Origin of the sequence: Melghirimyces thermohalophilus (genome assembly GCF_900102685.1) — a bacterium.
Lineage (GTDB): Bacteria > Bacillota > Bacilli > Thermoactinomycetales > DSM-45169 > Melghirimyces > Melghirimyces thermohalophilus.
In genome coordinates this window covers 115,344-164,745 of sequence record NZ_FMZA01000008.1, presented here as the reverse complement: position 1 = coordinate 164,745, position 49,402 = coordinate 115,344, and the positions used below count along the sequence as shown (strand labels likewise).

The 49,402-nt window shown below is 48.8% G+C and carries 48 protein-coding genes and 3 pseudogenes (1 of these 51 running past the window's edge); 27 read left to right on the top strand and 24 right to left on the bottom strand.

Annotated features, from left to right (window positions below; all coding sequences use genetic code 11):
• Positions 1-137 precede the first annotated feature (137 nt).
• The 4 genes from BLP91_RS08045 to BLP91_RS08035 all read right to left on the bottom strand — a co-directional run bounded on the left by BLP91_RS08045 (position 138) and on the right by BLP91_RS08035 (position 6,377).
• The gene (locus BLP91_RS08045) at positions 138-1,007 is read right to left on the bottom strand and encodes an aKG-HExxH-type peptide beta-hydroxylase (RefSeq protein WP_091569348.1); all 870 of its coding nucleotides are present in this window, start codon (positions 1,005-1,007) and stop codon (positions 138-140) included.
• An 86-nt stretch (positions 1,008-1,093) separates the two neighbouring features.
• A complete protein-coding gene (locus BLP91_RS16745) occupies positions 1,094-1,252 on the bottom strand; it encodes a hypothetical protein (RefSeq protein ID WP_176757898.1) in 159 nt (52 codons plus the stop codon).
• Positions 1,253-1,574: 322 nt separating this feature from the next.
• Entirely contained in the window at positions 1,575-2,801 is a 1,227-nt protein-coding gene (locus BLP91_RS08040) for an MFS transporter (RefSeq protein WP_176757897.1), read from the bottom strand.
• A 609-nt stretch (positions 2,802-3,410) separates the two neighbouring features.
• Positions 3,411-6,377 carry a Tn3 family transposase gene (locus BLP91_RS08035; protein WP_091569343.1) on the bottom strand — a complete coding sequence of 989 codons (2,967 nt, stop codon included), beginning with the start codon at positions 6,375-6,377 and terminating at the stop codon, positions 3,411-3,413.
• A gap of 141 nt (positions 6,378-6,518) precedes the next feature.
• Between BLP91_RS08035 and BLP91_RS08030 the strand changes: the two are divergent.
• From BLP91_RS08030 to BLP91_RS08025, 3 genes and pseudogenes are all read left to right on the top strand, one after another.
• Positions 6,519-6,839 (top strand): annotated as a pseudogene (locus BLP91_RS08030) (ArsB/NhaD family transporter); the annotation flags it as partial.
• Positions 6,812-6,949, top strand: a pseudogene (locus BLP91_RS17605) (arsenate reductase/protein-tyrosine-phosphatase family protein); the annotation flags it as partial. The pseudogenes BLP91_RS08030 and BLP91_RS17605, both read left to right, overlap by 28 nt.
• A 323-nt stretch (positions 6,950-7,272) precedes the next feature.
• The gene (locus BLP91_RS08025) at positions 7,273-7,974 is read left to right on the top strand and encodes a DUF2306 domain-containing protein (RefSeq protein WP_091569340.1); all 702 of its coding nucleotides are present in this window, start codon (positions 7,273-7,275) and stop codon (positions 7,972-7,974) included.
• A gap of 337 nt (positions 7,975-8,311) precedes the next feature.
• Here BLP91_RS08025 and gnd read toward each other — a convergent pair whose 3' ends face one another.
• From gnd to BLP91_RS08005, 4 genes are read right to left on the bottom strand one after another with little or no spacing between them, the layout of a single operon-like run.
• A complete protein-coding gene (gnd, locus tag BLP91_RS08020) occupies positions 8,312-9,751 on the bottom strand; it encodes a decarboxylating NADP(+)-dependent phosphogluconate dehydrogenase (protein WP_091569338.1) in 1,440 nt (479 codons plus the stop codon).
• 13 nt (positions 9,752-9,764) lie between these two features.
• Positions 9,765-11,117, bottom strand: a complete 1,353-nt coding sequence (locus tag BLP91_RS08015) for a GntP family permease (RefSeq protein WP_091569388.1) — start codon at positions 11,115-11,117, stop codon at positions 9,765-9,767.
• A gap of 59 nt (positions 11,118-11,176) precedes the next feature.
• Positions 11,177-12,724, bottom strand: a complete 1,548-nt coding sequence (gene gntK, locus BLP91_RS08010; RefSeq protein ID WP_091569335.1) for a gluconokinase — start codon at positions 12,722-12,724, stop codon at positions 11,177-11,179.
• Positions 12,717-13,439, bottom strand: coding sequence for a GntR family transcriptional regulator (locus BLP91_RS08005; protein WP_245662197.1), 723 nt, complete (start codon positions 13,437-13,439; stop codon positions 12,717-12,719). Before BLP91_RS08005 ends, gntK begins: the two co-directional genes overlap by 8 nt.
• A gap of 325 nt (positions 13,440-13,764) precedes the next feature.
• On the opposite strand from BLP91_RS08005, the gene BLP91_RS08000 reads away from it, so the two are divergent.
• A complete protein-coding gene (locus BLP91_RS08000; RefSeq protein ID WP_281220494.1) occupies positions 13,765-13,965 on the top strand; it encodes a helix-turn-helix transcriptional regulator in 201 nt (66 codons plus the stop codon).
• A gap of 226 nt (positions 13,966-14,191) precedes the next feature.
• On the opposite strand, the gene BLP91_RS07995 is transcribed toward BLP91_RS08000, so the two are convergent.
• Positions 14,192-14,623, bottom strand: coding sequence for a DMT family transporter (locus BLP91_RS07995; RefSeq protein ID WP_091569327.1), 432 nt, complete (start codon positions 14,621-14,623; stop codon positions 14,192-14,194).
• Between the two features lie 263 nt (positions 14,624-14,886).
• Here BLP91_RS07995 and BLP91_RS07990 point away from each other — a divergent pair, with 263 nt between their 5' ends.
• Positions 14,887-15,441 (top strand): hypothetical protein, encoded by a 555-nt coding sequence (locus BLP91_RS07990; protein WP_091569325.1) that lies wholly within the window; start codon positions 14,887-14,889, stop codon positions 15,439-15,441.
• A 40-nt stretch (positions 15,442-15,481) separates the two neighbouring features.
• Here BLP91_RS07990 and BLP91_RS07985 read toward each other — a convergent pair whose 3' ends face one another.
• Positions 15,482-15,808 (bottom strand): hypothetical protein, encoded by a 327-nt coding sequence (locus BLP91_RS07985; RefSeq protein ID WP_091569322.1) that lies wholly within the window; start codon positions 15,806-15,808, stop codon positions 15,482-15,484.
• A gap of 128 nt (positions 15,809-15,936) precedes the next feature.
• On the opposite strand from BLP91_RS07985, the gene BLP91_RS07980 reads away from it, so the two are divergent.
• The 4 genes from BLP91_RS07980 to BLP91_RS07970 all read left to right on the top strand — a co-directional run bounded on the left by BLP91_RS07980 (position 15,937) and on the right by BLP91_RS07970 (position 19,735).
• Positions 15,937-16,824, top strand: a complete 888-nt coding sequence (locus tag BLP91_RS07980; protein WP_143003500.1) for a LysR family transcriptional regulator — start codon at positions 15,937-15,939, stop codon at positions 16,822-16,824.
• Between the two features lie 235 nt (positions 16,825-17,059).
• Complete coding sequence (locus tag BLP91_RS17135) at positions 17,060-17,812, top strand: tyrosine-type recombinase/integrase (RefSeq protein ID WP_281220491.1); 753 nt, start codon at positions 17,060-17,062, stop codon at positions 17,810-17,812.
• Between the two features lie 11 nt (positions 17,813-17,823).
• Positions 17,824-17,967 (top strand): hypothetical protein, encoded by a 144-nt coding sequence (locus BLP91_RS17520; RefSeq protein WP_425412197.1) that lies wholly within the window; start codon positions 17,824-17,826, stop codon positions 17,965-17,967.
• Between the two features lie 22 nt (positions 17,968-17,989).
• On the top strand, positions 17,990-19,735 hold the full coding sequence (locus BLP91_RS07970) for a Tn3 family transposase (RefSeq protein WP_425412196.1): 1,746 nt from the start codon (positions 17,990-17,992) through the stop codon (positions 19,733-19,735).
• A gap of 310 nt (positions 19,736-20,045) precedes the next feature.
• Here the strand turns inward: BLP91_RS07970 and BLP91_RS07965 are convergent, their stop codons facing one another.
• Positions 20,046-20,918, bottom strand: coding sequence for a YitT family protein (locus BLP91_RS07965; RefSeq protein WP_091569316.1), 873 nt, complete (start codon positions 20,916-20,918; stop codon positions 20,046-20,048).
• Positions 20,919-21,101: 183 nt separating this feature from the next.
• Here BLP91_RS07965 and BLP91_RS07960 point away from each other — a divergent pair, with 183 nt between their 5' ends.
• Positions 21,102-21,602, top strand: a complete 501-nt coding sequence (locus BLP91_RS07960) for a spore coat protein (RefSeq protein WP_091569314.1) — start codon at positions 21,102-21,104, stop codon at positions 21,600-21,602.
• A 121-nt stretch (positions 21,603-21,723) separates the two neighbouring features.
• Here BLP91_RS07960 and BLP91_RS07955 read toward each other — a convergent pair whose 3' ends face one another.
• A complete protein-coding gene (locus BLP91_RS07955; protein ID WP_091569311.1) occupies positions 21,724-22,695 on the bottom strand; it encodes a stage II sporulation protein M in 972 nt (323 codons plus the stop codon).
• Between the two features lie 60 nt (positions 22,696-22,755).
• Between BLP91_RS07955 and BLP91_RS07950 the strand changes: the two genes are divergently transcribed.
• The 4 genes from BLP91_RS07950 to BLP91_RS07935 all read left to right on the top strand — a co-directional run bounded on the left by BLP91_RS07950 (position 22,756) and on the right by BLP91_RS07935 (position 26,439).
• Complete coding sequence (locus tag BLP91_RS07950; RefSeq protein WP_091569308.1) at positions 22,756-23,550, top strand: RDD family protein; 795 nt, start codon at positions 22,756-22,758, stop codon at positions 23,548-23,550.
• Positions 23,551-23,959: 409 nt separating this feature from the next.
• A complete protein-coding gene (locus BLP91_RS07945) occupies positions 23,960-24,958 on the top strand; it encodes a zinc-binding dehydrogenase (RefSeq protein WP_425412195.1) in 999 nt (332 codons plus the stop codon).
• 120 nt (positions 24,959-25,078) lie between these two features.
• Positions 25,079-25,690, top strand: coding sequence for a sporulation-specific diadenylate cyclase CdaS (gene cdaS / locus BLP91_RS07940; RefSeq protein ID WP_091569303.1), 612 nt, complete (start codon positions 25,079-25,081; stop codon positions 25,688-25,690).
• Positions 25,691-26,097: 407 nt separating this feature from the next.
• Positions 26,098-26,439 (top strand): DUF1360 domain-containing protein, encoded by a 342-nt coding sequence (locus tag BLP91_RS07935; protein WP_091569300.1) that lies wholly within the window; start codon positions 26,098-26,100, stop codon positions 26,437-26,439.
• Positions 26,440-26,834: 395 nt separating this feature from the next.
• Here BLP91_RS07935 and BLP91_RS07930 read toward each other — a convergent pair whose 3' ends face one another.
• The 3 genes from BLP91_RS07930 to BLP91_RS07920 form a co-directional block, all read right to left on the bottom strand.
• Positions 26,835-28,547: a sulfate adenylyltransferase gene (locus BLP91_RS07930; RefSeq protein ID WP_091569297.1), complete on the bottom strand. Its 1,713-nt coding sequence runs from the start codon at positions 28,545-28,547 to the stop codon at positions 26,835-26,837.
• A 259-nt stretch (positions 28,548-28,806) separates the two neighbouring features.
• Positions 28,807-29,610 (bottom strand): SDR family NAD(P)-dependent oxidoreductase, encoded by an 804-nt coding sequence (locus tag BLP91_RS07925; protein ID WP_091569295.1) that lies wholly within the window; start codon positions 29,608-29,610, stop codon positions 28,807-28,809.
• 25 nt (positions 29,611-29,635) lie between these two features.
• A complete protein-coding gene (locus BLP91_RS07920; protein ID WP_143003499.1) occupies positions 29,636-29,905 on the bottom strand; it encodes a uracil-DNA glycosylase family protein in 270 nt (89 codons plus the stop codon).
• Positions 29,906-30,026: 121 nt separating this feature from the next.
• Here BLP91_RS07920 and BLP91_RS07915 point away from each other — a divergent pair.
• Positions 30,027-31,213 (top strand): annotated as a pseudogene (locus BLP91_RS07915) (MFS transporter).
• Between the two features lie 42 nt (positions 31,214-31,255).
• Here BLP91_RS07915 and BLP91_RS07910 read toward each other — a convergent pair.
• Together BLP91_RS07910 and BLP91_RS07905 are read right to left on the bottom strand one after the other, a co-directional pair.
• Positions 31,256-32,884 carry an alkaline phosphatase D family protein gene (locus BLP91_RS07910; RefSeq protein ID WP_176757896.1) on the bottom strand — a complete coding sequence of 543 codons (1,629 nt, stop codon included), beginning with the start codon at positions 32,882-32,884 and terminating at the stop codon, positions 31,256-31,258.
• A gap of 104 nt (positions 32,885-32,988) precedes the next feature.
• A complete protein-coding gene (locus BLP91_RS07905; RefSeq protein WP_091569285.1) occupies positions 32,989-33,951 on the bottom strand; it encodes a site-specific integrase in 963 nt (320 codons plus the stop codon).
• Between the two features lie 171 nt (positions 33,952-34,122).
• On the opposite strand from BLP91_RS07905, the gene BLP91_RS07900 reads away from it, so the two are divergent.
• From BLP91_RS07900 to lexA, 8 genes are all read left to right on the top strand, one after another.
• On the top strand, positions 34,123-34,344 hold the full coding sequence (locus BLP91_RS07900) for a hypothetical protein (protein WP_091569283.1): 222 nt from the start codon (positions 34,123-34,125) through the stop codon (positions 34,342-34,344).
• 200 nt (positions 34,345-34,544) lie between these two features.
• Positions 34,545-35,630, top strand: coding sequence for a tyrosine-type recombinase/integrase (locus tag BLP91_RS07895; RefSeq protein WP_176757895.1), 1,086 nt, complete (start codon positions 34,545-34,547; stop codon positions 35,628-35,630).
• A 16-nt stretch (positions 35,631-35,646) separates the two neighbouring features.
• The gene (locus BLP91_RS07890) at positions 35,647-35,919 is read left to right on the top strand and encodes an acylphosphatase (protein ID WP_245662196.1); all 273 of its coding nucleotides are present in this window, start codon (positions 35,647-35,649) and stop codon (positions 35,917-35,919) included.
• Positions 35,920-36,123: 204 nt separating this feature from the next.
• Positions 36,124-37,164, top strand: coding sequence for a uroporphyrinogen decarboxylase (gene hemE, locus BLP91_RS07885; protein WP_091569273.1), 1,041 nt, complete (start codon positions 36,124-36,126; stop codon positions 37,162-37,164).
• Positions 37,165-37,174: 10 nt separating this feature from the next.
• Positions 37,175-38,125 (top strand): ferrochelatase, encoded by a 951-nt coding sequence (hemH, locus tag BLP91_RS07880; RefSeq protein WP_091569386.1) that lies wholly within the window; start codon positions 37,175-37,177, stop codon positions 38,123-38,125.
• Positions 38,122-39,531 (top strand): protoporphyrinogen oxidase, encoded by a 1,410-nt coding sequence (gene hemY / locus BLP91_RS07875; RefSeq protein WP_091569271.1) that lies wholly within the window; start codon positions 38,122-38,124, stop codon positions 39,529-39,531. Before hemH ends, hemY begins: the two co-directional genes overlap by 4 nt.
• Before the next feature lie 116 nt (positions 39,532-39,647).
• Complete coding sequence (locus BLP91_RS07870) at positions 39,648-40,769, top strand: KamA family radical SAM protein (protein ID WP_091569268.1); 1,122 nt, start codon at positions 39,648-39,650, stop codon at positions 40,767-40,769.
• Between the two features lie 185 nt (positions 40,770-40,954).
• Positions 40,955-41,587: a transcriptional repressor LexA gene (lexA, locus tag BLP91_RS07865; protein WP_091569266.1), complete on the top strand. Its 633-nt coding sequence runs from the start codon at positions 40,955-40,957 to the stop codon at positions 41,585-41,587.
• A gap of 38 nt (positions 41,588-41,625) precedes the next feature.
• Here the strand turns inward: lexA and BLP91_RS07860 are convergent, their stop codons facing one another.
• Complete coding sequence (locus BLP91_RS07860; protein ID WP_091569263.1) at positions 41,626-42,807, bottom strand: pyridoxal phosphate-dependent aminotransferase; 1,182 nt, start codon at positions 42,805-42,807, stop codon at positions 41,626-41,628.
• A 128-nt stretch (positions 42,808-42,935) separates the two neighbouring features.
• Positions 42,936-43,586 carry a hypothetical protein gene (locus tag BLP91_RS07855; protein ID WP_091569260.1) on the bottom strand — a complete coding sequence of 217 codons (651 nt, stop codon included), beginning with the start codon at positions 43,584-43,586 and terminating at the stop codon, positions 42,936-42,938.
• A gap of 173 nt (positions 43,587-43,759) precedes the next feature.
• Here BLP91_RS07855 and BLP91_RS07850 point away from each other — a divergent pair, with 173 nt between their 5' ends.
• Positions 43,760-43,954 carry a hypothetical protein gene (locus BLP91_RS07850; RefSeq protein WP_091569258.1) on the top strand — a complete coding sequence of 65 codons (195 nt, stop codon included), beginning with the start codon at positions 43,760-43,762 and terminating at the stop codon, positions 43,952-43,954.
• A gap of 79 nt (positions 43,955-44,033) precedes the next feature.
• Here the strand turns inward: BLP91_RS07850 and BLP91_RS07845 are convergent, their stop codons facing one another.
• Both BLP91_RS07845 and ligD (BLP91_RS07840) read right to left on the bottom strand, forming a co-directional pair.
• The gene (locus tag BLP91_RS07845; protein WP_425412194.1) at positions 44,034-45,329 is read right to left on the bottom strand and encodes an amidohydrolase family protein; all 1,296 of its coding nucleotides are present in this window, start codon (positions 45,327-45,329) and stop codon (positions 44,034-44,036) included.
• Between the two features lie 67 nt (positions 45,330-45,396).
• Positions 45,397-46,290, bottom strand: a complete 894-nt coding sequence (ligD, locus tag BLP91_RS07840) for a non-homologous end-joining DNA ligase (RefSeq protein ID WP_091569252.1) — start codon at positions 46,288-46,290, stop codon at positions 45,397-45,399.
• A 115-nt stretch (positions 46,291-46,405) separates the two neighbouring features.
• Here ligD (BLP91_RS07840) and BLP91_RS07835 point away from each other — a divergent pair, with 115 nt between their 5' ends.
• Entirely contained in the window at positions 46,406-46,708 is a 303-nt protein-coding gene (locus BLP91_RS07835) for a hypothetical protein (RefSeq protein WP_091569249.1), read from the top strand.
• A gap of 41 nt (positions 46,709-46,749) precedes the next feature.
• On the opposite strand, the gene ligD (BLP91_RS07830) is transcribed toward BLP91_RS07835, so the two are convergent.
• Positions 46,750-47,670: a non-homologous end-joining DNA ligase gene (ligD, locus tag BLP91_RS07830; protein WP_091569246.1), complete on the bottom strand. Its 921-nt coding sequence runs from the start codon at positions 47,668-47,670 to the stop codon at positions 46,750-46,752.
• A gap of 126 nt (positions 47,671-47,796) precedes the next feature.
• On the opposite strand from ligD (BLP91_RS07830), the gene BLP91_RS16740 reads away from it, so the two are divergent.
• Together BLP91_RS16740 and BLP91_RS07825 are read left to right on the top strand one after the other, a co-directional pair.
• Positions 47,797-47,958, top strand: a complete 162-nt coding sequence (locus BLP91_RS16740; RefSeq protein WP_176757894.1) for a hypothetical protein — start codon at positions 47,797-47,799, stop codon at positions 47,956-47,958.
• A gap of 77 nt (positions 47,959-48,035) precedes the next feature.
• Positions 48,036-48,341 (top strand): hypothetical protein, encoded by a 306-nt coding sequence (locus tag BLP91_RS07825; protein WP_091569243.1) that lies wholly within the window; start codon positions 48,036-48,038, stop codon positions 48,339-48,341.
• A gap of 9 nt (positions 48,342-48,350) precedes the next feature.
• Here BLP91_RS07825 and ku read toward each other — a convergent pair whose 3' ends face one another.
• Together ku and BLP91_RS07815 are read right to left on the bottom strand one after the other, a co-directional pair.
• A complete protein-coding gene (ku, locus tag BLP91_RS07820; RefSeq protein ID WP_091569241.1) occupies positions 48,351-49,157 on the bottom strand; it encodes a non-homologous end joining protein Ku in 807 nt (268 codons plus the stop codon).
• A 12-nt stretch (positions 49,158-49,169) separates the two neighbouring features.
• Positions 49,170-49,402, bottom strand: the end of a protein-coding gene (locus BLP91_RS07815) for a tetratricopeptide repeat protein (RefSeq protein WP_091569238.1). Its footprint extends 1,162 nt past the window's final position; the window shows 233 of its 1,395 coding nt (coding positions 1,163-1,395); its start codon lies beyond the right edge, outside the window; the stop codon is at positions 49,170-49,172.

The window sequence follows — 49,402 nt, the reverse complement described above, 5'->3', positions numbered from 1 at the left end:
AAAAAATAGGCTGTCGAGACTTTCTCGACAGCCTGGATGCTCTTTCAGAGCATTTTTAAGTTTTTGATAGGGCGGACTGGAAGATTGGATAAAAGGGTACGAAAGTGTGTATATCGTTTTGAGCACCTCCGTAAAGCCTACCAGTGTAAGCATATCTTTTCCTCCTTGCCAACTTTCTTTAATTTATCTTCACATTGATCAAGTATCCCTAAAGCATAATCAGTTAAAATACCTTGCCTCATATTAACTTCTCTAATGGATTTGATTGATTGACCCACCATAGATACTAAAGTAGAAGTATCCGGGTGAAGTATTCGTTTTCCTTTATGTCCTATGATTAGTTCTCTAAGAAGGAGAACGTCTGTTGCTACTACTGCACTATGGAAAGCTTTATCCATTGGTCGCATTTGAGAACGAATGGCAGACTTAGCGAATGTATCTGTATCAGGCAAACGCTCATAACTAGTAAATAGACCATATCTCCACTCATGTAAAAATAACAGAGTATGGCCAAGCTCGTGAACTAAAAATTCATACATATCGATATCTGACCAGTTCTCTCTTGGATTAATCCAGAGTACACCTACAAGATGACTAGAAGTTCCCCCAACCGCATTATTGGATGTAGTGTGGACTATTGAATCCATTATTAGATTAAAAATCCAATGAAACGTTGGACATTGTTTTCCCAGTTTATCCACTGCAGTTTGCGTCCATTCAAGTACCTTTTTACTCTGAATTAAGGAGCCCTCAAAATCCATATCATAGTATGTATCATCAATATTTGACTCTTCACGAAAAGTTTTTATAAATGTTTGGACTTTATTAAGTTTGGTAACATATTCAGGATTATATCCACCAGAATGTGGTACTTTCGGTTGCATAGAACTAAGGAGCTTTATGTAGGCACATCTAAGAGATTCGAAACTATTTAGTTCACTATCTGCAAACGGCGCGGACAATACTTGTATAGTTTGGACATTCGCACGATCTCCCATCACGAACATATTCTCACCTTCTCTTATAGATAATAAAAATATAGCTTCGTAATGTTTAAAGATTTTTGGGAACATTACGAAGCTGGTGACAAAAATTAAGATTTATTAGCCGTATCAGTAGCAAACATACGAAGTGGTCCATACATTTTCATATCACTCGTATCTCTCATCTTAGAAGCTGAGCTTTGTGCATTTTTGACATCTTCATCTTTGATTTCAGCTGCCAACTGTTCTAACAACTCATCCATGCTCATGTTAGTCACCTCCTTTATTGGAATCAATTGTATAGTATCAAGGAATATATTGTTTATCAAGTGCCACTATTACGAAAATTACCCCTTTCGTTGATAGAGTAATTTGATTCTCCAAGTAAAGTCTAAGGGGCTTTTGTCATCCTACCCGCGGGAAGGTATTTGGGGCAACAAACTCCTCTGTGAAGCTTTTCCCCGCCGAACACAATTCAGGGCGGAAGAGACACCCCATCCAAATAAAATGCAAGAGGATCTTGGAATCCTCCATTGAAAATATTGGATGATACATTCCATTTCCAGATCAGTCGTTTCACCCTATTACTAATCAATGTTTTGTGTGCTCTACTGGTTTTAGATACTCTTTTCTGGTATATGCCCAAATTCCTGAGATAGTAAGCAAAGTAGCAGCAACTACAAATACTGCTTGAACCCCAAAAGTCTCGGCTAGATAACCAAAGATTAAAGATGATAAACCGAAAGCTCCAGTTAAAATAGCATCCCTTGAGGAAAATACCTTCGGGAGAAGGTTATCTGAAGTATTTAATTGTATTACAGTTTGTTGGCTAATCATTTTAATTTGGGTAGCCACACCAACCATGACAGATATAATAAGAGATACCAAGGGAATTGTTGAGAGTCCAAACAGCAAGGTGAAAACACCGACCAATAAAGTTCCACCAAACACCCCTATGTGAAGTCTTTGCATCATTATAGACTCACCTTTAAGACTTACAAGCCCTCCCAAAATAAGCCCACCAAAAAAAGAAGAATTTATGTACCCCCACCATGCTTCACTTTTATGTAGCACATCCTCGACATAAATGTAAAGGATGGCTGCAATCCAAACTACATCCGTAATTGCATCAATAAGGTCCATAAGAGCAACAGTTTTAAGGGATGGTGTTCTCCAAATAGTAACCCACCCCCCTTTGACGGAGTCCCATTTATTAGTTGATGACACCGACCTCTCCTTTTGGTTTCCGTTTCTATCTTGAATTAGAGCCATCATGACAGTGGAAATTATAAAAAGAATTAAGGTTAACATTATTAAAAAGGTACCATTAAAAGTAGCTATAAGAATACCACCGATAGGCCACCCCCCCAGTTGTACACTTTGATCAACAACTGAGACGAAACCGTTGGCTTTCACAAGTTCCTCTTTTTTTACCAATCGAGGTAACATAGAGTTTCTGGCAGGTGTTGCCCACCCGTCTAGAAAGGCGATTAAACCGATAAGGGAATAAATAAAATATAGACTATCGGGTTCTGACAAAGTCATAAGATAAGCCGTTAGAGCAAAGAAAAGAGCTGTTTTACCCAGTTGAGAGAATACAAGGACTGTTTTTAGGTAGAATCGGTCCATTATTCCAGGTGCAATAATACCACCTAAGAAACGAGAAAAAGTTATAATAAACGGGACTAACGCCATTAAAGTTGCTGAACCAGTAATTTTATAAAGAAAACTGATAATCCCGACAATATAAAAAAGGTCTCCGCTGTTAGCTAAAGTTTGGCCTATCCACAAAAAATGGAAGGATCGTTGTTTATACATGTAATCCATCCTTTTGGTTCATTTATAAAGCAATATATAAACCTCTCGTTATTTAACGGCCTGAGAACTCACTTCACCGAAATGACCGTCCTTATACTGGCGAATCCAACGGTGACATGCTTTCTAGCCGACTTCATACCGACGAGCAACTAGCGATTATTTCCGACTCCCAAGGCTTCCTTTACCACTTGAACTTTGGAACTGTTTATGTTGTTCGCATTTCATCCTAAAACTCCTTTCATCACTTACCCACGTATTTTTTCTACACAAACGCTTTATTTGCCTCCCCTTTAAAATTAAGTTAGAGGCCAATGGGTTAATCCCTAGGCCTCTTTTCATTCCTTAAAGTGACTCCTTGTCGATCAATTCGTGGCAATAGTGTGTACGATTACCACATCGAGTATTTTCCCTCGCGACAACACCTCATCGTCGAGTCCAAACATCATCTGGTACTCGTCGAAGGAACGGCAGTCGTGGCTACGCCTATTTGCTCGTAGACTTCTGTACTCATTCCTCTAAGCTTCTCTCTCCTCAACTAATCTTCAATCCACTTACAGTTGAATTTTAACATGTCGAAACAGTCAGTGAAGAAGTAAACCTTAAGGCCCCTTAAGACACATTTCTTTTCCCCAAAGACAATCTTTCCCGCATGTTTAACCGGAAAGTACCGTATGGATTCACATGGGAATAAATCAACGGCGTTAAAGCACGGAAGTCCTCCGGATATAGCCGGCTCAACAGCTTATGATTATCCTCCATCAAGACTTCCTGGATCATAAGTGTGTTGATAAAGACTAGGCAGTTTTGCAACAGATGCAAGGATAACACGGCCACTTCCTGATCCTCCAATTGATTGGTTTGGATTTCGCCTCCCTTCCCATAAAAAATAAAGCTGTTGGCGGAATTCCAATTCTCGACAACATTCAATCCCTCTTGGATTTCCCGGCGGACTTCCTCCGAATGAAGGTACTCACATAGGAAGATGGTTTTTACCGCCTTCCCTAATTCACTCAACGCCCGATATGTTGGATGTCCGCTGTTTCGGATAAATCGTTTTAAGATGGCTTCCGTTTCCGCCGTCCCCAGGCGGAGGGCGGTGGCATATTTCATCATTTGATCGTACTGTTGTCGTATTAATTCCCAATTGATAGGTCGTGTTAATACCGGCTGAAGGTGGGGGTAAGCATCCGACATCCCGGCTTCCGGCCGGTATAATTTTTGACTGTGAATCGCTTTAAACCGGGGCATTAAATGATAGCCCAGCAGGTGGCAAAAAGCGAAGGCCACTTCACTTTGTCCGTGAGTATCTACGTAATTCTTCTCAATATTCATATCGGTACTGTGACGCAACAATCCCTCAATCATCGCAGCGACTTCTGACGAGGAACACGATTTCAGTTGGGAGTAGACACAGGTGGAGTTTTTCTCGACATGCCAATAGATCATCACTCCCCGACCCCGGTAACGAATGTGCCACTCGGTCATCAGGTTTTGGTCCCACGCTCCAAACTTCTTGGAATCCGAAGCACAAGAGGTTGTCCCATCCCCCCAGATCTCCTGTATCCGATGGTTCAGAATAGCATTGACAACGCCTGCTATGGCTTGACGGAGATTTTCCTTATGAATAAACTTCCTCCGAATATAAAGAAGGTCTTTATAACTTTCTCCGTGATCTCCGGCGGATACCCGTTTCAGCCCCGTGTTGGTGCCCAATCCATATAAACAAAGGATCAGTCGCTTTTGAATTGTCTCTCGATCCAACACCTCACGAACTGCTACGGTTTTAAATCGTTCGGTAAAACCGATTCGTAAATCCGCTTCCTTCAAGATGTCCAATAAGCTCGTCATGGGCCAACGCTTCATAATGTGAGCTTTAATGAGGGTAAGATTTCGGGGTTCCGGTTGGGGCTCCAAGGGAGAGACTGAAATCCACCCATTTCCCTTGGTAGAGATCCGTACCTTCGGATTCGATGGAATTCCAACATTCAATCGTTCCAATACCTCATGCATGTTCTGCTGAAGCTTCGTGATAAAAGCATCCGCTTCCAAAGGTTGCTTTAATGCCTGATAATGCTCTTCCCGGTACTGATCAAAGTCTTTCGGAAGATCTTCCTCTGGATTGCGATAACGATCCGCTCCCACCACCCAGATTTCTTTACATCGCAATTTATCCCGTAAAGCGTGGAGCACACTAATTTCGTAATTGATTCGGTTGATTCGTTGTGTTTCCTGATCGATAACGGTTTCCACCCAAGCAGGCCGGACCACACCTTCAATAGGAACATCATCGGTTTCGGCGTAGTGGTGATGACTGGTGCGGGCATATTGTTTTAACAACTGCAAAGCCTCAATGACCGGTTGGTGTACGTCATTGTTGGATCGAAAATGAAGGACATCCAAGATTTCTGGTACCATGCGCCTGTAATGCGTTCCGTAGGAGGACCTCATCACGGTATAGACTTTCTGGCGATAAGCAGGACCGGTGTTCTTCATTTCTTTAACAATAGATCGAAGCGTTTCTTCTTGGACGACTGGAAACAGAACTTCCCTTACAATTCCGTCGGGATGTTCCAAAGCTGTCTCCGCCAAACGATACAGAAGCCCCGTCTTTCCATGAACACGTTTAAGGTCGTGGAGGATCTCCTTTTCCACTTTGCGTTCCGCACGGGCACCGATTCGATGAACGATCTGGATTAGAAGCTCCACCAAATTATCTGTAATTTCCCGCCCCCGACTCCAGAAAAATGCGGACAGAAGCGTATACCGTACCGGTGCCGGATGTCGCCGTAATTCCCGAATATCCTCGGTAACAGCACGTTGCCGATACCGCTTGATCATTTTGGGAGGGACCTTCAGAAAAAGATCTTCTGGAAGTTGAAGATGGCGAATTGTCCGGAGCTTGGATATCTCCCGGAACAAGCTATCCAACCCCACCCGTCCAGGATCTGCAACCAATTCACGAAAGGTAAGGGGTCGTTCTTGATCCTTGGGATTAATATTTTCCTCAGAGGATTCAGATGTCCATAAATGAATCAGGGAATCGATCTGGGCGATAGAAGTGTTGGACAAGCGATGATAAATCTGATCGAAAAAGGAGGATTCGTATGTACGGATGACAGAACGTACAACGCGGTCAAATCGCTCCGGTGTAGGTGGTTCCAACTGTCGCCGGTGAAACTCGGCATAGATTTTTTCCTTAACCCATTCGAGTTCGATATTTCGAGGCAGTACATGATCATGGACCCAATCCATCACTTCTTGAATATCTTTGGTGGATGATGCTCGAAACCCACAAAATTCTCGGATCTGAGACCGATGGTATTTGATTGCTCTGCCGTTCCAGTCGTATTGTGAAAACAGTTGAGGATCGGTATTGACTTGTTTAGCAATGTAACTCACCACTGCTTTGGGAATCTCTTTTTTAGAGGCAGGAAAACGGGCTTGATACTGAAAAACCTTCAACAATACCGCGAACCCGATCCGCGTTTCCCCTGTTTTGTTGCCCACCAACTGCATTTCCTTCGGAAGGAAAGTAAAATGTTCGATGAGTTCCTCTACGTCCCAATTTCGCTTCACGACAATTGAGCCTCCCTCTGTAAGATTGAAATAGTAGTTTAGCCACATCTTAATGTGAGGCGAAATATAAAAAAAGCCCTCAGTTGAGGGTTTTACTTTTTATGGAATCTACTTTGCCCCTGGTGACAGCTTCGCTGGTATTACCCCTTGAAGAACGCGGGGCTCACTGACGCTCTTGCGGGAGCGATCCAATGGACAGCGGATCAAGGGGTGTTGACGGGTACCGTGGGCATGGGCTTCATCGCCGCCATTCTGTCTTCGATCATGAACAACATGCCGACTGTGATGATCGATGCCCTGGCCATCAATGCCATCGCAACCGACGGACTGATGCGTGAGGCGCTGATTTACGCCAATATGATCGGTTCCGATCTGGGGCCCAAGATCACCCCGATCGGCTCGCTGGCGACCCTGCTAATTACGCTTTTCGTCTTATATATCTCGCTGTTGCTGATCCGCTAAGATTTTGGAGGGATGACCATGACAACAAACAAGAAAAAACGATCTACTTCCTCTGCACCAGCAACTCCTGTCGCAGTCAGATGGCAGAAGGGCTCGGTAAAAAAATCCTCATCTTAGCGGATTCCTTTCCACCGATATGTGTTCCCCTCGAATCAACTTTTGTTGATGTAACTTGGAAGCACACGATGGGAATCGAGGATCGATGACTACAAAAAATCCTGCATGAAGCGGTGGTTTGGAGGACACTGCCATCCGACTTCTACTGCAAAACAAAGTTTTTTGTCGAACGACAGAGGGAGAAGGGTACGAAAAAATTAATAAAGATCATACACCCCCATCAGTATACTTCCAGGAATACGATGAATGGTGCTAAAAGTATGATTGAAATCAAGAGAGCAGAAGGGGAGAGAAGCACAAAAGGAGGCATTTTACCATGGAAGTTTCGTTTAACATGGCCCTCGGGTTGCATGTGATTAGTGGGTTTGCAGCTTTGCTCGTATTTGTGATCCCGATGGTGACCCGAAAAGGTGGGACCTTCCATCGGCGAACCGGGTGGCTTTATGTAGTCTCGATGGCAAGTGTTTCGATCACAGCACTATACATGGGGATTTACCGCTTAACCTGGGATGCAGGGTCCAATCCCGATGCGATCCCCTTTTCGTGGTTCCTGATTTTTATCGCGATTCTCAGCGGGGCGACAGCCTGGTATGGGATTCGAGTCCTGCGATTTAAAAAGCGAAAGATCTCCCATCGCCAGCCGATCGATTTCTTGTTTCCCTCGTTAATGCTGATTTCAGCGATCGGTGTCAGCGCCTACGGATGGATCATCAGCTTTCCGCTGCTCCAGTACTTTCCGATCATCGGTATGTTCTTAGGATTGTCGCAACTGCAATACTGGCTATCCGTGCCTAAACGCAAATCCCATTGGGTCGTAGAGCATATCGTCGGCATGTTGTCCTGCTGTATCGCAACGGTTACAGCCTTCACGGTCTTTGGCGCTCCACGGCTTCTTCAGATAGAATCCGTCAGCCTTATGTTGTGGTTTATGCCGACAATGGCCCTTGTGCCGCTCATTATCGGTTATTCGACTTATTACACCAGGAAGTTGGACGGAAAACGGAACGTACCTGACTAACGATTGAAATGCCGATGTCCAGATAAATTCAAACCAGTCTAATATACAAACCTTAGTAAATATAAATACCTGCTGCATTAATGAATACTTTGCTTTTTAAACCCTCTGCCTTCAACGTCGTGAATATCGCCGATAGAGAAATAACGTCGGTATATGCTCCAGATAGGTCACACTCCGTCCGAACCGATGAAGAAGGACATCCCCTTACATAACACAAGACAGTATTGGAACGGCAAAAAAGACAGGGGATTTTCATGTTGGGAAGGCCCGGGGAAAAGAGTAAAACAAAAACCCGAACCGTCTTGTTGCATCGTTCGGGTTTTTGTTTATGAGATATTCAGCTGTCCGCTTTTACAGACTGCTTTATTGCTCCAGGCTCCAGCCAATTCGTATGAAATATGCCTTCCTGGTCAACGCGTTCATAACGGTGTGCTCCAAAATAATCCCGTTGTGCCTGGATCAGGTTGGCTCCATTTCTGGAGGAGCGGTAGCCGTCGTAGAACGACAGTGCAGAGCTGAAACATGGCAACGACAAGCCGCTTTCAAACCCTTTCATCACAACTTTTCGCAAAGAAGATTGATAGCGGTTTGTTTTCTCCAGGAAATAGGGTGCAAGCAGCAGGTTGGTCAGATCCTTGTTCTCTTTGAATGCACGGTGGATTTTATTTAAGAAATCTGCCCGAATAATGCACCCGCCACGGAAAATCAAGGCGATCTCTCCCAGGTCCAGCGACCAGCCATATTGCCTGGAAGCCATTTGGTATTGATAAAATCCTTGGGCGTATGCACATATTTTGCCCATAAACAGAGCTTCTTTTACGAGATTCACCCAGTATTCCGTGTCCATTTTCTCGTGGGTAAGGGAAGGGCCGGCCAAATGTTTCTCTGCATACACTCTTTCTTCTTTCATGGCAGACAGATATCTGGCGTACACGGCTTCTGTCATAATGGTGGAAGGCACCCCGAGGTCCAAGGCTTCCTGGCTGGACCATTTTCCCGTTCCTTTTTGCCCGGCTTTATCCAGAATCACTTCCACCATCGGCTTTCCGGTTTCCTGATCCGTTTTGGACAGGATGTCTGCTGTAATCTCAACCAGATAGCTCTCTAATTCTGTCTCATTCCAGGAACTAAACACTTCGGAGAGATCCTGCATGGATAATCCAACTTTTTCATGAAGAAATTGATATGCTTCTGTAATCATTTGCATATCCGCATATTCAATCCCGTTATGAACCATCTTCACATAATGTCCCGAGCCCTCAGGACCGATATAGGTACAGCACGGTTTTCCATCTACATGGGCAGCGATTTTTTCTAGAATAGGAGCAACTTGCCGGTATGATTCCAAATCCCCGCCTGGCATTAACGCCGGGCCGTTTAAGGCACCTTTTTCCCCTCCGGATACGCCGACACCCAGAAACTGGATTCCATGCTTCTGCAATTCCCGGTATCTTCTATTGGAGTCATGAAAGTCGGAGTTGCCGCCATCCATGATGATATCTCCCTGCTCCAGCAAAGGGAGCAACGATTGGATCACGGAGTCTACAGCTCCCGCTGCTACCATTAAAAATATTTTGCGCGGGCTCTCCAGCGAGTAAATAAAACTTTCCAGATCATAATGGGAATCGATATGCAAGCTGGAATGTTGGCTGGTAAATTTTTTTGTCAGGTCAGGTGTATAGTTATAGACGGCAACTTTTTCACCTTTACTCGCCATATTCCTTGCCAGATTGGATCCCATGACACCTAAACCATAAACACCGATTGTATTTTTCAATGCATGTCACCCTTTAAACAAACAAATTGAGAATCAGGACGCCTGCCAGGCCAACGACGGAAATAATCGTTTCCAATAAGGTCCACGTTAAAAACGTTTCTTTCAGGCTGAGACCAAAGAATTCCTTAAACATCCAGAATCCTGCATCGTTGACATGGGAAGCGATCAAGCTGCCGGCACCGGTTGCCAGAACCATCAAAGCTGGGTCTACACTGGTTCCCTGCATCATCGGGATCACCAGACCGGCGGTTGTCAAGGCGGCAACGGTTGCTGAACCAAGCGCAATTCTCAAGATGGCTGCAATCAGCCATGCCAATAACAGCGGCGATATTTGGCTGCCTGTAAACAGGGCGGATACGGAATCGCCTACACCGCCATCAATCAGAACCTGTTTCAAGACCCCGCCGCCGCCGATGATGAGCAGCATCATTCCAATGGCGCGGATCGATTCTTCTGCGGATTGCATGACTTGTTTCATAGGGATATTCCGCTTCACCCCCATCGTATATACCGCAAGCAATACAGAAATGAGCAGGGCTGTCGTTGGTTCCCCGATTAGATGGATAATGTTAAAAAGGAGGTTATCCGGCACATTGCCCAGATCCTGGATCAAGTCGACAATGGTTGTGACAGCCATCAGGATGACTGGCAACAGGGAGGTGAAAACACTGATCCCAAACCCTGGAGTATCCTCCAGTTTAAAAGTTTTGGTCGTGTGAATCGAATCGAAATCCCCGGCACGGGTTTTATGAAATGATGCGGGATTTATTCTCCTGATCATTTTTGTGAATAATGGACCGGCGATAATGACTGCCGGAATAGCAAGAATGGTTCCATATATTAATACCATCCCTATATTTGCGTCGTACTGTTGGGCAATGACCGTCGGACCGGGATGGGGAGGCAGGAATCCATGGGTTACCGATAACGCAGTAGCCATTGGAATTCCGAGATATAAAATGGATACCTTCGATTGTTTGGCGATTTGGTAAACAATCGGAACCAATAATACCAGACCGACTTCAAAGAACAGGGCGATGCCGATGATAAAGGAGGAAATCACAACCGCCCATTGAATGTTTTTTTGTCCAAATTGATCAATTAACGTAACAGCAATTCGCTGCGCGCCGCCAGCATCAGCTACCAGCCTGCCAAGAATGGCGCCAAACCCAAAGATTAACGCGATACTGCCTAATGTATCGCCCATTCCACCTTCAATCGACTCGACAATCTTATCCAGCGGCATGCCTAATGCCAAAGCAATCAGAAAGGCTGTGATAATAAGTGAAATAAACGTGTTCAATTCCATTTTCGTAATCAGAAATAACAAAACACCGATTCCCGCAGCAACGATCAGCAATGGCAGTATATGTTCCATTGTTTTTCACTCCAATCATGGTTTGATGGCACAAACCGCCCAAAGCTTTACTTTGTCAACTCTGATTGGTATTCAGCAATCGAGCCATATTCTTTTTCCAAAGTCCGCGAAAGGCGGATAAATATCGGAACAAGTTTGCGATATTCCTGGACATGGGAGAAATCCGGCTTGTGTTTATACGTTTCTCCAATCATGTCTTCCACAACGTCAAAGGAATCGATTTGTCCAAAGGCATACAGCCCCAACAAGCAGGCTCCCAAACAAGAAGACTCATAACTTTCCGGAACAATCACTTCCTGGTCAAAAATGTCCGCCAGCATCTGCCGCCATAGCTCTGATCTGGCAAAGCCGCCGGTTGCCTTTATGGATGTTACGGGATGGTCCATCACTTCAGCCAATGCCAGGAATACAGAGTACAGATTGTAAATCACTCCTTCCAGAGCAGCGCGAACAAGATGTTCCCGTTTGTGGCTCAAAGTCAATCCAATAAAGGAACCGCGGACATCCGCATTCCAAAAGGGAGCTCTTTCTCCGGACAGATAGGGGAGAAACAGCAATCCTTCAGCGCCTGGTTTGACCATGCTTGCAATCTTGGTTAATACGTCATATGGATCCATTCCCAACCGTTTGGCTGTTTCCGTTTCACTTGCCGCCAATTCATCCCGAATCCAGCGAAATATAATGCCGCCGTTATTGATCGGTCCGCCAATAACCCAGTAGTCTTTAGTCAATGCGTAACAAAAGATACGGCCTTTCGGATCGGTTTGCGGTTTGGGGATCACGGTCCGGATCGCTCCGCTGGTACCGATCGTAACAGCCACTTCACCTTTTTTTATCGCACCGACACCGATATTCGACAGAACTCCATCACTAGCCCCAATGACAAAAGGCGTCTCCGGCAAGATTTCCATCTGCTCGGCCCAGGTTCGGTTGCAGCCGGTAAATACCTCTGTGGTGGATACAATCGGAGACAATTTATCTTTCGTGATCCCGGCAACTTGCAATGCTCCTTGATCCCAACTCAGGGATTCCAGGTTCATGAATCCGGTGCACGATGCGATCGAATAATCTACCGCGTATTGATTGAAAAGTTTGTGGAACACATATTCTTTGATCCCGATATATTTTTTTGTTTTGTTTGCAACCTCTGGAACATCATGCTCCAGCCAGGCAATTTTGCATAAAGGAGACATGGGATGAATGGGTGTCCCCGTTCTGATGTAGATGTCATGTCCATGAAGCTCTTCCTTGATCTTGTCAGCCCATTGGGAACTGCGGTTATCCGCCCAAGTGATGCAGCGGGTTAGCGCCTGATGATTCTCATCGATGGCAATCACGCTATGCATGGCGCTGCTGAATGAAATAAATAACAGATCTTCGGGATCGATACCAGATTTTTTCATCACATTGCCGATGGACAGAAGAACTGCTTGAAAGATGTCTTCCGGATCTTGCTCGGCGGTATATATGTCCGGGGTGTACAATTCATATCCGTTATTTTCAGATGCAACAATTTCTCCATTCTCGCGGAACAATACGGCTTTGGTACTGGTTGTCCCTATATCGACACCAAGCATATACCTGTTTTTATCCATGATGATAGTCATTCGCTTTCTTTAGAGATTCAGGGTTTGTCCATAAACCGTCTGAGTTTTTCTTTACATCATTGAAGTTTTTACAAAAGGCTATTTCGACTAAATCCCTGTCCTTTTCCTGAATGGATTGAATCAGCAATTTGTGATTTTCGATCACCCGCGTGAAATCATCATAGTTTTCTTCCATTCGGTGCCTCATGTCCAATAAAATCAGGCATTCCATAACCGGTTTTATATTGGACCAAAGGATCTCAAGGTAACGATGATTGATCGACTTAATGATGGTTTCATGGAATTCAACGTCTCTGAATGAGAATTCATCAGCGTCTTTGTATTTAATGGCTATTTTCATCATTTCCAGCAATTTGTTTAAATCTGTGACCAGTTCATCGTTATTTTCTTCTTCTAATAAATGTTTAAACACAAAGGACTCCATCATCAGTCTTACATCATAAATTTCATCAATATCCCTTTCGGTAATCCCGACTACCTTGGCGCCCATCCGATTTAACTGAACCAGATCTTCCCGTTCTAACACGCGCAGAGCCTCTCGAATAGGGGACCGGCTTACATTGTATTCTTCGGAAAGTTTATTTTCCGATAAAACGGTTCCATTTACTAAATCCTTTGAAATAATTCTCATCCTTAAGTCTGCAGCTACCCGTTGCCCAATAGAGGATTTCGATAACCTTTTTTCAGGATAAAACCCTTTCAAATGATCACCCGTTCCTTCTTGAATACTTGTATACAAGAATACTAACAAAGAAAAAATAAACTTGTAAACGGTTTCCGAAAGCGAAAACATAAAAACAAGTTAACTTGTTATGTTTCTGTCATATTTTTTGCGTATGATTTATTGTTGCGAGAAAAAGGGAGCTTATACAGCCCTCGATTTTACACGGTTTTATCTGCTTCACTGCATACTAAACAGATGGTTTCGCGATGCGGGTATACTTCTATTAGGGGTACCGCCAGCATTTTAAAAAAATCCTACGCTAAGCATTCCTGTAACAAAAAAACTGGCACTTTGAAAAGCGAGGATTGAAAAAGGGGATTTAACTCAGATGGAACTGGCAAGACGAATCGGCGTCACCAGACAAACCATTTCTCTTATTGAAGCCGGTAAGTACAATCCAACCATAAAACTTTGTCTTCAACTTAGCAAAGTTCTGGGTCAACCCCTCGACAGGTTGTTTTGGCTAGAAGATACATCGGAACGTGAATGGGGGGTAACTCGGTAAATTACATATGATCACACAGAAAAAAGCCACCTCCCACAAAAGAAAAGTGGCTTTTTGTTGTTTATGTGCCGAGATCGACGGAGCCCGAACCGTTCGATGAATTATCGACGAACACGTACTCGGGCACAGAGTCCGAGATAGTCAGTTATCGTGTAGACAGTGGATGTGTTGTTAAGTCTTGTCTAAAGAGAACATGTTGAAGTCCAAACCCAGAGCGTGCTTGTTCCTAGTGTTTATAAAAGAGTATTAACGCAAAAAACATAAGGATCACACCCATGATACGAAACCAATTGATTGGAATGGTTTGCCCACCAAGTCCAAAGTGATCCATGATCATACTAATAATCACTTGCCCTACAATGGCAGCTATGATGGCAGAAGCTGTCCCAATTCTGGGAACGGATAACACCATGACAAAGATGTACATGGCACCAAATATACCGATAAACCACTTCCATTTCGAAACGGATAAAACGGCTGATAAATTCCCCTTGCCAAAAAAAATGGTAAAGCACAATAAAGCTAAGGTACCGACGGCATAAGCCAAAAACGAAACTTCCAGGGTTCCAATTTTTTTCCCCAACGGTCCGTTAATTGCTGCTTGAAAAGCCAACCCTGCGCCACCTAAAACGCTTAATAATAAAAAGAACCAATTCATTGTTTCCTCCAATCAAGAAAAATATTTTTGATGGTTTATATATCATTGTTAGGAATACCTATCTATCTCCTTTTCTTATTAGAATATTTACGCTAGACATGTTAATTTTTTATATGGAAACAAATTATCCCCAAAAGGAGTGGGATTCGATGACACTGACCAAAGAAAGCGTCACAAAATCCTTACAATCTTATTCACGGGAGTGTTTATCAAAAAGCCCATTCTTTAACGATCTCCAGAAAGGACAGATTGATTAGGAACAGTTGAAAGCGATTTTTGGCCAGTATTACTTTTGGCGAAACACTCTGCATCGTTGGTTTGGCTTATGCATTGCGAAGAGTCCAGATTACGGTAAGGAAACGGATGACGCGACTACAGCGGCCTTAAAATCGTTAACGGACCATATCTTGGTCGATGTGGTAAGTCACTTTGACATGTACAAAGAATTTCTGGACGATATCCAAGTGGATACCAAATCACTAGTTCCCAACCCAATCACAACCGAATATAACGATTCATTTTTCATTCGATTTAGGGACCGATCTTTCGAGGAAGCAACTTCGGCTTTAGCAGGACGGGAATTACTCTCTTCGATCCGTAGCAACATCATTTCCGAATCCCTTATCAACCAGTACAATTTCAATAAGGTGAAGTTTTGGAGAGCTCACGAAGAGCCGGAGGAAGAGCACTTCCGCTCAATGTGGAATGCTTTGACTCAATCATATACAAACTTTGAGGATCTGGAGAAAGCAGCTCGAGAGGAAATCTCCGAACATGTTCGTTATTGGGTAGCCTTTACCGTTTTAAAAACTGATTAACAAAAAAGTGGTTTATGCTCTAAGAGTGTAAACCACTTTTTTATGCTCTTTTTGAATTGTTTTGGTAAATAAAATAACCAGATACTAAGAACAGAACTCCGGGTAGTGTCCATAGGACCTGAGCATAAATGAATCCAATAAAACCCGTTGCCAGAGCAATGTCTCTAGCTAATTTGTTGTTACTTTTCGCAGTAATTAAGGCTGCAGAAGACATGAACAAAAGGATCCATTGGCCTCCCGCTTCTGTCATTAGCCAATAGTACGAGTTTGGGTCCATCCCAATTAAATGAACAAACGGATTCCAATACATTGTTATGACAATGCCAGATACACCAGCAATCAAGTTGAGCGCTACAAAGCCATTCATCCTTCCACCATCTTTACAATTTGTTTACTCAGATTATATAGTGGTGTAAATATTACTTAAAATGATTAAAACAGATAAAATCCATTATCAAAAGTGATATATACCCTTACTAACTGGGGGTGAGAGCTGTGAACATTAACGATTTGCGCGTTTTTCGGGTAGTAGCTAAAAAGAGAAGTATCAGTTATGCGGCCGAGGAGCTAAATTATGTACAATCCAATGTGACTTCCAGAATCAAACGATTGGAGTCAGAGTTTAACGTAACCCTGTTTTACCGTCATGCCAGGGGAGTTTCGTTAACACCCGCGGGAAAAGAGCTTTTAACCTATACCGATCAAATATTTCAACTGTTGGATCGTGCCCAAAAATCCCTTCAAGAGTTTTCTAAGACCCCACGAGGAGAGCTGAAGATCGGAGCGATTGATTCCACCAGTCTCGTTCGGTTGCCAAAAACGATCGCTTCTTATTCCAAAAAAAATCCGGATGTCGAAATCACTGTATCAACCGGTACAACGGAACAGCTAATCCATCGGGTACTGCAATACGAATTGGACGGAGCTTTTGTGGTTGGACCTGTTGACCATTCGGAAATTGTTCAGGTTCCATTCGTAACCGAAGAGTTGGTTCTCATCTCTAGTGCACAACACCCCCCTATTTCATCACTCAGTCAAATGAATCCTCAAACGTTTTTCGCCCTTCCATCAGGGTGTATTTACAGAAAAAAGCTGGAGAAATGGTTGGCTGATGAAGGAATATCCACACACATTAAAACCTTTACCTCTCTTGAAGCCATCTTGGCTTATGTCCGGGAAGGACTGGGAAATTGCTTATTGTCCAGATCATTTCTTGATTACCACCAATTTAAAAATCAGTTTCGAATTCATCCTGTACCTAAGAGGTATTCCCAAGTCACCACGGTTTTTATAAGAAGAAAGGATCTCTTCATGTTTAAGGCATTTCGGGAATTTTTGAAAGAAACCCAAGAATCATCGCAGAAAGTCCATTCTGCGATATAATCAAGGGGAATTCCGTCGGAGAACGCCCATTAATGGGCAAATTATCGCACGAAATTTTCATCGCAGAATGATTTTCTAGGGAGGTTGGTCTGTGCATCCCACGATCCCCAATTTTCTATTCAACCTGCAGTCGGACGGACGAAGCCCGAAAACGATGGAAACGTACGAAGGAGTGATCCATCAATTCATCCGGTGATTTGAAGACACGACGGGGGAAAGGTTCGACCCCGAGAGTGTGACCCCGATCGACGCCGCCGACTATAAGCGGTATCTGTTGGATCGTTCCAAACCGGCGACCGTCAACAAGGCCCGAATTGCACTGAAACGGTACTTTGACTGGCTAGTCAAACAGGGTATATGCAGGGTATATGCAAGGAGTCCCCCTGGAAATCCATCCAGCCGGTCAAACAGGGGCGGCGGCCCCCCCCGGTGGTTGGACCGAAAAGAACAGTGGGCGCTTCTCCGCCAGGTGCAGAAAGAAAAAAAACCGCGTGACATCGCAATCGTGTCTATGCTCTTGCACGCGGGTCTCCGGGTCGAGGAGTTATGTCATTTGCGTTTGGAGGATGTGGAGATATCCGAGCGGAAAGGCAAAGTAATCATCCGCCATGGGAAGGGAGGAAAGTGGCGGGAGGTCCCGCTTAACCGTGATGTCCAGAAGGCGCTGGAGGAATGGGTGGAAGTTCGGTCCTCCTCCGGTCCCTGGCTGTTTGTTTCCACCCGGGCAGAACAGTTGACCACTCGTGCCGTCCAGTTTGTTGTGCGAAAATACGGTCAACAGGCGGGGCTGGAACAATGTACTCCCCACGCACTCCGACACACGTTTTGCCATGAGTTGGCGGTCAAGAGAGTGCCTCTCGACGTAATCGCCACCTTGGCGGGACACATGACCGCCGACGGATGTCCGAACATTGCCACGACGGCCATTTATACCACACCGGGGGATCAGGACCTGCGCCGTGCCGTTGATCAACTTTCCTGGGAATAGGGGGGTGAAGGGTGTATCGCAGAACCCGAGAACTACTGACGGAAGAGCAGCGACAACTGTTAATGCAACTTTCCCCTACGTTGGATGAGTGGGAATTGGGGGCCCATTACACGCTAACCGAACAGGATCGAATCCCGACGCCGACGACGGATTAGGGCGATCGGATTTGCCGTCCAATTGTGTATCCTTCGACATACGGGGTGGCCACTGTCGGAAATAGAATCGGTGCCCGATCGGGTCCTCCGCTATCTTGCCAACCAAATCGATGTGGATCCAGACACCTTCTCGCAGTATGCCACCCGGGAAACGACCCGGTGGGAGCACATGAGGGAAATCAAGGCGGAATACGGATACCACCCATTCACGTTACGAGAGTATCGCCCCTTGGCCAAAGCATTGCTTCCACAGGCAATGGAAAAGGATTACGCGATTCCTTTGATCCACTGGGCTCTCGATTGGCTACGGGAACGAAAGAGCATTCTACCGGCCATCTCTACGGTGGAGCGTCTGGTCTGGGAGACCCGGCGACGAGCGGAAGAAAGCATTTACCGCCTGCTGAACGCCGCTTTGACGCCCGACCAAAAACAACAGTTGGACAAGCTGATCGGAAGTCGGATGGAAAGCGAAAAAACGCCCCTAGGTTGGATCAAGGAGGACCCCGGTCAATCCTCTCCCCGAGCGTGTAAAAAGGCGATTGACCAACGGAATCAGATCCTTGCCCTGGGGTTGGAGATCGACACCCGGGGTATCCATCCCCAACGTCTCCGACAGTTGGCCCGTCTCGGACGGAATTATGATCCGCATGCCTTCCGCCGGTTTCCGGAAGCCAAACGGTACGCGATCCTGGTCGCCTATTTGTTGGAGCTGTGCCAGGACATCACCGACCAAATCATCGAGATCAGCCGCCGACAAATCGCCAACCTGCACGCCAACGGGAGAAAGACCCAAGACGAGATCCAAAAGCAAAACGGCAAGGCGCTCGACGAAAAGATTGTGCGGTTTGTGGACCTGACCACCGTCCTCCTGGAGGCCAAAAAGAAGGGACAGGATTTGGATGAAGCCATCGCCTCCTCCATCACATGGGAGCAATTGGCTCAGGATTGGGAGGAAGCCCAGGAGTTGACTCGCCCGGCTAATTACGATTATCTGGATCTGGTCAAAAACCGATACAACTATCTGCGGCAGTACACGCCCACCTTCTTAGACGCCATGCAATTCCGGTCCACCCAGGCCGCCGCTCCTCTCCTGGAAGCCGTCGACGTGATCCGGGAGCTGAACCAATCCGGGAAACGGAAGGTGACCGAGAATGCCCCTTTGGATTTCCTCTCGGATCGGTGGCTCCCTTACGTGGTGGATGATAGGGGACGGATCAACAAGGTGTATTACGAAATGGCCACTATGACGGAGTTGCACAACCGGATTCGTTCCGGGGACGTATCGGTGGTCGGTAGCCGCCAACACAAAGATTTTGAGGAGTACCTGGTCCCCAAAGATGAATGGGAACAGGTCGGAGAACCTGAACCGACTGGAGGATGTTTGCCTTTTCTGCTCGATTATGTGTCAGACAAGGCTTTGCGACGCCGGGTTCAACGGGGGCTGAACAAAGGAGAGTCCATGAACTCCCTCGCCCGTGCCATCTTTTTCGGAAAGCGTGGAGAACTACGGGAGCGGGCCCTCAACGACCAACTGCAACGGGCGAGTGCGCTGAGTTTGCTTATCAACGCGATCAGCATTTGGAACACCGTCTATCTAACGAAGGCCGTGGAGGTGCTGCGCAAAACGCGCCCAATCCCGGAGCCTTTGCTATCGCACATATCTCCTCTGGGGTGGAACCATATCAACTTTCTAGGGGAATATAAGTTTCCGCTGGATCAAGTCCCCGGTTTAAATAACCTTCGTCCGTTGAACCCTTTGGGCGGATAATGAATTGGGAATTATTTTAATTTACCCCAATTATACATGGCGATTTCAGAGTCGGAGGGTCAACAGGGTACCCCGCGGCACTCATTCGAGGATAAACCTCTGAGGACCGCAACCAGAGGGATGAGAGGCGAAGTTTTTATGGCCTCCGATCGGCTTAACGTAGGATTTTGTCAAAATGCTGGCGGGACCCCTATTAATGGAGAGTATCGAAGGAGTCACGAAAATCCAAACCAGTCTTTTATACAAACCATAATAAAAATAAAAACCCGCCTTATCAGCCTATAAAACTGACATCAGCGGGTTCACTGCATTAATGAATACTTTGCTTTTTAAACCGTCCACCTTTGACGTCATGGATATCAGCGATGGCCAGAAAAGCATCCGAGTCGATGTCTTCGATTATCGTTTTTAGTTTCGCTTCTTCTAGGCGGGAGATGACGCAAAATATTACTTTTTTGTCATCACCGGTGTAAGCTCCTTCCCCTTTTAGGTAGGTCACTCCCCGGCCCAATCGGTGAAGAAGGGCGTCTCCGATCTCTTCCTGTTTATCGCTGATAATCCAGGCAGATTTCGTTTCATCAAAGCCTACCAATGTCATATCGATCATTTTGTAAGCGATAAAATAAGCGATCAATGAGTACATAGCTTGTTCCCAACCGAAGATAAAACCGGCACTGCCGAGGATAAACAGGTTCATAAACATGACGGTTTCACCGACGGAGAAGGGTAAACGGCTGTTAAAGAGGATAGATAGGATCTCGGTCCCGTCGAGGGATCCGCCATAGCGAATCACCATGCCGACGCCGATGCCCAGAATCATACCGCCAAAGACGGAGGCTAGCAGGGGATCATCAGTCAAACCGGGAACCGGATGAAGCAGGTAAGTACCGATCGACATGATGCTGACCCCGTAGAGGGTAGACAAGGCGAACGTCTTACCGATCTGCTTATACCCCCAGAAGAAGAAGGGCAGGTTCAGAAAAAAGAGAAACAATCCGAGTCGGATTCCACTTAGATGGGAGAGCATGATGGAGATCCCAACGATCCCCCCATCGATAATACGATTGGGGACCAAAAAGATTTCCAGCCCGACAGCGACTAGACAAGCCCCCAAAAAAATCAGGATGACGCGTTTCAGGATCTGAGACAGGGGCAACTTTCTGTGTTCTTTTTTTTGTACCAAAAGACTCTCTCATCCTCCATCATTTAGAGTTTATTTACCGGCTGCTCACACGGCCGCCATAAAAATACTTTTTTATTATAGCAAATCTCAACGCTCAGGCATGTCCATCCCGTCAATCCGTAACCATTTTTTCTGTTCGCCCATAGGTTAATACGGATGTAAATCATAAGAGGAGGGTAAGGGATGGTATCTTATTTTCCGGATCAACACTTGGCCTGGCATGAAACGATGGATTTACATGAATTAGTGGCCCTGTCCTGGGTGGGATTGATCAAGCTGAAGAAAACCTATCGGGAAGTGCAGGACCCTGAGCTGAGACATCTGTACGGGTTTTCGATTCAATCTCTGGAGCATCACTTGCGGGAACTGACAGCCTTTTATCCAGCTGCTCCCCGGGTTTCCGCGGAAACGTCTATGGAACCTTATGGAGCGTTTGCTTTTCAGGCGGGGGATTTGTTGGCTTTGGCCAAGACGGCTGTGCGGAGTTACGCGATCGCTATCACAGAAACGGCCACACCCGCCCTTCGTCAAGTGTTGCTGAAACAGATGGTGGCTTCTGTCCATTGGCATGAGATGGTTTATAACTATATGTACTCACGAGGACTCTATCCCTCATACAATCTGAATCAATTGTTGGAAGGGGACCTGAGAAACGTTCATCAGGCGCTTTCTATGCCTTACTGATAAGGGCCATGCGATGGGGTGAATAGCAGAAAATTGCCAGCCGGATGGATTACCGACTGGCGATTTTCTGCTATTCGCTGTTTTGCGCCATTTAATCAGGTACAATGGAGGAGGTCAGCTCTTATTTTTTTCTGCTCAAGGAGGTAACAAACGGGCGGCAGAAGTAGAGGAAGAGGGCGAACAACGTGATCAAGGCTACCATGTATTTCGTCCAATGAGGCCACGGTGCCGGGGTGATAAACCCTTCAATCCATCCAGCGATGATAAACAGCGGAATGACACCGAGCACCAATTGTACCGTCACTTTGCCTTCCCGTTTAAATGACTCCACGCGAGTTAAGTCTCCCGGAACCCAGAAAGCGTAAGCCAGAGATAATCCGGCTGCGCCGGCGATAAATATAGCGGCCAGTTCGATGACACCGTGGGGCCAAATGTAGGCCCAGAAGACGTATGCTTCACCGGCTCGATGGAAAATTGCGGCCAGACTGCCGATCAGAAGCCCGTTCATGAACAAGACCCACAAGGTTCCGATCCCTAATAACGCTCCCAAAGCAAAGCAGAGAATCGCCACCTGTATATTATTGGTCATGATTTGACCGGAGACAAGAGCGTGGTCCCACTGATTTCCGCTGTTGACATCATGAGGGTCCACATGGGCCATCTCCGGAGGGAGAAACACAGCAGCATGATCGGGGTTAGCCCAGGTCATCCCAAATGCGAAGCCAGCTCCTGCGACGAAGAGGAGGAGGGCAACGAGAAAAAAGATGGCCCGTTCATGAAACAGGGCCGGAAACCCTCGGGTGAAAAAATGAAGCCACCTTTTTAGATCCCCTTTGGTTTGGGTTGCGTAAATGATCTGATGGGCACGGGTGACCAACCCGTTTAAATAGGGAACGACGGAATGATCGGGAAAATAGGTTTGCGCGTAAGCTAACTGAGCTGCCACCTTTCGGTAGGAACGCCCCAACCGATCCAATTCCTCACGTGTGACCCGACGGGATCGGGTGTTTTGAATCAATTCCTCTAATTGCTCCCAATCCTGTTGGTGTCGGTGCATGAAGGAAGTCAATCGGTGGGCGGACTGGGTGGACATCCTGTCGGATCACCTCCGCTGTTCATTGTACCACGAAGGGTTTTGTAAAGGAGTGGTTTTATGGAAAACCGGGTCACGGTATCGACTCCTGAACATGTTCAACTAGAATTTGAAACCGCAGGGATAGGAAGTCGAGCCGTTTCACTGTTGATCGATTGGCTGATTATCGGGACCGTCAATGGGGTTCTGCTGTTGGTAGCGATCTTTTTTTCCGCTTACTCAGCCAGCGTGGGAAATCCTTTTTGGTCTTCAGTTACTCTCGCCATCTTTCTATTCCTTTTTTTCTTTCTGCCCTTTTGCTACTACACACTGACTGAAACCTTTCTCCACGGACAAACCATCGGTAAAAAGGCGATGAGTCTGCGGGTGGTGACCGATCGGGGAACGGCACCTGGTTTTTTGGGAATCGTTCTTCGCAATCTACTCCGGGTCATCGATTCGCTTCCCTTTTTGTATCTGACCGGCTTGTTAACTGTCTTTTTCAATGGAAGAGAAAAACGGTTGGGAGATCTGGCTGCAGGAACCATGGTCGTACGGAAGGAATCTGTTGAGATGCCGCAAGTCCAACCACTCTTTCAACATACTACGCCCCCGATCCCTCTTGATCATCGAATCACCTTAGACGATCGGGAGTGGGCGCTGTTGGGCCGCTTTTTGACCCGAAGAGAAGAGCTGTTTCCTGAAGCGAGAAAAAAGCTCTCCAAGGATTTGGCCCACACCTTTCTGCCTGCAGGCATGGTGAAAGAGGGAAGAGAAGAGTTTTATCTTGAAGCGGTCTATCTTCAACTGAAGCAACAAACAAAGCATTCAGCAATAGAAGGGACCATCCATGATAATACGGGAGAAAAACGATAACAAACCTGGCATTGGTGACAGAGGCCGGCAGGTTAGGTGGCTGCCGAGCATTGGCCCGTAAAGGGATAGATGTATGGTTTACCTGTTGGCCGGAGCATGAACGAAAGGTGCAGAACAGTTAAAAACCGATTTGGAGGAAGGCGGTGCACAGGCCGGGATTGTCTGGATGCTCACTATGCGGTCAATCCCAGACCGACAGATACAGGGGGGATCAAGAAGGAGTTAAAACCCCGGTTCCCGATGAGTCGGACGGGCTTTCCAGATAACGCCGGTCGCCTTTTTGGCAGGAGAGGAGGCACAATGGATCACCGAACAAATTATTCACTCCAAAGGTGGATTTATCCGTTGAACAGCCACGAGGAGAGACTTTTCGTATGTTAAGATGAGATGGGATATATCATCGGGAGGGATGGCAGTGAAAGCAGTCGTACATCATCAACCGGAAGGGTTCGACGGTTTAAAGGTGATGGATATGAAGGAGTCGAATCCGGGACCGGGCGAAGTAAAGGTCGCCTTGAAAACCTCGGGGTTAAACCATCGGGATATATGGACTCTGTTTAGAAAACGGGATTCAACGGATCCGGTGATTCTCGGCTCCGACGGCGCTGGAGTAGTAGAGGCAGTCGGTGAAGGCGTTGATCGGGTGCACGTAGGGGATAAAGTCGTGATCAACCCCAGTTTGGGTTGGCCGACCAAAACCGAGGCACCGCCGAGCGGGTTCGAAATCCTGGGCGCCCCGACCCACGGTACTTTTGCGGAAAAGATTCTCATTCCGTCGGACAATGTAGAGCCGAAACCGACCCACCTGTCCTGGACGGAGGCCGGTGTGCTTCCGCTTGCGGCACTGACCGCTTATCGGGCGCTGTTTACCCGGGGAAAGGTCCAGTCAGGGGAACATGTTCTCGTCCCGGGAATCGGAAGTGGGGTAGCCACCTTTGTATTACTGATGGCCAAAGCGGCAGGGGCCCGAGTGACGGTCACCTCCCGCAGTGCAGCTAAACGGGAGCGCGCCTTGGAGCTAGGAGCGGATACAGCCATTGACAGCAGTATCGAATGGAAGCAGCAATTAAATGGAGACCAAGCCGATCTGATCATCGATAGTGTCGGTCCGGCTACCTTTGATCAATGCTTGAAACAGCTTCGTCCCGGTGGACGGCTGGTCAACTTCGGGGAGACCAGCGGAAAGACGGTGGAAATTCCCCTCCGTCCCTTCTTTTTCGGACAGCTCAACTTCCTGGGCACCACCATGGGCAGTTCCGAGGAGTTTCGTGAAATGCTCCAGTTTGTGAACGATCACCAAATTCGTCCAGTGATGGATCACACGTACCCCTTATCAGAAGCTGTAGAAGCCTTTCAACGAATGGAGGAAGGAAAGCAGTTCGGAAAAATCGGTTTGGAAAATGAATAAAAGGGAGATGCACCCCTCGGACTCGTTTGATCCGGGGGGTGGAGTTTTTTAACCGGTCGATTTTTGATTGTGAAAGAGAAATCGGGTGAAGCTATGTAGGGAAACGGGGTGAGACAAAAGATGCAAACACGAGATTGTGATTTTTCTCCCATGAAGGAGACGGTAAAAAAGGAGTTGGGGGATATTCACGAAAAAATTGATCGAGTCATTGAAACCTTGGATGACGAGGAACATTGTCTGTTGAAGGATTTTATGCAGATTCGAAAAGCGATCACCCATGTATCATCCCTGGCCGCATCCTTTTATCTGCAATGTTACTTATCCCCCTTTACGGACATGATCCCGGAATTGAGTATCGCTGTGCAACGGATGTCCAGACGAAAACATGGGGCCTTGATCGCCATCTGTCGCAAGGAATCTCTGGATCCTTGGATACAACGAGGCACTCCGATCGGGGCGGCCATGACCCATTCATTAATAGAATCCATATTCTATCCCGGAAGTCCGCTTCATGATGGAGCCGTCATCCTCAAAGGCAACCAAATCATATCGGCAGCTAACATTCTTCCATTAACACAGCAAACCACCACTTATACAAACTTGGGAACCCGCCATCGAGCGGCGATTGGCTTGTCGGAAAAGACCGATGCCTTGGTGATCGTCGTATCGGAAGAGACAGGACAAACCTCCTTTGCCTTAGGGGGACGCCTATATCCTGTCCAATTGGGATAAAATGTGGCTTTGTTGGTCGATTTGCAACAGTCCGCGGGGCTTGTGGCGATGTCTGTTAAAACGGAAAGAGCCGACTTATCGTCGGAGGCGGGTGTCAGAGGACATCAGTTAATAAAAATTGATCTAAGGGAAGGTTAGACAAAGGAAAACAGCTGGTACCTTCCCAACATCACCTACAACCGCAGCCTTTTCGTCTTTTTCGACGCTGAGGCCGGATGATTTCACGGGAATCTTTTACGAGAAAAGGGTGCTTCTCAGCTTGTTTTTTGTTTTTCCTCACGTGTCCGATCCTCCTTTCTCCTGTTACAACACTATTCCAACCGATATCAAACGGTGAATCAATTTCACCTTTCGGCGGCGAAAATCATACCATAAATGGATTCATGCAGTAGAAGGGAGTGGGGAAGATGTGGGAGATCACGTGGATCCATTTGGCTGTGTTGGTGTTGGCCAGTTTTCGCCTGACACATCTGTTGGTCTATGATGAGATCACGACTTTTATCCGCAATCCCTTTCTCGAGGTCAGGCCGGTAACGGATCCCTCGGGGGAACAAGTGGAAAAGGTGGTTATCAGAGGAACAGGGTGGAGGTATTGGATCGGGAAAGTATTATCTTGCCATTGGTGTACAGGGGTATGGGCTTCATTGATCACTGTATCGATATATCTATTTATCCCGTTTTTGTTTCCGCTATTATTGTTACTAGCTGTTGCAGGTGCAGCTGCCATTGTGCAGGATCTGCTGCTGTGAGCACCTGAATTGTCAAAATAAAGCGTCAACAACTCTCAAAATGGAGCGGATCATCCTGTATGATAGGTCTCAAATCCAATTTAAACCCCTTTAAAATATCTCAAAAACCAAGTGAACTTTATTTAATGAGATTAAACGACCTAAACACAGCTTTAATCAATCCTCTCGCCAATACAACGTTACAAAATAATGATTTTGTAACGTTATATATAAAGAAGGGATGGCCTGGTGCCGTAATCCGCTCATATATTGACCCATTTATTGTTTATATTGGAATTGTCGGGATCCAGAGTTGACAAGGTGCAACCGTGCATTCAAAAAACAAAAAACACTCACAAATATTGATTTAACAACATTTGTGAGTGTTTGGGATTTTTATTACGACTCTTCGTCCATTATCCACGATAGCGGTTGTATGGGAGTGAGTTCCATATGCGGTATTTAAGATCCTCTGCACGAAGCGGTGACGGAATATCGTCGATAATTTTCCGTGCTACTTGTAATTCGTGCTCGGCTTCTTCCTTATCTTGATACATAAATTCATCTGATGCCTTCTCCGGCGCTTTATTTGTCTTTTCCTCTAAATAGTCAATCACCATTTCTTGTTGTTTATAGATAGATTCACGAGCAGATGCTACCCAATCAGGCTGCACGGAACGAAGCGTGTCTGAAACACTACTAAATTCATTATATATTTCTTTGTAGATTCTATCAGCATTCTCGCGAGCATCCGTAATAACTGCCTCTAAATCTTCTATTGTCAGTTCTTCAACCTTGAGAGGCGTTTTTCGCTTGGGTCCACCAATTTTAGACCTTGTTAAATAATATGGGAAAATGCTTTTTATCGTCTTACCAACTGGTGAGATGGCCTGATTGTTCTCATCAACACCTTTTGGTTGGACACCTTGCATCGCAATTCGGGCTGATTCGGGTCTGACAATTTCTTTTGGTGGCAACACACCGTAACGCAACAATTCCCTAATACCCGTACCAGAAATATTAATTCGATACTGCTCATCGTGCGGACACGTTTGGTCAGTTGCCTGGGCATCACAACGTGTGCAATAAAATACTTCATGGAACAGTCGGACATCAATTCCTATTTCATCTGCAGTATATTCATCAAAGATATTATGACTTGCGTATTTATCATAAAAGTCCCCAATACCTGCGTGGTCTCGCCCAATGAGCGCATGAGTACACCCGTAGTTTTTCATAATTAAGGCATGCAATACTGCTTCTCGTGGGCCTGCGAAAATATATGTAACCCTTAATGGTGCAAGAAGTGTTCTTTCTTTCGGATAATAAGTCTCCAACACACTACGGTAAGACAACATCCGAAACTCATGCCGCGTATATTCACGTTTTGCCATCTCCACTAGAGGTTGCACAAATAAACCATCCAGCTCTTCTAATGCGTTTCGATGAATATACTCGTGTCCACGGTGTAAAGGATTTGCACCAGTGATAAACCCTCCAACCGATTTAAACTTCTTCTCCTCGTAAAATAGTTTCCACGTTTCCTTTGGCTCCATTCTGATATCTTCAAATGGACCCCAATGAACCCGACGAAGCAATTGAATTGGACCACCTAATGCTGTATCACCCATCCGTCTATAAATGGAGTTTACACCTGGATGGCTGCGGTCAGTGGTACCGAAAAGATGAAATGCACGGAAATCCCGATCATAATGAAAGATATCCTCCAATTTCAGAATAGCAACTGGCTCTCTTGTGTCATCCACAAGGGCTACCTCATCCCCTACTGATAAGGTTTTAATAATTTGTTGATTGCGCTCGCCAATTGGTGCAAAACTCAGCGGTACTGGCCAAACAACCCCATTTTTTAATCGTCCATCCGTAAGTACGGACTTGTAATCCTCCTCCACCATAAAACCTTCATTAGGAGACAATACTCCAGTAGCGATCATTTCAAGTGTAATGACAGCCTCCAAATCCACCATAATCATTGGCATCTGTTTTGCTCTTTCCATTGCTTCATCACGTTCTTTACCCGTAAGAACGCGATTCACTAATTTCCCACCGTGAGGTTGTTGTGGGTAACGAGCAAATTTCTTTTCGTCTAATACTTCCATGCTTTGACTCATGTTATCACCCTCCTAATACATTTATATTCTATTGCCAGTTGGATATATCCTTCAAAAAAATTGATACTCTTTAGATTTTGCAGTAAGGGGTCATTTACATATGCACAACTGACCGGCGGATTGGTTTGGTTTTTCTGACAGTGTCCACCCGCCACTTACCCCTTATGGAGGAGCGACGACCAAGGACCACCAAGCCCTCCCTCGTCCATGGTACTCCATCTGCCACTCATTTGGTCACCATTTGACTATATTTGGAGGGTTAACCCAAAAGACCGCCACCAGAGATGCGCAGATAGGTTCCGGTCATATTGTCGATCCCTTGGATACTGAGAAATGCCACTGCATGGGCTACTTCTTCCGGTGTGGTCAAGCGTCCTGTAGGTAACCCTTGCTCCATCTTGTGCCACATCTCTTCCAAAGAGAGACCTGCCCGTTTTGCTTTGGCCCCGATAGATCGCTTCGCCATATCCGTCTCCACAAACCCAGGGGCGACCGCATTAACTTGAACCCCATGTTTAGCAGCTTCCACCGCGAGGCATTGGGTAAACCCGTTCAAAGCGAATTTAGAGGATGCATAAAGGGTTCCTCCTTCCCACCCGCGCATTCCTGACAAGGAGGAGATTTGGATAATCTTTCCGGATCCTTTCCGCTTCATCTCTTCATAAACCTTCCGAGTTAGCATCACGACGGAGGTGAAGTTTACCTTCATCACCCATTCCAGTTCTTCTTCCTTTACTTCTTCCAACAAGGCATTGGCAAAAGTGCCGGCGTTGTTGATCAAAATATCGATTCCTCCGAAGGAATCGGAGGCTTGCCGAACGACAGCTTCACGTCCGCCGTCCTCTGTCAAATCCGCTGTCACAGTTGCAATGGTCCCGGACTTTCCATCGGCAACCAGTTCGTTTCGTATCTCTTCCAACAAGTCAGCTTTGCGGCCCGTCAACAGCAGGTTAGCTCCCAAGCTATTGAGTTGTTTGGCGATCGCCCTCCCGATCCCGCCAGTAGCACCAGTCACCAGGGCCGTTTTTCCTTTTAGAGCATCTTTAGAAAATACAGCGTTCATCCGCCATCCCTCCCATTGATGATTCTCAATTCCTTTTCCCTAAAATAGCGATCAGCAAGCATCTGCCAGTCCTGAAGAAATCGAGTCCATAGATGACAAACAACGGGGACTTTGTCCGTAGTTGCTGTTCAAGGTGTGCCCGGTAAGCTTGTCGGTCCTGCTTTTTGTCGTAAGCCCGAGTGGCCCGACGCTTCAACACATAGGTGAGATACACATCCTCCACAGAAAGTTCGACTTCATGCACCGTCTGTTGCAACGTTTGCCGGGTTCCGCAGACGAAGGGTTCTCCTCTCAATCTTCTCGTGCCCCTGAGTAGTCTGGTCTATCTCGAACGTCTCTATAGTATTGGAAGGATTGCGCCATCAGCGTTATAATAGGGGGTATTAAAAAGCAAAACGGGGAGGAAGTCTAACACCATGAATTACCTCGTGGAAGGGACCCCCGCATTTCGGCGGGCTATTTGGGCGTTATTTGCCGGTGGGTTTGTCACCTTCTCCATTTTGTATGATGTACAACCATTGATCCCCGTCTTCTCTCAGGAATTTAACGTCTCCCCCGCAATGGGGAGCCTTGCTTTATCCGTATCGACGGCAGCCCTTGCCGTTTCTATGCTGATACTCGGATCTTTGTCAGAGAGCTGGGGACGGAAACCCGTCATGGTGGTTTCCCTTCTGCTCTCTTCTTTGTTGGCGATGGCCACTGCCTGGAGCCCGGACTTTTCTTCTCTCCTTCTATTTCGGTTGTTCCAAGGTGTTGTATTAGCCGGACTGCCGGCAGTTGCCATGGCCTACCTGGGAGAAGAGATTGACCCGGGCAGCCTCGGGGTGGCGATGGGACTGTATATCAGCGGGAATTCCATCGGCGGTTTGGCCGGGCGCGTTTTGACCGGTTCCCTGACAGACTTTTTTTCCTGGCGGCTGGCTATGGCAGTGATTGGCGGAATCAGCCTTTTTCTCAGTTTTTGGTTTTGGTGGAAACTTCCTTCCTCCACGCATTTCCAAGCGCGCCGACCCGATGTGGGACAACTGACTCGATCCTTGGGACGGCATTTGAAAGATCCAGCGCTTTTACGTCTGTTTGCCGTCTCCTTTATCTTGATGGGAAGCTTTGTAACTATGTTTAACTATATTGGATTCCAGCTACTCGCACCCCCCTATAATCTGAGCCAAACGGTAGTAGGATGGATCTTTGTGGTTTACCTGACCGGGACGGTAAGTGCTGCCTGGATGGGTAAAGGAGCAGACCGCAGGGGACGTCGCAACGTACTGTGGTTCGGACTGATCCTGATGTTGGTAGGAGCTGCACTTACACTCTCCCCTCTCCTCTGGTGTAAAGTGATCGGACTGGCCATGTTTACTTTCGGCTTTTTCGGATCCCATTCCGTCGCCAGCGGTTGGGTGGGTAAAAAGCCAAAACAGCCAAGGCGCAAGCTTCTTCCCTCTATCTCTTCTTTTATTACTTGGGCTCGAGTGTGTCGGGCACGCTTGGCGGATGGTTTTGGTTCCATTTGGGGTGGATCGGGGTGATCAACTTGATTACGGGGTTGATTTTGCTCGCTTTCCCCCTCACCTGGCGCCTGCCTCCACAACAACAAGCAACATAAGCCAAGCCAAACCGATCCCCTCCCATCGGGGGATCGGTTTTATCATCTATCGAATGTGCCAGCCGTTTGAATCCCCGGCTTGCCGTGTTCAACAGCAAATGAAGCTCGAGTGACGATAGGAGCATGGGGACGGCTTACATAGGGGACCACCCGATAGTCAGTGAGACAATAATTGCGAGTCAATCGGCAGCGGACATAGCCGCGTCGGTTGTTGAAAAAACGAATATGAGGATTGTCCCTCAGCATCCGCCGGGCACTACGAAGAGTATCGCTCCCATCTCCGCCGGAGGTAATGGAGGTGCCGACAAATTCCACCCCCACCGTTTCCGACCGATGATCACCAAAATCGGTTTTTAAATCACAAGCCCAGCTGGAATGAACATCCCCCGTGATCACCACTGGATTGGAGATCTTCTCCTGAGCGAGAAATTGAAGCAACCGATGGCGGGAGGCGGCATAACCATCCCACGTATCCATATTGAGCAAGCGCTGGTTTCCCTCTCGCCAAACCCGTTGTGAGAAAAAAACTTGCTGCGCTAGAAGATTCCAACGAGCTCTGGAATGTTTGAGCCCCTCCATCAGCCACTGCTCCTGTTTTTGCCCCAATATGCTCCGGTTTTGTGCAGTTGATCGCATCCCGGGTGGGGACCATTTAGCATTGCTCACTTGGTTATCCCGATACTGTCGCGTATCCAAGAGGTTAAACTCCACCAAATCCCCAAAGGTAAACCGTCGATAAAGGCGCATGTCGGGACCGATCGGAAGAGAGCTCCGACGCAGAGGCATATGCTCGTAATATGCCTGGTATGCAGCCGCTCGTCTCCGCAGGAAATCTTTCCCCCCTCGCCCCCGCTCCGGCATCTGAGCTGCGTAATTGTTCTGTACTTCATGGTCATCCCAGACGACAAGCCACGGAAAGTTCGCATGAGCTGCCTTCAAATCTTCGTCCGAACGGTACTGGGCATAACGGTTCCGATAATCGGCCAAGGTTTTGGTCTCCCGACCATGATGCTTGCGGATGTTTCCGCCGGATGCGATATAACGGTGGGGTCCGTATTCGTATATGTAATCCCCCAAATGGACCACAAGATCGAGATCTTCTCTGGCCATGTGACGGTAGGCGGTATAATAACCGTGTTCAAATTGCTGACAGGATGCAAAGGCGAAAGTGAAATCCGTTAAGCGAGATTGTGGGGACGGAGCGGTTTTGGTCCGCCCCACCGGACTGATTTCCGAACCGGACTTAAACCGATACCAATACTCGTGTCCCGGTTTCAGACCATTGACATCCACATGGACGGAGTGCCCCAGTTCTGGCCGAGCGACCGTTGTTCCGGTTTGTACCACCCGCTGGAAGCGTTCATCCTCAGCGATCTCCCACTTGACCGGGATGTTATAAGGCGGATACCCCCCGCCGTTCAACGGGTCCGTTGCGAGACGAGTCCATAACACCACGGAATCGGGAAGCGGATCGCCAGAAGCGACTCCCAGCGTGAAAGGATACAGCGAAAAGCGAGGTGCCGCCTGGAGCGGGATGTCGGGCAGGGGATTAAAAAGGGTGAATCCCAGGGCAAACATCGCCACTTTGCCTGCGGATTTTAAAAAGTCCCGCCGATTCATCTCAGAGGAAAAGAAGTCCTCCAAATCGGGATGGATCCAGCCTTTCTCCAACATCGATTCCCCTTTCCAGCCAAGCCGTTCCATCTGGGTAGTGTGAGCGGAAAGGGGATCGTTCATACGTAAAAAGCAGCGGGAACATCCATCTCCGCTGCTTTTTACAACCCCAGGTCCGAGGCAGCATTATCGCTAAACAATTCTCCCTCCCGAATATAGCGACGGACCATGTGCGTCGACTTGTGCCGGGTCTGCTTCATGATCGACCGCTCGTCTTTGCCGGCCATGGCTGCAGAAGTGGCAATCCCTGACCGCAGGCTGTGGCCGGCAAAGCGGCGAGGGTCCAATCCGATGGATTCCGCTGCCTTTTTCACGATCAGTGCGACCGAGCGATCACTTAAGCGCCGGTTCCTCACTTGGCCATGACGGTTGATTGGCCGAAACACAGGCCCCGAATGGATCTCTGCCTCTTGCAACCATTCCTCCAGAGCAAGCACTGGGCAAGTCTCTCGTCGGGATCCACGCGGTATCCCCACCTTTTCCCCGTGCATCTCTTGGTCCGTCTTGGATCGACGAAGGTGAATGGCTATTCCTCGGGGAAGGGTTTGTAGATCCTCACAGTCGATCGAGACGAGCTCCGAACGGCGGAATCCTCCGGCAAAGCCGATCAATAACAAGGCACGGTCTCGTTTTCCGGTTAGGGTATTATCCAGGGCCAGCACGATCCGGCGCAAATCTTCCACCAGAATAGGGTCTTTCCCCTCTTCTCTGCTCCCTTTGGAGCGGCGAATCCCCGCCCAGACGGAACGAACCACATGCGCATGAGTGGGGGAATCGTAACCAGCCGCCTGATGCGCCTGACTGATCGCCGACAATCTCCGCTGCAAGGTAGAGGTTTTGCGTCGATCCGCCCAATCGGCCAGATATAGGGCCACCGTCTCCCCCTCTGCCGGCAACGGACTCAAAGCCCGCTCTTGGCACCATTGGGTAAAGTGACGCCAATCTGAACGATAACTTCGCGTGGTGTTAGCTGCTTTGGATTGCTTCGTATACTCCCTTGCTTTCTCCAATACCTGCTGCATTTCTGGAGTGATCTCTCGCTTCCGTGTGATCAATTCATCCATGTCATCACTCCCTTTTTACTTCCTTTGGAAACGCTATCTTTATCATGGCGCTACATGCTATGTACAGCTACCATTGTACCAAACAGCCGTTCTTTTTACGTTAAAGTTGGCATGCAAGGAGGGCGACTTCTGGTAAGATCAGTTGTAAAGACCGAAGGAGGAGAAATGTATATGAAACTATGGGGAATCCATGTGACTCAGACTAACGAGCAAGGATCTCCGGTCTGGGAACATCCGTGCATCGTCAAAGCAGAGACTGGTCTGGAGGCAGCGGGAAAAGCCTACAAACGAGTGCAAGAGCGTTCCCCCTACGACCTGGTTCCCGGTGGAAATCTGGACATCCAGCTAATATGGGGAGAAGTGTTAAACATGCCGGCAAGCACTCAAAAATGAAAATCGACGGGGCACCATTACCCCTTTGCCTAAAATAAAAGGCCCTCAAAACGCAAATTTGAGGGCCTAAAAAATCCCATCTAGCGAGATTTCTAACTTCCGATACGGTACTATTATCGGAAGTTAGAAATCTCCCTCATTCCGGTGGTAATTTCCGTGTCTACGTGGTATATATGAATAAAAAACGTCGGAGGCATGGTATGTCACAATTTCCTTTTTCTCGGCGCCTGCCGGAAAACATCAACCGGATCATTATCCGATTTCCTGAAGATGTGCAAGATTTCTTTCTGGAGATGATCAGCGCCGAACGGAGCAAACAGACCATCGCCAATTATGCCTATGATTTTGCGCTCTTTTTCGATTTCCTCGACGAAAAGGGGTTGGATCTGGATGCAGTCACACCCCAGGTCATACGCCGCTTTTTCCGTCGGCTGGAAGGCGGCTACGAGCGGATCGTCCACGCCAAAATCAAACGGACCGATCCCGAAACCGGCGAAATCCGGGAAGAATGGGTCGAACGGCGTCACTATCGAGAAAATACGCGCGCAGGAAAAGAGAGAAAGCGTTCTTCGCTCCGTTCCCTGTTCCGTTATCTGGTGCAAAATGGAGTGTTGGACAAGGATCCGATGCAGGAGTATGGAGATGCTACGTTAAAAACCCGCAATCGCAAAAAAGTGCCGGTTTTCCTCACCAGTGATGAAGCTCTCCGCCTGATACAGGCCATCGGCGACTTTCACCGGAAACAAAAACGGCGACGCATCATCTGGTATGAAGCCCGGGATCGGGCCATGATACTCCTCTTGTTGAATACCGGGATGCGTGTTTCCGAGTTGGTCGGTTTAAACCGGAACAGTATTCAGACTGACGGAGAATCAGCCCGGGTGATCATCCTGGGGAAAGGCGGAAAGGAACGAATGTTAAAGCTAAACCAGACCGCCTATGATGCCCTTCGGCGCTATCTGGAACTGCGTCCCACAGACCAAATCGCCCCTGGGCACGAACAGGCCCTCTTTCTCAACAAAAATCGGTCCCGGATCAGCCGGAAAGGCGTCTCCGAGGCCTTACAAAAATATGTGCGGGAAGCCAACCTGCCACCTAAAACCGCCAACATTTCTCCCCACAAACTGCGGCACACCCTGGCCACGCTTCTGTTATCCAATGGTGAGAACTTGCGGGTGGTTCAGGAGATCCTGGGACACTCCAGCATTCAAACCACGCAAATATATACCCACGTCATCAATTCGGAGCAGGATGCCGCCCTGGATCGGTTGGATCACCTTTTATAAAGAAAGGAGGAGCCAAGTGAGACAACGTATCATCGTCCACGGACATGTACAGGGAGTCGGTTTTCGCCAATACACCCGCCTGGTTGCTCTTCGTATGGGCGTCCGGGGCTGGGTGCGGAATCGCGCCGACGGCACAGTGGAAATCGACGCACAAGCGCCAGCTTCTAAGATGGAGCGATTTGTGGAAGCCGTCCGAAAAGGAAGCCCAGCGTCAACAGTAGATCGACTGGAAACCCAGAATCAAACACCGACCAATCGCTTTCAAGATTTTCGGATTCGTTATTCATGATGATCAACCGGCCATTCGCGCCGGTTTTTTTCAGTTTTCAGGTGGAGATATGATATATTGAGAGTTGGCTCTATCCAGATTAAAATTCGGGGAGATTTCTTGACACTTTCTTCACAAGACTGGTGTAACCACTGGGAAAGAGTTATCTTTATGAATAAGAAGTATTAAATTATAGTTTTTCTAATCTGCGAAAGGTGTGTCGTCATGACTGGACAAACATTCAATGATACCTTCCTCAAAGCATGCCGTGGTGAATTCACCCCCTACATTCCGGTGTGGTATATGCGGCAAGCGGGACGGTATCAGCCGGAATACCGGGAGATCCGCAGTCGGTATTCCTTTTTTGAGATGAGCGAAACTCCGGAAGTGTGTGCCGAGGTGACCCGTCTCCCGGTGGAACAGCTAGGGGTGGATGCCGCCATCTTGTTTGCGGATATTATGACCCCGCTAAAGCCGATTGGCGTCGATGTGGAGATTCAATCCGGAATTGGCCCTGTCATCTCCAATCCGGTTTCCACTTTAACCGATGTGGAAGGATTAGGGTCCCTAAATCCGGAGAGTGACGTCCCCTTTGTGATGGAAACGGTGCGCTTGTTAACCCGTGAACAATTAAACGTTCCTCTGATCGGGTTCGCAGGGGCTCCCTTTACCCTGGCCAGCTATATGGTGGAGGGCGGCCCCTCTAAGAACTACCACCGGACCAAAGGGCTGATGTATCGCGATCCGGAAACCTGGCAAGCGCTGATGGATAAGCTGGGCGAACTGACCATCACTTACCTATCCGCCCAGATCCAAGCCGGTGCCCAGGCGGTCCAAGTTTTCGATTCCTGGGTCGGAGCCCTCAACGCAGCTGATTACCGGACGTACGTCGCCCCGGTGATGCACCGGATTTTCTCTCAACTGAAAGAGACCACCGATGTCCCACTCATCTATTTCGGTATCGGTGCCGGACACCTGCTGCAAGAATGGGACCAACTCCCGGTCGATGTGATCGGTCTGGACTGGCGGACCTCCATTCGGCAAGCGCGGGCCCTAGGCATTCAAAAGGCGCTGCAGGGCAATCTAGACCCTTCCCTCCTCTTGGCCCCCTGGGAACGGATCCGTGAACGGGCAGCGGACATTTTGGAACAGGGGATGGAAACCCCCGGCTATATTTTCAACCTGGGTCACGGAACCTTCCCGGAGGTCCAGGTGGAAACCTTGCAACGCCTGACCAAGTTTGTCCATCAATATTCGCAAAACTGAGGTGATCATGATGTCTAAACAAACGATAGGATTGCTGGTGATGGCCTACGGTACTCCCCGTACCCCGGAGGAGATTGAACCTTATTACACTCACATCCGTCATGGACACAGACCCCCGGAAGAACAGATTCAGGATTTGAAAGAACGATATGAAGCGATCGGTGGCATCTCCCCTCTGGCGAAGATCACCAACCAACAGGTGGAAGCCCTGGAAAAGCGGGTGAATCAGCTTCATGATGATATCACTTTCAAAAGCTACCTCGGCTTAAAACATATCGATCCTTTTATCGAAGACGCCGTACAACAGATGAAAGAGGATGGGATCGAAGAGGCAGTCAGTCTGGTGCTGGCCCCCCATTATTCCACCTTCAGCGTCAAATCCTACAACGGTCGGGCGCAGGAGGAAGCAAAAAAGCAGGGCGGCCCTCGCATCCATTCCGTGGACAGCTGGTATGATCATCCCCGGTTTATTCAATACTGGGCGGACCAGCTGAAGCAGACCTTCGACCGCATCCCGAAAGAAAAACACGATCAAACCGTCGTGATTTTCTCCGCCCATTCTCTTCCGGAGAAGATTTTGCAAGATCAAGACCCTTACCCGAAACAGTTGGAAGAGACGGCCCGCTGGGTGGCTGAAAAAGCCGGCATCCCCCATTACGCCGTGGGTTGGCAAAGTGCCGGCAACACGCCGGAGCCCTGGCTGGGACCCGACGTGCAAGACCTCACTCGGGAATTGCATCAAAAGAAGGGGTACACCTCCTTTGTCTACTGCCCTCTTGGCTTTGTAGCTGAACACTTGGAAGTCCTCTACGACAACGACTACGAATGTAAAGTCGTCTGTGACGAGATCGGCGCTGACTACTACCGCCCCCCGATGCCTGACGCCAAGCCGGCTTTTATCGAGTGTCTGGCGGAGGTCGTGGCGACGAAGTGGGCGGAAGTAAGCCGGGGACGCCGATGAAACGATGGCGAGTCGCTGTAGTAGGAGGCGGGATTACCGGTCTGTCCACCGCTTTTTATTTGCAGCAGGAAGCCCGTAACAAATCGATCCCCTTGGATATCGTGTTGACAGAGGCATCAGAGCGTTTAGGCGGAAAAATTCAGACGGAGCGGACCGATGGGTTTGTGATGGAAAAGGGGCCCGATTCCTTTCTGGAGCGAAAATCTTCGGCTAAGCAGTTAGCCATGGATCTCGGTCTCGAAGATGAGTTGGTCCGCAATCGAACTGGACAGGCGTATATTCTCCATCAGGGGAAACTGTTTTCGATTCCGGAAGGTGCAGTGATGGGGATTCCCACCCGATTGACCCCCTTCCTCCGCACTGCTCTCTTTTCTCCCGCCGGAAAGCTACGTGCCGCTCGGGATTTGGTCCTTTCCCGCAGTCAAGCGAAGGAAGATCAGTCCGTGGGATCCTTTTTTCGCAGGCGGTTAGGTGATGAAGTGGTCGATCAACTGATCGAGCCCCTTCTATCCGGGATTTATGCGGGAAGCCTTGATCAGCTCAGCTTAGAAGCTACTTTTCCCCAGTTTGCCCGTCTGGAAGAAGAGCATCGCAGCCTGATTCTCGGGATGAAACGAACCCGCCCACCTCAATCGGGGACAAAACGGAAGCAGGGCCAATTTCTCACCTTGCGGCGAGGCCTCTCCCGTCTGGTGGAGGCGATTGAACAAACGCTTCCCAAGGAATCGGTGATTACCGGCAACCCCTTAACCCGTATCATTCCAGAGGGAAGTCGGTATCTCTTGGTGCTGGCTTCCAACCGGGTGGTTCAGGCGGATGCAGTGGTGATGGCTCTTCCGTTCGACCAGATGGAACCCATCTTGCCCGCCTCGCTGCCGCCGCGCCCTCATCCGGTCCCAGCCACTTCGGTGGCCACGGTGATTATGGGCTTCGACGCGGACTCGCTACCCCACTCCCCTGACGGCACCGGGTTTGTCGTTCCTCGACGGGAACCGACGTGGATCACAGCTTGTACCTGGACCCACAAAAAGTGGCCCCACACGGTTCCGGAAGGGAAAGCGATGGTTCGCTGCTATGTCGGCCGGCAAGGACAAGAGGAGCTATTGGACGAATCCGATGACGCCCTGTTGGAGAAGGTTCGCACCGATCTGAAAAAGATTCAGGGAATCGATACTCCGCCACTGTTTTACCGCGTCACCCGTTGGAAACAAGCGATGCCCCAGTATACTGTGGGTCACGTCCAGTGGCGGGAACAGGTGGAGCAAACCTGCCGCAATACGATACCTGGCGTGTTTCCCTGCGGTGCCTCCTTCGGGGGCATCGGCATCCCCGATTGCATCGATCAGGGCAAACAAGCTGTTCGGGATGTGCTCGCATACCTTAATCTGAAACAACGAACTTCGTGATCAACAATCCCGCCGGATCATCCGGCGGGATTTCTTCTGTTTAAATGAAAATAAAGGGGATTGCGCCCTTTTTGTCGAATATTATAGAGACCTACTTTAAGAAATGGAGGGATCTCATGCCGCGTCCGCGTTACATTACGGACATTCGTAAAATTGACAACATCCCGGAGGAAGAGCGGCAAAGGCTGACAGACATCACCGACAAGTTCGTGTTCAGGGTGAATGATTACTATTTATCCCTGATCGATTGGGACGATCCGGATGATCCGATCCGCAAATTGATCATTCCCAATGATGCGGAACTGGACGAGTACGGGAAGTGGGACGCCTCGGACGAACATATGAACTACGCCGCCCCGGGGTGTCAGCACAAATACGATACCACTGCCCTCTTGATCGTATCCGAAGTCTGTGGAGCGTACTGCCGGTTCTGCTTCCGCAAACGACTTTTCCGCAACGATGTACACGAAGCTTCCCTGGATGTTTCTCCAGGGGTGGAATATATCCGGAATCACCCCGAGATCAACAACGTCCTCCTCACTGGAGGAGACTCGCTGATCCTGGCTACACGGAAAATTCGGGGGATCCTGGAACGGCTGCGGGAAGTTCCCCATGTGAAAATTATCCGTTTCGGTACCAAACTTCCGTCCTTTAATCCGATGCGGATTTACGAAGATGAGGAACTGTTGCAAACCCTATCCGAGTTTTCCCGTCCCGACGCTCGCATCCACGTGATGGCCCACTTCAACCATCCGCGGGAACTGACCGATGAGGCCTACCGAGCCATCGATGCCCTGCAGCGGGCCGGTGTGGTCTTGGTCAACCAGAGTCCGGTATTGAAAGGGATCAACGATGACCCTGAAGTGTTGGCCGAGCTGTTGGATAAACTCTCCTGGGCTGGGGTGACCCCTTATTACTTCTTCCAAAACCGCCCGGTTGCTGGTAACGCCAGTTTCGTGCTCAGCTTCCGGGAAGCCTATCAGAAAATCGAGCAGGCCAAGGCGCTTACTTCCGGTCTCGGCAAACGAGTCCGTTATGCTATGAGCCATACCTCCGGCAAGATCGAGATCCTGGCCGTTGAGGGAGATAAAATCTACCTCAAATACCATCAAGCGCGCCACCCGGATTACTATGGTAAATTTATGATTTTTGACCTACCGGAAGATGCCGCTTGGTTCGACGACCTTCCCGGCTCGGAAGAGATCCTGGCCGCTCAAACCGAAGAACAGTATGCGTAAGTATATAAACAAAGCAAAGCGCGAAGGGATATCCTCTCGCGCTTTGCTTTTGGATGCCCTCTTCCTCCCTGCCGAAATTTTTGGTGTGAAATTTCGAACGGATGTTTGTATTGTAGCCAAACATCATGTATACTGAAGAAAAATATGTACAAGACGGCGATCATTGGGGAAAGGGGAGATTGAATTTGAGCAAGTTGTCGCCTCGGCAACAGGCCATTTTAGACTACATAAAACAAGAAGTACGGGAAAAGGGTTACCCCCCCTCCGTACGGGAAATCGGGGAAGCGGTGGGGCTCGCCTCCAGCTCCACCGTTCATGGCCATCTGGCCCGTCTTGAAAAACGAGGATTGATCCGGCGGGATCCGACAAAACCCCGGGCCATTGAGGTATTGGAAGAGGAAGAAGCGACAACAGCGATGTCCAGCCCGGCTGCCGACATGGCCATGGTGCCATTGGTGGGGAAAGTGACGGCGGGGGAACCGATTACAGCCGTCGAAAATGTGGAAGAGTATTTTCCACTCCCGCGGCGGATGACGGGCCCGGAGGATACTACCTTTCTCCTCTCCGTCCGCGGTGACAGCATGATCAACGCCGGCGTCCTCGACGGGGACTATGTGCTGGTGCGGCAGCAGCAGACCGCTGAAAACGGAGATATGATCGTCGCCTTGACTCCAGATAACGAGGCCACAGTAAAACGTTTCTTCAAAGAAAAAGATCATATCCGCTTACAACCGGAAAACGATCACATGGAACCGATTCACTTACCCGATGTCACCATTCTCGGCCGGGTGATCGGGTTGTTCCGGGAGTTACATTAAAAAGGACCGCCTGCATGCAAGGCGGTCCTTTCGTCTGATTAGGTATTAGCTCTAATAAATCGCTCCAACCGATCCATCGCTTTTTCCAGTTGTTCCATCGAGGTAGCATAGGAGATCCGCACATGGGAAGGAGATCCAAAGGCGGCACCGGGGACCAGGGCCACTTTTTCTTTTTCCAAGAGGGCTTTCACCCACTCATCAGTGCTGTCATAGCCGGTTTTCTTTGCCGCCTCCTCCGCGTTGGCGAATACGTAAAAGGTGCCTTGCGGCCGGTTGCAATGGATACCGGGCATCTTCTGCAGACGGTCCACCACAAAATCCCGGCGTTGACGAAAGGCGGCCAGCATGTTCTTCACCGGTTCCTGGGATCCCTTCAGCGCCTCCATGGCGGCATACTGGGCCACGGACGCCGGGTTGGACGTACTGTGGCTGGATAAACCCGACATCGCCTTGATGATTCGGGCATCCCCGGCCGCGTAGCCAATCCGCCAGCCGGTCATGGAGTAGGTTTTGGATACCCCGTTGATGGTGACCGTCCGCTCCTTCAACTCCGGGCTGATAGCAGCCATGCTGACCGGCCGCTCTTCCCCGTAAACCAGGTGCTCATAAATTTCGTCGGATACGACGAGCAGCTCGTTCTCCACACAAACGTCGCCCAGCGCCTTCAACTCCGCCTCGCTGTACATGGTTCCCGTCGGGTTGGAGGGGCTGTTGATCAGAAAGGCGACGGTCTTATCCGTAATAGCAGATTTCACTTGTTCCGGCGTCACCTTAAAGGCGTTCTCCTCTTTTCCGTCGATCACCACTGGTACGCCGCCGGCCAGTTTCACCTGCTCGATATAGCTCACCCAGTACGGGGCGGGGATAATAACTTCGTCACCGGGGTCCAGGATCACCTGGAACAGATTGTAAAGGGCATGTTTCGCCCCGACGGTTACAATCACTTCGTCCCGGTTGTAATCCAGACCGTTATCCCGCTGAAACTTTTCCGTAATGGCATCCTTCAGCTCCACAATGCCGCCGGCGGGGGTGTATTTGGTCTGTCCTTCTTTCATCGCGCGGGAAGCGGCCTCCAAAATATGATCAGGCGTATTGAAATCGGGCTCCCCGGCTCCGAGCACCACCACATCATGCCCCTGTTTCTTCAGTTCCTTCGCTGTAGCTGTAATCTCAATCGTTTTGGAAGGAGTTAACTGTTGAACGCGTTGAGACAATTTCATCCAGACTGTTTCTCCTCTCTCGCTTTTGTTTCCATTGTAACATAGCGGTGGCTCATCTTCTCTTCAAAAAGCAAGGTTTCCGGGCGGAGCTGATGAACAGGGACTCCTCCTTAGTATAATCGATCGGATTAAAACCGATACTCGACGCTTTCGCTTTCCTCCCCGTCTTTCGGGTCGATCCGAATGATCAATCGGTTGAACCCTTCCTGTTCAGTATCATACTGAAAACGAGCTCGAATCTGAAACTTCCGGCTGGCCTGTTGCGCGGCACCTTTTTCAAAAGGACCTCCCATCCAATGACCCAGTCGGTTCCCAATTCGCTCAGCAGAAAGTACCGCTTCGACTTCCTCGGTCCCTTGATCTGCGGTTGATACCCGTTCTACCCGTTTCATGTCGGATTTGATTAACTGAAGATAATCCCGGGGAGAAACCAGTCCAAATTGACGGGAGGTTAACTTTTCCTTTTGTTTCCCGCGGGTGACTTCAATGTGCTCCCCTTTTTTGACGATCCGGACGGTTGCATCCTTCTCTTGATCAACACTTTCCAGCGACCAGTCGAGACCCGATTGCTGCCCTTCAAAACGATTGTCTCCGATAATTAGAGTGAAGGGATAGGATTTCCGACTCAGTTGCTGGTCCATTTTATGAAGCAAACGGGTTGCAAGCTCCCTTTCCGTCATCGGTTTATCGATTGTTCTCGGAGGATGAGCAGGGGCACAACCGGCCATCGTCAAAAGAGCCGCCAGGAGCACCCCGCCGGCCCGGGTCAGTATCTTCAAACACTCCCCCTCCTCAGCTCTTTTTGACAGTGTACGATGCTGAAAAGCCAAATATCACCCCCGAAAAAGGCAAAAAGCCCGTCAACGCCGCCAGACGGACATACAGTGAAAAATGTGTTAGACATATCAGCCGGACTGCAGGTGATACTATGCTTACCCAAGGAGGTGATCCGATGGATACTTCCCTTTCCTCCCGGTGGATTCATGATCAGTTAGAACACCATTTTTCCGATGAGGAAATGGAAAGGATCCGAGCGTACATGCGATCCGAATCCTGGGCGTCTCCCACTTCGAGAAAGATGTGGAACGGGGAATCTCCGGTACAGATTCCCCTTCGTTTCCACTTGGATGTCGATCTAAAAGATTAACATCGTTTTGTATGTAGTGTGACCAATTTTCTCCTGCCTATACCTCCCACTGATTCTCTGCCGCCAGGCGGCAGTTTTTTTATGGAGACACCTTTTCAAAAGCACGGATCGTTTCCCATCGGATCCGTTCCTCATCCAGAGTAAGGAGTTCTCGGTTTCGCATCAGGGGACGGCCGTCGACGTATACATCTTGAACATCGGCGGCGGACGCGGAGTAAACCACATGGGAAAGCAGATCATGAGTGGGCTGCCAATGGGCCCGAGAGATATCCATCGTTACGAAATCCGCTTTCTTCCCGGGTTCCAACGTCCCGATCTCCTCTTCTAGAAAAAGGGCTTCCGCGCCAAAGCGGGTCCCCATGGCTAAAGCGGTTTCTGCTGGAATCGCTTCCGGGTCTTCTCCCACTCCCTTATGAATCAATGCTGCCAGGCGGATCTCCTCCAACAAGTCGAGATTGTTGTTACTGGCGGCCCCATCGGTGCCCAGAGAGGGACGAATACCTTTTTTCAACATGGCGAGAACGGGAGCGATACCGCTTGCCAACTTGAGATTGCTGCCCGGATTGTGGGAAACCTTTACTCCCCTTTCGGCTAACAACTGGATCTCATCCTCCGTCACGTGCACCGCGTGGGCCACCAGCGCCGGTCGGTGGAAAACGCCTAGCTGATCCAAATGAGCCACAGGCCGCTTCCCGTAATCCTGAACATTCTGCTCCACTTCCCGCCGTGTTTCGGACAGATGGATATGAATGGGGAGATGGAGGCGCTCAGCATCACTTACAATCGATTCAATGTAAGCCGGCGGACAGGTGTAGGGGGCGTGGGGAGCCATCATCGTCGTAATTCGCCCGTTCGCCTCTCTATGCCATTGCTGGGCAAACTGGACCGCTTCCCTCCGTTTCGCTTCCCGCTCCGTCTGTGAGCCGAGTCCAATCACTCCCCGGCACAGGCTGGCCCGCATCCCCGCATCAGCGACAAGAGCCCCCACCTGGTCCATATGATCGTACATATCAGCAAAACAGGTGGTACCGCCGCGAATCATTTCCACCATCGCCAGGGCGGTGCCCCAACGGACCTGTTCCGGGCCGAATCGCCCTTCAATTGGCCACATTTTCTCTTCCAACCATGTCTTCAGCGGCAAGTCATCGGCGTAACCCCGAAGCAATGTCATCGCTGCATGCCCATGGGTATTGATGAATCCTGGAAGCAGCAATTTCCCCTTCATATCGAGGATTTCGTCGTATACTACCGGGGGGTCTCCTTGTCCCACCTCGGTGATGCAGTTGTCCTCGGTGACAAGATAGGCGTGTTCCAACAGGGTATCTTTTTCCCTCATCGTCAGGATATGGGCATTGACAAACAGCCGTTTCATCAACTTCCCCCTTCTCATGCTCCCTTTGAAACCACCATACCCCACAGGGGCCATACAGACAAGCCGAAGCTCATGCTTTTGTGGAAATAAACTGAAGGATTGCCTGCAAGTCATACCGATGGTTGGGTTGGGAAATGGGGGCAAAGAGATCCCCTACCTGCTCGAGTCGCTGGTACACCGTCTCTAGGGTAAAATCTTCCGGAGTCAACCCCGGTTTTAACTCTTCCCATTTTAAGGGCACCGAAACGGTTGCTTCCGATCGGGCCCGTGGAGAGTACGCGGTGATGAGGGACTTGCCCCGCCAGTGTTGCAGATAATCGAAATAGACCTTGTTTCCTCTTTTTTTCACCGAACGCTCCAGGGTGATCAATTGTGGATGCCGATCCTGGAGAAACCGGGCCACAAACTGGGAAATCTGTCGGGTTTCCTCATAAGAGTAGCGGGGTTGGATCGGGACGTAGACTTGCAAGCCCGTCGCACCGGAGGTTTTCACCACCCCATCCAATCCCATGGAACGAAGCGTTTCTCGGGTTAACAACGCGGTTTCCATTACCGCTTCAAAACCCTCGACGGAGGGATCGATGTCAAAAACCAGCTCCGTGGGATAACCAGGATGCTCCGCACGGTCAAAGGAGACATGAAACTCCAGGCTAGCCAGGTTTCCCAGCCAAACCAGTGTGGCCGTATCCTGAAGCAGAATATATTCAATCTCTCCCCATGTCGTCCGTTTTACCCAATCAGGCGCGTGGTCCGGAATATTTTTCTGGTAGAAGGATTTTCCCTTCACCCCGTCTGGATAACGGATGGTGGTCAAATAGCGTCCTTGTGCATAGGGCAGAAGATAGGGCGCCAGCCGGGTCAGGTGCAAAATCCAATCGTATTTCGTAATCCCGGGGTACAGCTCTTTATCCACATTAGAGATTTTGATCTCCTTGTCTTCCACTCGTACCAGTCGGTCGCCCATCGTATTCCTCCTTTCACACCGCGCCCAAATTCCCCGGGACAATCGTCCCGATTCGCCCGTTGTACATAGACTGCATTGTGACCATAAAGAACAAACAGGAGGAGGGCTTCTCATCATGTCCCAAGAAGAACAACCTTTGGAAAATCTGCCTGCACCGCAACAGCAACCGATGACTGGCGGGCCCGTCGATTTTCCGGCAGCATACGGACCCTATGCGGAAACGAGTCAATATGGCCCTGTCGGTGCCGACTTCTATTCCAGCGGGTACGGGGGCGAATACGGCGGATATGAAGGGTACGGAAATTACGGCATTGAGGCGCAGACCAGCCTCTATCCGTTCTTCCCCTTTTTTAGTCCCTTTTTCTTCCCCTTCCACCCCTTTTATCCCTTTTTCCCCTTCCGTCGCTATCATTGGTGATCCGAAGGATGGTGAAAGCCCGGCTCCGGCCGGGTTTTTACTTATGATTCCGGCAATCGGAAGCCCACTACCGTGGGAGAACGAAGCGTGCCCTGGGGAGTCCACTCCAGATAGCGCACATCCACCCGCAAGATCGGCTCGACCCAAATCACCCCGGGGTTTCTACCCGTTGGCGGATTAATAACCGATGGATCCTCCCTTTTAAGAGAGGAGAGCGCATCGGTCAGTAGTCGCCGTTCCTCCTCCTTCAATCCGGAACCCACCCGTCCGATATAGATCCAGCGACCCTCATCTTTGATCCCCAACAGTAGCGAATGAACCTGCGACCCGCTGTAAAAGACACCCACCATTGTAGCGGTCAGCTTCTGAAAATGTTTCACTTTCTGCCAGGATGGATCCTTCCGAGCAGGACGATAGACTCCCTGTCGTTTTTTCATCACCACCCCTTCCCACGCTTTTTCTCCGGTGAAACGCCACAAGCCGAATCCGTCATCAAAGCTTTCACACCGGTGGATCACCTCTTGCGAATCAGTGGGGATGAGGTGGGAGAGCACTTGTAACCGTTCTTCCAACGGCTGATCCATCAGCGATTCTCCGTTATGAGAAAGAATGTCGAAAACCATATAGTGGACCGGGATTTTCCTCATCAAGGTGGACAGTTTTTTGCGGTTACTAATAAGCTCCCGTTTTAGCACCTGAAAAAAATCGGCTTTGCCTTGATTCATCACCACAATCTCCCCATCCAATATGGCCGATGAACAGGACAGTGTGGCAGCCGCCTGGACCACCTCGGGGTAGTTCTCCGTCCGTCGCCGCTGCTTGCGGTTAAACAATTCGATCTCTGCCCCCTCCAGGTAGGCCAGCATCCTTACACCGTCCCATTTTACCTGGTAAAGCCAATCCTCCGATTGAAATAGGTTTTCCCGGGAGACAGGCTCCATGGGGATCATCGGATCGACCACGGCGGTCCCTCCTCCGCGCGTTCACCGATTCTCATAAACGGTGTGGTTTACCTACATGAAACATGAAAAAATGATTCGCGAATAACATGCTTATATATGAACTCCTGTTTGAAAGGAAGTGACAGGATGCCTGCTCTGCTTGTACAAATTGCCTTGGTTGTGATTTTGGTCCGTGCTGCGTACACGGTGGTGCGGCATTTCCAAACTTCATCTCCTGATTGGTTTGAGGCCGCTTTTCAAGTTTCGATCGGGATCGTCTCTCTCTGGTTACTGCTCGACTATTTTTAGCCAGGGAAAAAAGGCTTTAGCATGATTCCCTCTTCCGCTCCATAGACATGTACAAAACACGGGAGGGCGGATGAGGGATGGCGAAAAACCATTGGATCCAAGCCCTTTTGGTGACGGCGATCGCTATCAATCTGATGCTGGTCGGCATATTGATCGTCAGACACCAGGTGGAACCCGCGGGTGTGATCCCCGCTTCGGCCAAACCGGGGCAGACGGCACTCCGCTCGGAGATTCAGCTGCAATACCAAGGAACCACCCAGGAAAGGAATTGGGAAGTAGAGCACTACCGCAAGGTGGAAGTATTTCTGGATAAAAAAGGACGCGTAGTCAAAACCAAACCCACCGGGGAAGAAAAACATGTTCGCTATTGGAAAGGTACTTAAATCGCGAACTTATTTGGCGGCTTTCTTGCCGCCTGTTTTTCGTTTTTTTCTTCCTGATTCCTCCAGACTGGCTTTGAGTGCATCCATCAGATCCACCACTCGTTCCGGTTGTTTTTCCGGTGCTTCCACAATCTCTTCCCCTTTGATTTTCTTGTCGATCGCTTCCTCCACGGCCTGCCGGTATTCGTCCTGATATTGATCCGGGTCGAATTGGGTAGTTAAATTTTCGATCAATTGTTCTGCCATATCCATCTCTTTTTCTGGCAGATCCAGATTCTGCGGGACATCAGGTATTTGCCCGGCGTCCCGCACCTCATCCGGGTAAAAGATCGTCTCCATCACCAAACAGTTTTGATACACGCGGACCACTGCCAGCGATTGTTTGGACCGGATCGTGATCTTAGCCACTCCGATTTTACCCGTTTTATCCATCGCATCCCGCAGCAATGAATACGCCCGATCTCCGTTATCACCGGGGCCCAGGTAATACGTTTTATCGAAGTAAATCGGATCGATCTCTTCCAGCTTCACAAAATCCATAATCTCAATCGATTTCCGCTGCTCCGGCAGGATCGATTCCAATTCTTCCTTTTCCATCAACACAAACTGATTGTCGGCATACTCGTACCCTTTCACCACTTCATCCCAAGGGATGTCCTCTTCGCAGGTGGGACAGTAGCGATGATACTTGATCGGGGTTTTACATTTTTTATGGAGGCTGCGAAAGGAAACACTTTTTGATTGTGTGGCGGTAAACATCCGGACCGGGATGTTGACCAGTCCGAAACTGATGGAGCCTTTCCAGATGGTGTGCATAACGGAATCCTCCTAGAGAACCGAATGTTTCTTTTCCAAGGGAAGGTTTTCCCAACATTGCCGGGTGCGGTCCGTCTGGCCATTTAATAAATGACACAGTCCTTCATAAAAGATGGGCTCCTCCCAACGGGGACTTAACTCCCGTGCTTTTCGAAAAGAATCGATCGCAAGAGCAGGCCGTTGTCTGGCCAGATGCACCCGCCCCAATTGGTAGTACCCCAGAGAGCGGTTCAAGGGATCCGGCG

Excerpts from the sequence above, each read along its gene's own strand:
- BLP91_RS08045 (WP_091569348.1), bottom strand. The coding sequence starts at position 1,007 with ATGTTCGTGATGGGAGATCGTGCGAATGTCCAAACTATACAAGTATTG.
- BLP91_RS16745 (WP_176757898.1), bottom strand. The coding sequence starts at position 1,252 with ATGAGCATGGATGAGTTGTTAGAACAGTTGGCAGCTGAAATCAAAGAT.
- BLP91_RS08040 (WP_176757897.1), bottom strand. The coding sequence starts at position 2,801 with ATGTATAAACAACGATCCTTCCATTTTTTGTGGATAGGCCAAACTTTA.
- BLP91_RS08025 (WP_091569340.1), top strand. The coding sequence starts at position 7,273 with ATGGAAGTTTCGTTTAACATGGCCCTCGGGTTGCATGTGATTAGTGGG.
- gntK (WP_091569335.1), bottom strand. The coding sequence starts at position 12,724 with ATGGATAAAAACAGGTATATGCTTGGTGTCGATATAGGGACAACCAGT.
- BLP91_RS07995 (WP_091569327.1), bottom strand. The coding sequence starts at position 14,623 with ATGAATTGGTTCTTTTTATTATTAAGCGTTTTAGGTGGCGCAGGGTTG.
- BLP91_RS07985 (WP_091569322.1), bottom strand. The coding sequence starts at position 15,808 with ATGAATGGCTTTGTAGCGCTCAACTTGATTGCTGGTGTATCTGGCATT.
- BLP91_RS07960 (WP_091569314.1), top strand. The coding sequence starts at position 21,102 with ATGGTATCTTATTTTCCGGATCAACACTTGGCCTGGCATGAAACGATG.
- BLP91_RS07955 (WP_091569311.1), bottom strand. The coding sequence starts at position 22,695 with ATGTCCACCCAGTCCGCCCACCGATTGACTTCCTTCATGCACCGACAC.
- BLP91_RS07950 (WP_091569308.1), top strand. The coding sequence starts at position 22,756 with ATGGAAAACCGGGTCACGGTATCGACTCCTGAACATGTTCAACTAGAA.
- BLP91_RS07945 (WP_425412195.1), top strand. The coding sequence starts at position 23,960 with ATGGCAGTGAAAGCAGTCGTACATCATCAACCGGAAGGGTTCGACGGT.
- cdaS (WP_091569303.1), top strand. The coding sequence starts at position 25,079 with ATGCAAACACGAGATTGTGATTTTTCTCCCATGAAGGAGACGGTAAAA.
- BLP91_RS07935 (WP_091569300.1), top strand. The coding sequence starts at position 26,098 with ATGTGGGAGATCACGTGGATCCATTTGGCTGTGTTGGTGTTGGCCAGT.
- BLP91_RS07930 (WP_091569297.1), bottom strand. The coding sequence starts at position 28,547 with ATGAGTCAAAGCATGGAAGTATTAGACGAAAAGAAATTTGCTCGTTAC.
- BLP91_RS07925 (WP_091569295.1), bottom strand. The coding sequence starts at position 29,610 with ATGAACGCTGTATTTTCTAAAGATGCTCTAAAAGGAAAAACGGCCCTG.
- BLP91_RS07905 (WP_091569285.1), bottom strand. The coding sequence starts at position 33,951 with ATGGATGAATTGATCACACGGAAGCGAGAGATCACTCCAGAAATGCAG.
- BLP91_RS07900 (WP_091569283.1), top strand. The coding sequence starts at position 34,123 with ATGAAACTATGGGGAATCCATGTGACTCAGACTAACGAGCAAGGATCT.
- BLP91_RS07895 (WP_176757895.1), top strand. The coding sequence starts at position 34,545 with ATGTCACAATTTCCTTTTTCTCGGCGCCTGCCGGAAAACATCAACCGG.
- hemE (WP_091569273.1), top strand. The coding sequence starts at position 36,124 with ATGACTGGACAAACATTCAATGATACCTTCCTCAAAGCATGCCGTGGT.
- hemH (WP_091569386.1), top strand. The coding sequence starts at position 37,175 with ATGTCTAAACAAACGATAGGATTGCTGGTGATGGCCTACGGTACTCCC.
- hemY (WP_091569271.1), top strand. The coding sequence starts at position 38,122 with ATGAAACGATGGCGAGTCGCTGTAGTAGGAGGCGGGATTACCGGTCTG.
- BLP91_RS07870 (WP_091569268.1), top strand. The coding sequence starts at position 39,648 with ATGCCGCGTCCGCGTTACATTACGGACATTCGTAAAATTGACAACATC.
- BLP91_RS07860 (WP_091569263.1), bottom strand. The coding sequence starts at position 42,807 with ATGAAATTGTCTCAACGCGTTCAACAGTTAACTCCTTCCAAAACGATT.
- BLP91_RS07850 (WP_091569258.1), top strand. The coding sequence starts at position 43,760 with ATGGATACTTCCCTTTCCTCCCGGTGGATTCATGATCAGTTAGAACAC.
- ligD (WP_091569252.1), bottom strand. The coding sequence starts at position 46,290 with ATGGGCGACCGACTGGTACGAGTGGAAGACAAGGAGATCAAAATCTCT.
- BLP91_RS07835 (WP_091569249.1), top strand. The coding sequence starts at position 46,406 with ATGTCCCAAGAAGAACAACCTTTGGAAAATCTGCCTGCACCGCAACAG.
- BLP91_RS16740 (WP_176757894.1), top strand. The coding sequence starts at position 47,797 with ATGCCTGCTCTGCTTGTACAAATTGCCTTGGTTGTGATTTTGGTCCGT.
- BLP91_RS07825 (WP_091569243.1), top strand. The coding sequence starts at position 48,036 with ATGGCGAAAAACCATTGGATCCAAGCCCTTTTGGTGACGGCGATCGCT.
- ku (WP_091569241.1), bottom strand. The coding sequence starts at position 49,157 with ATGCACACCATCTGGAAAGGCTCCATCAGTTTCGGACTGGTCAACATC.